Source organism: Pseudomonas sp. TE9122, assembly GCF_056278925.1.
Genome location: NZ_JBWBQI010000001.1, coordinates 4,437,501 through 4,494,042 on the forward strand (window position 1 = coordinate 4,437,501; position 56,542 = coordinate 4,494,042).

The following is a 56,542-nucleotide window of genomic DNA, read 5'->3' on the forward strand; positions in this document are numbered from 1 at the left end:
ATCCGACTCATGGCAGTCGGATGCTTTGGGGATCTTGATCAACATGACAACTCCGCAGCTTTGGAGGACAGGTGCACCCATAGACTGCGGAGTATGCGGGAAATTACATCACTCGGCGTTTTTGTGACGACGAAGGCGCAACAGATACTGCACCGGACCGGACGCCGCATAGGCGAGGAACACCAGCAGCAGAATGCGCGGCGGATCACTGAACACGACAGCGAATACCAGCACCACCGCCAGGATCGCCACGAACGGCACGCGACCTTTGAGATCCAGCTCCTTGAAGCTGTTGTACTTGATGTTGCTGACCATCAGCATGCCGGCCGCCGCCACCATCAACGCCACCAGGAACGACATCTTCGAACCCTGAATGCCGTAATCGCTGAACGCCCAGACAATGCCGGCCACAACACCTGCCGCCGCCGGGCTGGCCAGACCGATGAAGTAACGTTTGTCCGCCGTGCCGACCTGGGTGTTGAAACGCGCCAGACGCAACGCCGCACCCGCTACATATATGAAGGCGACCATCCAGCCGACCTTGCCCATGTCTCCCAGCGCCCAGCCGAAGGCCAGCAATGCCGGCGCGACGCCGAAGGCGACCATGTCCGACAGCGAGTCATACTCGGCGCCGAAAGCACTTTGCGTATTGGTCATGCGCGCTACGCGACCATCGAGACCGTCGAGCACCATCGCGACGAAAATCGCGATTGCAGCGAAGGCGAAGTACTTGCTCGCATTCACCGAGTCGCCGGCGCTCAACGCGGCCTGCGCGCTCATCGAGTTGATGATGGAATAGAAGCCTGCGAACAGGTTGGCGGTGGTGAACAGGTTCGGCAGCAGATAGATACCACGATGCCGGACTTTACGACCTTCGGCGTCGTGCCCTTCTTCGATGTGTTCATCGATGGGCAGCAGGCTTTCGGCGTCGGAAGCCTTGTTCGGCTCTTCGGGACGTTCGCTCATGGACATTACCTTGCAACGGTTTGGAAAAAATTCGACAGAGGCTTGAGGACGACAGTTCGGCCACAAACGATGCAGCTTTATACCAGAAGCACCGGCCCAAACGAAAAAACGCGGCCTAGGCCGCGTTTTTCGTACAAGGGACGACGACTTAGTTTTTGGCTTTGTCGACGATCTTGTTGGCACCGATCCACGGCATCATGGAGCGCAGTTGCTCGCCGATGATTTCGATACCGTGAGCGGCGTTGTTACGACGCTTGGCGGTCATCGAAGGGTAGCCGGTTGCGCCTTCGCTGATGAACATTTTGGCGTATTCGCCGTCCTGAATACGTTTCAGGGCGTTGCGCATGGCCTGACGGGATTCGGCGTTGATCACTTCCGGGCCAGTCACGTACTCGCCGTACTCGGCGTTGTTGGAGATCGAGTAGTTCATGTTGGCGATACCGCCTTCGTACATGAGGTCAACGATCAGCTTCAGTTCGTGCAGGCACTCGAAGTAGGCCATTTCCGGCGCGTAGCCAGCTTCAACCAGAGTTTCGAAACCGGCTTTTACCAGTTCAACGGTACCGCCGCACAGAACGGCTTGTTCGCCGAACAGGTCAGTTTCGGTCTCGTCCTTGAAGGTGGTTTCGATGATGCCGGTACGACCGCCACCGACGCCAGCGGCGTAGGACAGTGCAACGTTTTTGGCGTTGCCCGAGGCGTCCTGGTAGATCGCGATCAGGTCAGGGATACCGCCGCCTTTGACGAACTCGGAACGCACAGTGTGGCCCGGGGCTTTCGGCGCGATCATGATCACGTCGAGGTCGGCACGCGGAACAACCTGGTTGTAGTGAATCGCGAAGCCGTGGGAGAAGGCCAGAGTGGCGCCTTTCTTGATGTTCGGCTCGATTTCGTTCTTGTACAGCGAGGACTGGAACTCGTCCGGGGTCAGGATCATGACCAGGTCGGCAGCGGCAACAGCGGAAGCAACGTCGGTCACTTTCAGGCCGTGAGCTTCGGCTTTGGCAACGGTGGCCGAACCTTTACGCAGACCGACGGTAACGTCGACACCGGAGTCTTTGAGGTTGCACGCCTGAGCGTGGCCCTGGGAGCCGTAACCGATGATGGCAACTTTCTTGCCCTGGATGATCGACAGGTCGCAGTCTTTATCGTAGAAAACTTTCATGAATTTCCCCTTATATCCGGCCGTTCAGGCCATGCGCTAATTTGGTTTAGATGCTGAGAACTTTGTCGCCGCGAGCAATGCCGGTCACGCCGCTACGGACGGTTTCCAGAATCGATGCGGTGCCGATGGACTGAATGAAGCTGTCGAGCTTGTCGCTGGTACCGGTCAACTGAACGGTATACACGCTGGCGCTGACATCGACGATCTGCCCACGGTAGATATCGGTAGTGCGTTTGATCTCGGCGCGCTGGGCGCCAGTGGCCTTGACCTTGACCAGCATCAGTTCACGCTCGATGTGAGCGCTTTCCGACAGGTCCACCAGCTTGACCACTTCGATCAGCTTGTTCAGGTTTTTGGTGATCTGCTCGATGACTTCATCGTGACCCACGGTGGTCAGCGTCAGACGCGACAGGGTCGGGTCTTCGGTCGGCGCCACGGTCAGGCTTTCGATGTTGTAGTTGCGCTGCGAGAACAGGCCGACTACACGAGACAGAGCGCCGGGTTCGTTTTCCAGAAGCAGGGAAATAATGTGCCGCATGATTAAGTACGCTCCGTCTTGCTCAGCCACATATCGCGCATGGAGCCGTCTTTGATCTGCATCGGGTAGACGTGCTCGCTTGGTGTCGACCGCAACATCGATGATCACCAGGCGATCCTTCATGGCGAACGCTTCGGCCATCTTCGACTTCAAATCTTTCGATTCGGTGATGCGTACGCCAACGTGGCCGTAGGCTTCAGCCAGCTTGATGAAGTCGGGCAGCGATTCCATGTAGGAGTGCGAGTGACGGCTGCCGTAGCTCATGTCCTGCCACTGGCGAACCATGCCCAGCACACCGTTGTTGAGGATGACGATCTTTACCGGCAAGCCGTATTGCAGGCAGGTCGACAGCTCCTGGATATTCATCTGGATACTGCCTTCGCCGGTGACGCAGGCAACGTCGTCGTCCGGGAAGCTCAGTTTGATGCCCATCGCGGCTGGCAGACCGAAGCCCATCGTGCCCAGACCACCGGAGTTGATCCAGCGGTTCGGCTTGTTGAACGTGTAGTACTGCGCAGCGAACATCTGGTGCTGACCCACGTCGGAGGTCACAAAGGCGTCGCCCTTGGTCACTTCGCAGAGGGTTTCGATCACGGTCTGCGGTTTGATCTTGCTGCCGTCGCCCTTTTCATAAGGGAACAGGCCGCGATCGCCACGCCATTCATCGACCTGCTTCCACCAACTGGCCACGGACTCCTTGTTCGGGGTCTCGCCGATTTCCTTGAGGATCGCGACCATTTCGGTCAGGACGCTCTCGACCGGACCCACGATTGGCACGTCAGCCTTGATGGTCTTGGAGATCGACGCCGGGTCGATGTCGATGTGGATGATCTTGGCGTTCGGGCAGAATTTCGCCGGGCCGTTGATCACCCGATCGTCGAAGCGTGCGCCGACGGCGAGGATCACATCGGCATGGTGCATCGCCAGGTTCGCGGTGTAACTGCCGTGCATGCCGAGCATGCCGATGAACTGACGGTCAGTGCCAGGAAAAGCACCCAGCCCCATCAAGGTGTTGGTCACCGGCAGGTTGAGCATTTTCGCCAGCTCGGTCAGTTGCGCGGAGCCATTGCCGAGAATCACGCCGCCGCCGGAGTACAGCACCGGGCGCTTGGCCGCCAGGAGCATTTCTGCCGCCTTGCGGATCTGCCCGGAGTGACCGCGAACGGCCGGGCTGTAGGAACGCAGCTTGGCTTTCTTCGGGAAGACGTATTCGAATTTCTCGGCCGGATTGGTCATGTCTTTCGGGATGTCGACCACGACCGGACCCGGACGACCGGATTGCGCCAGGTAGAAGGCCTTCTTCATGACTTCCGGGATTTCCGAAGCGTGCTTGATCATGAAGCTGTGCTTCACGATCGGCCGGGAGATACCGATCATGTCGGTTTCCTGGAACGCGTCGGTGCCGACCATGGTGCTTGGCACCTGACCGGAAATGATCACCATCGGAATCGAGTCCATATAGGCGGTGGCGATACCGGTGATGGCGTTTGTGGCGCCTGGACCGGATGTCACCAATACCACGCCGGCTTTACCGGTGGCACGGGCGTAGCCGTCAGCCATATGGGTAGCCGCTTGTTCGTGACGAACCAGGATGTGGGTCACTTCCGGTTCTTTGAACAGGGCATCGTAAACATGCAGGAGAGCACCACCCGGGTACCCGTAGATATATTTGACGCCTTCGTCACGCAAAAAGCGGACGAGCATCTCACCGCCAGATAAAAGCTCCACGTTGTTCACCTCTAAAACGCCAGAATACCGTCCACAAAAAAGGGGCGGGTCTTAATAGGTTTACTTCTCGGCAGAGCATGAGCGACGGTGGTCGCCGACTACGTCAGCACTGACTGAGCAAGTATTGGGATCGTCCCAAGTGTTGCGGGCCTTTCCCACCCAGCGCGAGGTAACGCGTTGCGGGTGTAACAGGTCGGCGCGGATGTGCGCCTCATGATCTACCGAGTGGGTCTGCTTCTGGCAGTCCCTCTACAGCGGACTTTGGATTCTTCTGTTTCGCCCTCTGCAAGTCAAGTCGTCTGTGGGGTTAATTGTGGGTAAGCACATGAGAACGCAAGAAAAAACCTGAAAAGCGCTACTCTGTTAGCGTCAATTGCGCATTTTTGCCAAGGAATCAGCATGCGAACGCTCCTCCTCACTTTGCTGATCGGTCTCAGCCCATGGTGCTCGGCCGCTCAAATCTACAAATGGGTCGATGCCCAAGGCGTCACGCATTTCGATGCACAACCGCCGCAGGGCCAACCGGCGACGACCGTGCAAACGCCCTCCTCACCCGCGCCGAAAGCCGCGCCGCTGCCGGGCGGCGGCGTACTCGGCGATCAGAAAGCCATTGATGCCAAGGTGAAGAAACAGGTCGCCGAGCAGCAGGCGCAGCTCAAGGCCTTTTGCGAACAGGCACGCACGAACCTGGCGCAACTGCAGAACAATCCGCGCTTGCGTGAGGAGGTCGAGGGGGATTTGCGAAGGCTCGATGATACACAGCGTCAGGAACGCATCGTCGAAGCGAAGAAGCAGATTGCCGAGAATTGCTCGTAATCGCGACGTCGGAACTTGTAGGAGCTGACGAGTGCAACGAGGCTGCGATCTTTTGATCCTGCTCGTCTAAAGTCAAAAGATCGCAGCCTTCGGCAGCTCCTACAAAGCTCCTACACAAACGCGCTCAGCGGGAGGCAGTGATCAGCCGGTCAAACTCTTTGAGCAGCACCTGCAACTGCCGATCCTTGCCGCCAAGGTTGCGCTGGGCGAAGACCATTTCCGCCATTTCCTGAATGCCCGAGGCGTTCGGCAAGGGCAGATCCTGTTCGAGGATCATCTTCATGCGCGGCAGGAAGATCCATTGCAGCCATTGCTCGAAGTCCAGCGTGTCGACCGAAAACGGCTCGACACTGCTCAGCGCTTCGGCCGATGGCTCAACCTCATCCCACCAGCCCTGGGTGCGCAGCTCGCGTTCAATCAACAACAGCTGATCGGCGATTTTCGGGAAACGCACGTCCATCACAGGGAAACCTTGGCCTTCTGACGGGCCAGCGCGGCGCCGGCGGAATCGCCTTGTTTCTCACGAGATTGAGCGATGATTTCCCACAGGCTGGCTTGCAGATCCGGACGACCGTTGGCCATGGTCAACGCGCGACGGGCAAATTGCTCGGCTTGCGGCGCATCGCCCTGGGCCATGCGCACCTGCGCCAGACGGTAAAGCACTTGTGGCTCCCGGGGGGCGACACGTTGCGCCCGCTCCAGGCTGGAAGAGGCACCGTTGAGGTCGCCGCCAGCCTGCTGCTGTTGCGCGGTGGTCAGCAAGGCGAGTACCGGACCGTCCAGTTGCTCATCCGCCGACAGACCACCGCCACTGCTGGCCGAAGGAATGCCACTTGGCGTCGACGGCATGCTGTAGCTGCCGGAGTTGATCGGCGCCGACTCAACCGCCGATGGGTTATACGGCCCCGACGTGATACCGCCAGATGCAGGCCCCGGGACGATCGGCGAAGAACTGATCGGTGTTGACACCGCAGCACCGCCGCCCGGCACCATCACCACCACGCCGGTATCGCCCTGCGGAATCGCCTGAGTCTGGCCCTGCGCCGGGCGCTTGACCGTGGTCTGGCGGAAACCGCCATTGGCGCCGATGCGTTCGCTGTTGGACACGGCCGTACCCGAATCCACTACCGGAATCGAACCACGCTGTACGGTGGAGCAGCCGCTGAGCAAAGCCACGGCGGTCACCGCTGGAATCAACCACTTGTTCACTTGAAACCCTCTTTGCTTAATTCATCCAGCCCTTGACCCAGTCCATCACCGACTCCGGCGAGGCAGGTGTTTCGCTTGCACACGCGGCGCCGGGTGGCGGCTCGCTGCCGCGAATATACGGCATCTGTACCGCGCCGGGGCAGTTGGCATCGGAACCCTGGCCGGTGCGCGAATCGACCCAGGCCTGCACGACGTTGTCCGGCTGCGGCATGTCCAGCGGCAGCGGATCGGCCTTGCGCATGAAACTGGTCCAGACCTGCAGCGCACCGGTCGCCCCGGTGAACGGCGTCTTGCCGTTGTCGTCGCGGCCGAGCCAGACCACTGCCAGCAGATCCTGACTGAAACCGGCAAACCAGCTGTCGCGCGAATCGTTACTGGTACCGGTCTTGCCCGCCAGTGTCAGGGTCTTGGGCAGCACGTTATAAACCGAACTGCCGGTACCTTCACGCATCACCCGCTGCATGGCGTTCTGGATCAGGTAAATCGAGGCAGGGTCGAAGCGCTGTTCGATCTGGAACGGATAACGCTTGAGCGGCTCGCCCTCGGCGGTCAGCACGCTGCGAATGCCGCGCATCGGCGTATTGAAACCACCGTTGGCCAGCGTCTGGTACATGGTCGCCACTTCGATCGGCGTCATACCGCCAGCACCGAGCAGCATCGACGGGAACGCCGGGAATTCACGGGTAACTCCCAGACGACCTACGGTCTTGAGCACGTTCGGCACGCCGACTTCCAGGCCCAGACGCGAGGTCGACAGGTTGTAGGAATGCGCCAGGCCCTGATAGAGGAACACTGTACCGTGGGAGCGGCGATCGTAGTTCTGCGGTTTCCACACCTGACCGTTGGCGCCCTTGACCGACAGTGGATCGTCCGACAGCCAACTGGTCAACGTGTACTGGCTCGGTTTCTCCAGCGCGGTCAGATACACCGCCGGTTTGATCAGCGAGCCGATCGGGCGTACCGCATCGAGTGCGCGGTTGAAACCGGCGTAACTGGCCTGACGGCTGCCGATCATCGCCTGGACTTCGCCGGTTTCCGGGTTGGTCACGACCATCGCCGCTTCGACGTCATCCGATCCCTTGCGCCCGGCCAGACGCTTGAACGTGTCGTTGACCGAGGCTTCGGCTTTCATCTGCAGAATCGGGTCGAAACTGGTGAAGATGCGCAGGCCTTCTTCGGTCAGGTCTTCGTCGCGGTAGTCTTCGCGCAACTGGCGTTTGACCAGGTCGATAAAGCCCGGGAACGAGCTGTCGGCGAGCTTGCCGCGAGTCGTCACACCGAGCGGCATTTTCTTCGCCGCTTCGACTTGTTCGGGGGTTGCCACGCCTTGCTGCGCCAGCACGTCGAGGACCAGATTGCGCCGCTCCAGCGCGCGTTCCGGGTTGCGGCGCGGGTTGTAGTAGGACGGTCCCTTGACCATGCCGACCAGCATCGCAACCTGATGCAGTTTCAGCTCGGACAAAGGCTGGCCGAAGAAGAACTGACTGGCCAGACCAAAACCGTGCACCGCACGCTGGCCGTCCTGACCGACGAAGACTTCGTTGAGATAGGCCTCAAGAATTTCCTTCTTGTCGTAATGCAGTTCCAGCAGCAACGCCATCATCGCTTCGGTGAGCTTGCGGGTCAGGCTGCGTTCGCTGGTCAGGTAGAAGTTCTTCACCAACTGCTGGGTCAGCGTACTGCCGCCCTGGGTCATCTTGCCGCCGGAGGTGTTGATCCACACGGCGCGGGCGATCGATTTCGGCGACACGCCCCAGTGACTGTAGAAGTCGCGGTCTTCGACGGCGATCAGGGTTTCGAGCAAGTACGGCGGCACCTGATCGAGTTTGATCAGGATGCGGTCTTCGAGATTTTTCGGGTAAATGCCGCCGATCATCAGCGGCTCGAGGCGCACCACCGACAGTTTCGAACCGTTGGTCGAGGACAGTTCGGCGACGTAATCGCCGGAGAAGCGCACACGCACCGGCTGCGGCTTTTCCAGACCTTCATAGAACTGGAAGCCACGAGTGTTCAGGTCAACCGTATTGCCGCTGACGGCGGCGGCGCCGGGGCCATTGCTCACGGCTTCGCGGCGATAGCCGAGGGCATCGAGTTCGGTGAGGAAATCGTCCTTGCTGAGCTTCTGTCCGACGAACAGCTCAAGCGGGCGCGCGTACACCTTGGCCGGGATGGTCCAGCGCTTGCCGGAGAACTTCTCCTGCACCACGGCATCGAGGTAAACGGCAAAGCCGGCCAGCACTACAAGGCCGACCAGGCTGAGTTTAATGGCCCAGCTCAACCATGGGCTGAGGCCCTTGGCTGGTGGTTTTTTCTTGGTACGGGGGGATCGGGATCGAGTCATGGCGGCGGATTATACGCACTTTATCGATCCTCAACAGGCACGCGCGGAGGTTTGCGTCAGGCGGGCAAGCAGCCATAATGGCCGCCTCGAATTCCCCCGCCTCTGAAGGATCGCCCGTGAGCCAGTCCCTGATCGCTGCCCTGCAAAACCCGGCCCTCTACCCGCATCCCGTCGAAGGGTTTCAGATCATCGAAACCCACATCTCGTGGGTGATTCTCACCGGGCCCTTTGCCTATAAAGTGAAGAAGCCGGTGAATTTCGGCTTCCTCGACTTCACCAGCCTCGACGCACGTGCGCATTTCTGCGCTGAAGAGCTGCGCCTGAACCAGCGTCTGACCGCTGATTTGTATCTGGACGTGTTGCCGGTCACCGGCAGCGTCGAGGCACCGCAACTGGGCGGCGACGGCCCGGCTATCGAATACGTGCTGAAAATGCGCCAGTTCCCGCAGAGCGGCTTGCTCAGCACCCTGCAAGCCAATGGCGAACTGACCACTCAGCACATCGACGCGTTGGCCGAGCAGATCGCCCATTTCCATCTCAACGCCCCGAAAGTCCCGGCCGAACACGACGCCGGTACACCGGACAGCGTGATGGCGCCGGTCGCGCAAAATTTCGAGCAGATCCTGCCGTTCCTCAGCGACAAGAACGACTTGCTGCAACTTGAGGCATTGAAAGCCTGGGCCGAAAGCAGCTTCGAGCGCCTCAAGCCCCTGTTCGCCCAGCGCAAGACACAAGGTTTCACCCGTGAATGCCACGGCGACATTCACCTGGGCAACGCCACGGTCATCGACGGCAATGTGGTGATCTTCGACTGCATCGAGTTCAACGAGCCATTCCGTTTCACTGATGTCTGGGCCGACACCGGCTTCCTCGCCATGGACCTGGAAGACCGTGGCCTGAAATCGTTGGCGCGTCGCCTCATCAGCCAGTATCTGGAACTGACCGGCGACTATGAGGGCCTGGAAGTGCTGAACTTCTATAAAGCCTACCGCGCGCTGGTGCGGGCCAAGGTGGCACTGTTCAGCATGCCGGCGGACGCGACTGCGGTGCAGCGCGCCACCACCCTGCGCCAGTACCGCAACTACGCCAACCTGGCGGAAAGCTACAGCACCATTCCTTCGCGCTTCATGGCCATTACCCACGGTGTTTCCGCAGTCGGCAAGAGCCATGTGGCCATGCGCCTGGTCGAAGCGCTGGGCGCAATTCGCCTGCGTTCCGATGTCGAGCGCAAGCGCCTGTTCGGTGAGCAGACCGTTGCCAACGACGTGCAGGCCGGCATTTACAGCGCCGATGCCAGCACCGCGACCTACGCGCGCCTGCATGAAATCGCCGAGGTGATTTTGCACGCCGGGTTCCCGGTAGTGATCGACGCGACCTATCTCAAACGCGAGCAGCGCGATAACGCGGCGAAGATTGCCGAAGCCACTGGCACGCCGTTCCTGATCCTCGACTGCAATGCCCCGCAAGCGGTAATCGAAAGCTGGCTGGCGATGCGCCAGGCCGATCAGAAGGATCCGTCCGACGCCACCCTGGCAGTGATCGAAGCGCAGCAGGCCAACCGCGAAGCGCTGACCCCGGAGGAGATTCTGCGCAGCAAACGCGTGCAGACCAATGAATCCGGCACGCTGGACACCGTGGTTGCGCAGATCCGTCAGCGCCTGCCGGGCCTGTAAAAAACTATTTCGGCCGTGAAGCCCTCGCTCGCTTCACGGCCGGCAAATAGTGGCACTATACTGGCGTCATAAAACCAACAGGTGATCTGACATGAGCCAGCCTAAACTGCTCGACACTCCGCTTTACGCCCTGCTGCACAAAGATGACGTTGCAGGCTTCAACAAAGAACGTCCACAGGATGGTCTGATCGACATGGTCGGCGGCGATTTTCGTGGCCTCGACCTGCGTGAACTGAACGCCGATAACGTGGATTTCCGCGATGCGTATTTCCGCTCCGCCGATTTGCGTGGCATCGATTTCCGCAAGGCTTCGCTCGAAGGCGCCAGCCTGGCCCATGCACAGATTTCCGGTGCGTACTTTCCGCCGGAGCTGAGTGCCGACGAGATCCTGATGTCAATGAATTTCGGTACACGGTTGCGCTATCGCACTCGCTGATATCCGGAAATCTTCCTGACACCACGCCTTGCCCCTATGGGAGCGAGCCTGCTCGCGACGGCGTAGTGTCAGTCGATATTGATTGTGTCTGATACGCCCTCTTCGCGAGCAGGCTCGCTCCCACATTGATAATCGTTTACCTCCCTTCCCTCTGCGTTCGCAGGTCCTTTACCCCCCTTTCTTAGAAGCTTTTGCGTCGAATCCGACCAAACAACCACGCTTTTCCTACTGATGGCTACACTGCTGAGAAGCTCGCCCACGCACCATTCGGCCGTCGCAAGGAGGCTTGATGAATGATGAACTGCAACACCTGAAAAATCTTGGCAAGACATCGGCGCAATGGCTGCATGCCGTGGGCATCCACAGCGCCTCGGACTTGCGTCGCCTCGGTGCAGTGGATGCCTACCGGGCCGTGCGTACTCGAGGCTTTCGCGCTTCAAAGGTGTTGTTGTATGCGATCGAAGGGGCATTGATGGACGTGCACTGGAACGACATCCCTGCCGAGCGCAAGGACGCCTTGAACAAGCAGCTCGAAGCCATTTCCGCGCGCCATAAAAACTGAACAGGCGCTGACGCCATGTATTTGCTGGGGGAACAGTCGGCGCACGCCGACGCATTGATCAATCGCTTGCAGAGTCTTCCCGGGCAGTGGCTACAGGATTTATCGCCATGCGCGACTGTTGTCGAACTGGAGGCCACGGATGATTTGTTTGCGCAGTTGCCGGACGATCAGCTGTTTTTGCTGAGCGAGGGCGTTGTGCATGGCTGCATCGCGGGCCGCCCTCTGTTCTATTGGCAGGAAGGTGATCTGCTCGGTCTGCAACGTGGCGAGCAATGGAGCGACTGTCGCGTATGCAGCGACAGCACTGTGCGCCTGCTGCCCTATGGTCGCGCAGAGGTTTTGCAGCATTTGTATGCTGAGCCTGATCGAGCCGAGCAGCTTCTGAGCTATCTGCTCGGGCAAATGGCGCTGCTCGCCCACGCTGTGGCCGAGTTGAAACCCCGGGAGTTCCGCAGCACCAACGGCTTCAAACGGGTCGAGGCCGGCGCCGTGCTGATCCAACAGGGCGATGCAGCGGATCATGTCTTCGTGATCATCGACGGGCACGCCGAGGCATTTGTTGACGGGCACAAGGTCGGTGACGTGCCGAAGGACGAGATTTTCGGCGCCATGGCGTTGTTTACCGGCGAGCCGCGCAACGCTTCGGTGGTGACGTCCGAGCCGAGCACGGTGATGTTGATTCCTGGTGATCAGTTTTTGAGCATGACCCGCAGCAATCCGAAGATCGCGCACAGCCTGATTGAGGGGATGGCTCGACGCATCGGACAGTTGAATCGCCAGATCACGCAGTTGACGACGCAGCGCACCTAGCGCATAGCCCTTTATTCACAGGGCCTCACCACCACTCGTAAAACTAAATTACAGATTTGCAAAAACAGCGGTTGACGCGGTAATGAGAATCGCTATGATTATCACAACTGGTCGCGAGATCAGTCGATATTCTGAAAAGCCCTTGGTTCGGACTCTCAGATTATCTCCTCATCAGGCTAATCACGGTTATTTGACCCGGTTTTTACCGGGTCTTTTTTTGCCTGCCGGAAAGTCATTTGGCGAATTGCTGACGCATCTGCTCGCAGTAATCCGGCTTCGGCGTGGCCGGCGTGTACCAGACGTAATCGGCCATCGCCGCCGTTACCGCAGCGCCCTGCTCGGCCAGCATCAATACGATCGGTGGCTTGCCAGCGCCAAGATCCAGCAAATGCAGCGGCACGCCGACATCCTTGCGCGCATGCCAGGCACCGGCCAGCAGGATCGAAGGCATTGGCGCCGCCAGCATGCGTTCGGCCATGCGTCGATCACGCTGTTGCTGAATTGCCAGCATCGCCGGCATCCGTGATTCGGGCAGCAGGCCGCAGTGGGATTCACTGACTTGTCCAAGCAACGTGTTCTGCACGGACAACGCATTACTGCGAGGACCGTTCAGCGCAGGTGGATTTCGGTAAAACGCACGGATTTCCCTGTCATCGAGATTGGCCGCCAGCAGCGGATATGGCTGTGTCAGAGCGAAGCGCACGATCGGCCCGTAAAGATTCCAGTCCCAGCCCTCCTGCCAGGTCAATGCCGCAGGCAAATCAGCCGCGACGGACTTCGACTGGCGCAGCGCATCGACTTTCGCTTGTTGATCCGGCGTGAGCATTTCCAGCAGCAGACTGCCTTGCACCCGGCGCTCGCCCAGCGACTGCAACAGCCACAATTGCGCAGCATGATGATCGGCATTGTCGTGCTGCTCACCGATGATCAAACGCTCAGGTTCAGCGAGACGCACCAGCAGTTGCTGCGCGGTGAGCATCTCGCCGCTGCGCAGATCGCGGATATCAGCGCCCACCGGCGGAGCCGCCACGTGCTGACAGCCCGCGAGCAACACCAGCGCCAACAACCACAATCCACGCATGCGACACCTCGATGATGATTCAGCGGGCGATGATCAGCGGATGCCCACGCTCCGGGTGCGGTTGCACCAAAACCTCCAGGCCGAACACCGCTCTGAGCGTATCCGGACGCAGCACCTGCTGCGGGGTATCCAGCGCAACCGGGCGCCCCTCCTCCAGCAACAGCACGCGATCACAATAGCGCGCCGCAAGATTCAGATCATGCAGGATCACCAGCACCGCCGCGCCGCGATCGGCGAACTCGCGCACCGCTTGCAAGGTGGTGTGCTGATGCAGCGGATCGAGCATCGATGTCGGTTCGTCGAGCAACAAGGTTTGCCCGGCCTGACCCGGCCAGAGTTGCGCCAGCACCCGCGCCAGATGCACGCGCTGACGCTCGCCACCTGACAACGCCAGATAGCTGCGCCCACTCAGGTGCCCGGCATCGGCGGCGGCCAGCGCTGCTGCGACAATCTCGTCATCGCGCACGCGCCCGGTCTGGTACGGCAAACGGCCCATGCCGACGACCTCTTCGACGGCGAAGGCAAAATCCAGCGTCGACACCTGCGGCAACACCGCCAGTCGTTGTGCCCGCTGTGTTCCGCTCCAATAGCTCAATGCCTGTCCGTCGAGCGAAACGTTGCCGTCACTGGCGAGCAACTCCCCGCACAAGGCGCCAAGCAACGTGCTTTTCCCGGCGCCGTTCGGCCCCAGCACCCCAAGCACCTCGCCGGGTTCGAGCCCGAGCGTGACTCCACTGAGCACCGCTTTGCGGCCACGGCGAACATGCAGATTGTGCGCAGACAACATCAGGCACGCCCTCGCAGCAGCAGATAAAGAAAGAACGGCGCGCCGATAAACGCGGTGACAATGCCGATTGGCAACTCCGCCGGCGCCAGCGCCAGGCGCGCCACCAGATCGGCGAGCAATAACTGGCTCGCACCCGCCAGGACCGAGGCTGGCAATAGCACTTTGTGATCCGGGCCGGCCAGCAGGCGCACCAGATGCGGCACCACCAGCCCGACAAAACCGATCATGCCCGCAGCGGCCACCGCCGCGCCAACACCCAGCGCGGTGCAGAACACCAGTTCGCGCTTGAGCCGTTCGACATCGATGCCCAGATGACCAGCCTCGGATTCACCGAGCAACAAGGCATTCAATGCCTTGGCCCGACGCGGCAGCCACAGCGCCACGCCGATGGTGATGATCAGCAAGGGCCACAACCGCGCGTAACTGGCGCCGTTGAGGCTGCCCAGGTTCCAGAAGGTCAGAGTGCGCAGCGTCGCGTCATCGGCCAGATAAGTGAACAGACCGACCGCCGAACTGGCCAGCGCCGTCAGCGCGATACCGGCCAGCAACATGGTCGCCACGTGGGTCTGACCGTTGCGCCGGCCCAGCCGATAGACCAGCGCCGTCACCCCGAGCCCGCCAAGAAACGCGCACACCGACAACAGATACGGCCCGAACCACTCCGGCAGGCCGCCAAAGAACGAGCCGCCGACAATCGCAATCGCCGCGCCAAGTGCCGCGCCACTGGACACCCCGACCAGCCCCGGGTCCGCCAGCGGATTACGAAACAGACCTTGCATCGCCACGCCGGACAGCGCCAGCACGCCGCCGACCGCCAAGCCGAGCAAGGTTCGCGGCAGACGGATCTGGCCGAGAATCAGCTCGGCCTGCTCCAGCCCCTCCGGCGCCAGCGGCACGCCAACCAGACGCAGCGCGGCGCGCAAAGTGTCAAACAGCGGCAGGCTCACCGGCCCCAATGCCAGCGACAGCCAGATCGCCAGCAGACACAGCAAGGTCAGGCCGATGAACAAGCCACGGGGTTTGACCAGTGTGGTCATTGGCCGCCCTTGGCCGGGTAGAAACCGTCCGTCAGGGTTTGCAAAGCAGCCGGCAACCGTGGCCCGAGACCGCCAACCAGCAGCGTCGGGTCCAGCTCCATCACCCGCCCGCTCTTGGCCGCGCGGCTGGAATTGAGGATGGGATTTTCCTTGAACAACGCGGCTTTTGCCGCCTCGCCGGTCAACGCTCGGTCAGCGAACACCAGCACTTCGGGATCGAGGCTGGCGAGGGATTCGACAGAAAACGGTTTGTAGCCGGTATGAGTAGCAAGGTTGTGCCCGCCGGCCTGTTGCAGCAGCCAATCGGCGGCAGTGTCCTTGCCGGCGATCAACGGCTTGCCGCCGGCGTGCCCGAGCAGCAGCAACACACCGGGGGCTTTCTGTGTGGTTTGCACTTGGGCAACTCGCACTGTCTGCGCCTGGAGCTGCTGTTGATAATTCTCCAGCAACTGCGCAGCCTTCTCTTGCGCACCGAGCAACTGGCCCAGATGAGTGACATTCTTTTCCAGCGTCGGCAGATCAGGCTGGGCTGAAAACAACTCGACTTTGACCTTGGCCGCTTTGACTTGCGCCAGAACCGGCGGCGGCCCCATTTCTTCGGTACCGATCAGAATGTCCGGGCGCAGGCTCAAGATGCCTTCGGCCGACAGGCTGCGCTGATAACCAATGCTCGGCAGCGTCTGCAACGATTGGGGATGCTGACTGGTGGTGTCGACCCCTACCAGCTTCGATTCGCCGCCCAGTGCGCTGACCCATTCCGACAGCGCACCGCCGGCGCTGACCCAGCGTTGCGGTAAATCCGCTGCGCTCGCCTGATGGCTGAGAAAAAGGCCGACGCACAGTACGGCAACGCGGGTTTTCAGGCGCATACGCAGCTTCCTTGAACAAGGTTTCCCGGGCATCGGCGCAGCGAGCCAAGTATCCTCGGCAACGGCCAGACTCCCTGTGGGATAAGGTCGCCATTTGATAATTGTTTGCATTTGAACGTCAAGCTCGGACATATCCCGACACGAGCGGACATTAGAGGATAGCCATGAAGTTTCTCTGCGCCGGCAGCGATCTGGCCGAAGCTGGCAGTCGCGGTTTCGAAATCGAAGGCAAAAAGCTGTTTGCCGTGCGTCGAGGTGGCCAAGTCTTTGTCTATTTCAATCGCTGCCCGCACCGGGGCGTAGGGCTGGAATGGCAGCCCGACCAGTTTCTCGATCCGAGCAACAGCCTGATCCAGTGCGCCACCCATGGCGCACTGTTTCTGATAGAGAACGGCGAATGCGTCGCCGGCCCCTGCGCCGGGCAGTCGCTCACGGCAATTGAATGCCGGGAGGATACACAAGGCGTGTGGATCGACGTTTAACCGTTGAGCCGCACGTCGAGTCGGCGATCGATGACCATCTCTTCATGGTCAAGGCGCACGCCATACGCCAACACCTCGACACCGCACGCGACCGCCTCACGCAGCGCCTCGGCGTAAGCCCAATCGATTTCCTCGGCCGGGCGCACGGCATCGATGCCGGTGAGGTTCACGCAGTACAACTGCACCGCCCGAATGCCGTCGCGCGCCAGATGCGCCAGCTCGCGCAGATGTTTGGCGCCCCGCTGGGTCACCGCATCGGGAAACGCCGCCACCGCCGTATCGTCGAAGCCCAAGGTGACGCTTTTCACTTCGACATACGCCGGGCCGCTGGGGTATTCGAGGCGGAAGTCGATGCGGCTTTTTTCCTGTCCGTAGGCAACCTCACGCTTCAACGCGGTAAAGCCGTTCAACTCGGTAATCACGCCAGCCTGCAAGGCTTCTTCGACCAAACCGTTGGCGCGCCCGGTGTTGACGCAAAACAGCCGGCCCTGCGGGGTTTCGCCAATTTCCCAAGTGCCGGGCAACTTGCGTTTAGGGTCATTGGAGCGACTGAACCAGACCTGCCCGCCCTCGACCTGGCAATTGAGCATCGAGCCGGTATTGGGGCAGTGAATGGTCAGCAACTCGCCGCTAACGGTCTCGATATCAGCGAGAAAACGCTTGTAACGTCGAATCAGCCGCGCTTCTTCCAGAGCAGGATAAAAGCGCATCAGCCTTGCCAGCTCTTCAAGCCGCGCGCGATGCGTTCCACGGCTTCCTGTAATCGTGCGAGGTTTTGTGTGTAAGCGAAGCGCACGTGATGACCGGCCTGATAACGACCGAAATCCAGTCCCGGCGTAAAGGCGACGTGCTCGGTTTCGAGGAAATGCCGGCAGAACGCGAAGGCATCGCCGCCGAAACGGCTGATATCGGCGTACAGATAAAACGCGCCTTCAGGCTCAACGGCAATGTTGAAACCAAGTTCACGCAGCGCCGGCAGGAGAAAATCGCGACGGCGCGCAAACTCGGAGCGGCGCTCTTCGAGAATCGCAATGGTGGCTGGCTCGAAACAGGCCAGCGCAGCGTATTGCGCCATGCTCGGCGCGCTGATGTAGAGGTTCTGCGCAAGCTTTTCCAATTCGCTGACCGCCGCGTCTGGCGCCACCAGCCAGCCCAGGCGCCAACCGGTCATGCCGAAATACTTGGAGAAACTGTTGAGGACAAAAGCGCCGTCATCGACTTCCAGCACACTGGCAGCATCAGTGCCGTAGGTCAGGCCGTGGTAGATCTCATCCACCACCAAGTGCCCGTGTCGGGCCTTGATCGCTGTGGACAGTCCGCCCAGTTCATCACGGGTCAGCAGGGTTCCGGTCGGGTTGGCCGGCGAAGCGACGAGGGCGCCGACACTGTCGTGGTCCCAGTGCCGCGCCACCAGATCCGGGGTCAGTTGATAACGCACCTCCGGCCCGACCGGCACCAATTGCGCCGCGCCTTCGACCAGCCGCAAGAAATGCCGATTGCACGGGTAGCCCGGGTCGGCGAGCAGCCAGTGTTTACCCGGATCGACCAACAGGGCACTGGCCAGCAACAACGCGCCGGAGCCGCCCGGCGTGATCAGAATCCGCCGTGGGTCGATATTCAGGCCATAACGCGATTGGTAGAAACCGGCGATCGCCTCGCGCAGTTCGGGAATGCCACGGGCGGCGGTGTAGCGGGTCTTGCCCGCCGTCAACGCAGCTTGTCCGGCGCGAATGATCGGCTCGGCGGTGGTGAAGTCCGGCTCACCGATTTCCAGATGGATCACGTCGTGGCCTTCGGCCTGCAATTCATTGGCCCGCGCCAGCAGCGCCATCACATGGAACGGTTCGATCGCACGACTGCGCGCACTGTAGGGGGCCATTGGAATGCCTTCGACGGAAAAAAGAGACGATTCTACCTGTCTGCCGGAACGAGCGAGAACCCGTGAAGGTCACAGCCTCAAGAACGCTGGACTGTAACGATCTGAACGTACGCTCCAGGATTGACTAAAATCAGTGATTGAACAGGTCTCCCTTCCCACAGACACGGCTTGTCAGACATCTGCAAGCGCCACCCGCCGGGGGCTCGACATCCGGGAGTAGCGCAGGCTGATTTGATCTGGTAAGTTCGCCCGCTTGCAGCCGCAGGGCCGGCAGGTGTCGGTGATGGAGCAATCCTGCGCAATGGATTACAAGAGTAGAGGCGGTCCATTTCATGCCCACCCAAGCAAAGCAACAGCAGCAAACGTCGATCAGCGGCTTCGAACCTTACGTTCAGAAGGCGGGTGAAGAGTACATGGGCGCTCCGATGCGCGCGCACTTCACCAAGATCCTGAACAAGTGGAAACTGGACTTGATGCAGGAAGTCGACCGTACGGTTGATCACATGAAAGACGAAGCGGCCAACTTCCCTGACCCGGCCGACCGTGCCAGCCAGGAAGAAGAGTTCTCCCTCGAACTGCGCGCCCGCGACCGCGAGCGCAAGCTGATCAAGAAAATCGACAAGACCCTGCAGTTGATCGAAGACGAAGAGTACGGCTGGTGCGAGTCCTGCGGCATCGAGATTGGCGTCAAGCGCCTCGAAGCCCGTCCGACCGCGGATCTGTGCATCGACTGCAAGACCCTGGCGGAAATCAAGGAAAAGCAGGTCGGCAAGTAATCTCGGCCTGAACGAAAAACGGAGCGTGTGAACGCTCCGTTTTTGTTTCTGTGTTTTGCCCGCGGAACCTGCTTCTGCCTCTGTGGGAGCGAGCCTGCTCGCGAAAGCGTCCTCTCAGATAACTCTCTTTCATGACTGACACAGCTTTCGCGAGCAGGCTCGCTCCCACAGGGGTAACCTGCTTAAATTCTGAATAGCCTTTATCGCCTCCATGACTGCCAAATCCCCCGCCTACATCGGCCGCTTCGCCCCTACCCCCAGTGGCCACCTGCACTTCGGTTCGCTGGTCGCTGCGTTGGCGTCTTACCTCGACGCCCGCTCCGTCGGTGGGCGCTGGCTGGTGCGCATGGAAGATCTCGATCCGCCGCGCGAAGAGCCCGGTGCGCAAGCGGCGATTCTCAAGGCGCTGGAAAGCTACGGTTTCGAATGGGACGGCGAAATGGTCCGCCAGAGCGATCGGCACGCGGCTTATGCCGAAGTGCTCGACAGCCTGTTCAACCACGGTCTGGCCTACGCCTGCACCTGCTCGCGCAAACAACTGGAGCCGTATCACGGGATTTATCCGGGGTTTTGCCGCAATGCCGGGCATGATCAGCACGACGCCGCGATCCGCCTGCGCGTGCCTGAGCTGGAATACCACTTCATCGATCGCGTGCAGGGCGAATACCGTCAGCACCTGGGCCGCGACGTCGGCGACTTCGTCATTCGTCGGCGCGATGGTCTCTACGCTTATCAATTGGCGGTGGTGCTCGATGACGCCTGGCAAGGCATTACCGACATCGTGCGCGGCGCCGATCTGCTCGATTCGACGCCGCGTCAGCTGTACCTGCAAGAACTGCTCGGCCTGAAACAGCCGCGCTATCTGCACCTGCCACTGATCACCCAGCCGGACGGCAACAAACTCGGCAAGTCCTATCGTTCGCCGCCGCTTGAGGCTGATCAGGCCACGCCGTTGCTACTGCGGGCCTTGCGCGCGCTGGGGCAGCATCCCGGCACCGAACTGGCTCACGCTTCGCCGCGCGAACTGCTGGCCTGGGGCAGCGCACATTGGGATGCTGCCAAGATCCCGCGCACACTGACCCTGCCCGAAGCGCAACTGCAATGACGACACTTGCAGTCGCGCGCCCATCCGTTACCATCGCCGCACGTTTTCGGGCACGCGCATAAAAAAGAGAGGCCGGGATGTACATCTATCGCTTGGTCCTGCTTCTGGTCGTCGGGATCTACCTGTTCTCCCCCGCCATCATGGATTGGTGGATCGACGCGACGGGCGCCTGGTATCGCCCTTATCTGCTCTGGCTGATCCTGATTGTCGTGACCTTCATCCTGCAGAGCCAAAAAGATGCCGATGAGCTTTAGCCTGACCCAGATGATCCTGATCAGCGCCGCGTACCTGGCGGCGCTGTTCGGCGTTGCCTGGGTCAGCGAACGGGGCATGATCCCGCGCGCGATCATTCGCCACCCGTTGACCTACACCCTGTCGCTGGGGGTTTACGCCAGTGCCTGGGCGTTCTACGGCACGGTGGGCCTGGCCTATCAATACGGTTACGGCTTTCTGTCCAGCTATCTCGGCGTGTCCGGTGCATTTCTGCTGGCGCCGGTGCTGCTTTATCCGATCCTGAAGATCACCCGCACCTATCAACTGTCGTCGCTGGCCGACCTGTTTGCCTTCCGCTTTCGCAGCACCTGGGCCGGCGCGCTGACCACGATTTTCATGCTGATTGGCGTCTTGCCATTGCTTGCCCTGCAGATTCAGGCAGTGGCCGACTCGATCGGCATCCTCACCGGCGAACGCGTGCAGAGCCGCGTGGCGCTGGCGTTCTGTGCGCTGATCATTCTGTTCACAATCTTCTTCGGTTCCCGGCATATCGCCACGCGCGAGAAACATGAAGGGCTGGTGTTCGCGATTGCCTTTGAGTCGATCATCAAACTGATCGCCCTCGGCGGCGTTGGCCTGTATGCGCTGTATGGCGTATTCGACGGCCCGCAACAGCTCGAACTGTGGCTGCTGCAAAACCAGACGGCCCTCGCCGCCCTGCACACGCCGTTGCAGGAAGGCCCGTGGCGCACACTGTTGCTGGTGTTCTTCGCCTCGGCGATCGTGATGCCGCACATGTATCACATGACCTTTACGGAAAACCTCAATCCGCGCTCGCTGGTCAGCGCCAGTTGGGGCCTGCCGCTGTTTCTGCTGTTGATGAGTCTCGCCGTACCGCTGATTCTTTGGGCCGGGCTGAAACTCGGCGCCACCACAGACCCGGAATATTTCACCCTCGGCATCGGCATCGCCGCCAACAGCAAACCGTTGGCCTTGCTCGCCTACGTCGGTGGCTTGTCCGCCGCCAGTGGCCTGATCATCGTCACCACCCTGGCCTTGTCGGGCATGGCGCTGAACCATCTGGTGCTGCCGCTTTATCAACCGCCGGCCGAAGGCAACATCTACCGCTGGCTGAAATGGACCCGTCGAGCCCTGATCGTGGCGATCATCATGGCCGGTTTCGGTTTCTACCTGATGCTGGGCGTCGAACAGGATCTGGCCAACCTCGGCATCGTCGCTTTTGTTGCGACCCTGCAATTTCTGCCCGGGGTGCTCTCGGTGCTGTACTGGCCGACCGCCAACCGCCGCGGCTTTATTGCCGGTCTGCTGGCGGGGATCACGGTCTGGGTGGTGACCATGTTGCTGCCGCTGGTCGGCAATCTGCAGGGTTTCTATATCCCGCTGTTGAACATGATCTACGTGCTCGACGACACCAGTTGGCACATGGCGGCCATCGCCTCGCTGGCGGCCAACGTGTTGATGTTCACCCTGATCTCACTGTTCACCAATGCCAGCCCGGAAGAAGCCAGTGCCGCCGAAGCCTGTGCGGTGGATAACGTGCGCCGCCCGCAACGCCGCGAACTGCACGCCGCTTCGCCGCAGGAATTCGCCACGCAACTGGCCAAGCCGCTGGGTGCCAAGGCTGCGCAGAAAGAAGTCGAGCAAGCGCTGCGCGACTTGTATCTGCCCTTCGATGAACGCCGGCCGTATGCCTTGCGCCGGTTGCGCGACCGCATCGAGGCCAACCTGTCCGGCCTGATGGGCCCGAGCGTTGCGCAGGATATGGTGGAAACCTTCCTGCCCTATAAGGCTGGCGGCGAAAACTACGTCACCGAAGACATTCACTTCATTGAAAGCCGTCTCGAGGATTATCACTCGCGCCTCACCGGCCTGGCCGCCGAACTCGACGCCCTGCGCCGCTACCACCGCCAGACCTTGCAGGAACTGCCGATGGGCGTCTGCTCGCTGGCCAAGGATCAGGAGATCCTGATGTGGAACAAGGCGATGGAAGAGCTGACCGGCATCGCCGCGCAGCGAGTGGTCGGTTCTCGCTTGAGCACCATCGCCAACCCGTGGAAAGAATTGCTGCAAGGCTTCATCAACCTGCCCGACGAGCATTTGCACAAACAGCATCTGGCCCTAGATGGTCAGACCCGCTGGCTGAATCTGCACAAAGCGGCAATCGACGAGCCGTTGGCCCCAGGTAACAGTGGCCTGGTGTTACTGGTCGAGGATCTGACCGAAACGCAGATGCTCGAAGATAAACTGGTGCATTCCGAACGGCTGGCCAGCATCGGCCGACTCGCAGCGGGTGTGGCCCACGAAATCGGCAACCCGATCACCGGCATCGCCTGCCTGGCGCAGAACCTGCGCGAAGAGCGCGAAGACGACGGCGAGCTGACGGAAATCAGCGGGCAGATTCTCGAGCAGACCAAACGCGTCTCGCGCATCGTCCAGTCGCTGATGAGCTTCGCCCATGCCGGCAGTCATCAGCACAACGACGAACCGGTGTGTCTGGCCGAAGTCGCGCAGGATGCCATCGGCCTGCTGGCGCTGAACCGGCGCAATTTCGAAGTGCAGTTCTACAACCTGTGCGATCCCGATCATTGGGTCGAAGGCGACCCGCAACGGCTCGCCCAGGTGCTGATCAATCTGCTCTCCAACGCCCGCGACGCCTCGCCGCCGCACAGTGCGGTACGGGTCAAGAGCGAAGCCGGCGAACACACGGTCGATCTGATCGTCGAAGACGAAGGCAGCGGTATTCCGTCGAGCATCATGGACCGATTGTTCGAACCTTTCTTCACCACCAAGGATCCGGGTGAAGGCACCGGTCTGGGCCTTGCACTGGTCTATTCCATCGTTGAAGAGCATTATGGACAAATCACCATCGACAGCCCGGCTGATGTACAAAGCCAACGCGGCACCCGTATCCGGGTGACCTTACCGCGTCATGTCGAAGCGACGTCCGCTGTGAACTGAGACCGTCGAGAGTATCGAATCAATGCCGCACATTTTGATCGTCGAAGACGAAACCATTATCCGCTCCGCCTTGCGCCGCCTGCTGGAACGCAACCAGTACCAGGTCAGCGAAGCCGGATCAGTGCAGGAAGCACAAGAACGCTTCACCATTCCTACGTTCGATCTGATCGTCAGCGACCTGCGCCTGCCGGGCGCTCCGGGCACCGAGCTGATCAAGCTCGGCCAGGGCACACCGGTGCTGATCATGACCAGTTACGCCAGCCTGCGCTCGGCGGTCGACTCGATGAAAATGGGCGCGGTCGATTACATCGCCAAGCCGTTCGACCACGATGAAATGCTCCAGGCGGTTGCGCGGATCCTGCGTGATCGTCAGTCGGCGCCAGCTGCCGGCGAAACCACGGCGAGCAAGCCTGCCGCCGGCAATGGCAAAGCCGCAGTGGATAACAGCAATGGCGAAATCGGCATCATCGGCTCCTGCCCGCCGATGCAGGACCTGTACAGCAAGATCCGCAAAGTCGCGCCAACCGATTCCAATGTATTGATTCAGGGTGAGTCCGGCACCGGTAAAGAACTGGTGGCCCGCGCCCTGCACAATCTGTCGAAACGCGCCAAGGCGCCGATGATTTCGGTGAACTGCGCGGCGATTCCGGAAAGCCTCATCGAGTCCGAACTGTTCGGCCACGAGAAAGGCGCGTTCACCGGGGCCAGCGCCGGTCGCGCCGGTCTGGTCGAAGCGGCGGACGGCGGCACCCTGTTCCTCGATGAGATCGGCGAACTGCCCCTCGAAGCCCAGGCTCGCCTGCTGCGGGTTCTGCAGGAGGGCGAGATCCGCCGCGTAGGTTCGGTGCAGTCGCAGAAAGTCGATGTGCGCCTGATCGCTGCAACGCACCGCGATCTGAAGAGCCTGGCGAAAATCGGCCAGTTCCGTGAAGACCTTTATTACCGTCTGCACGTGATTGCCCTGAAGCTGCCGCCGCTGCGTGAGCGTGGCGCCGACGTCAACGAAATCGCCAATGCCTTCCTCGCTCGCCAGAGCGCGCGGATCAACCGCACCGACCTGAAATTCGCCGCCGATGCCGAACAGGCGATCCGGCACTATTCCTGGCCGGGTAACGTCCGTGAGCTGGAGAACGCTGTCGAGCGCGCGGTGATTCTCAGCGAAAGCCCGGAGATTTCGGCCGACCTGCTGGGCATCGACATCGAGCTGAGCGATCTGGAGGACGATGAGTTCATCGGTCTGCCGCCGCAAACCGGCGGTAACGCCAGCAACAGCAGCCATGAGCCGACCGAGGATCTGTCGCTGGAAGACTATTTCCAGCACTTCGTCCTCGAGCATCAGGACCACATGACCGAGACCGAACTGGCACGCAAACTGGGCGTCAGCCGCAAATGCCTGTGGGAACGCCGCCAGCGTCTGGGCATTCCACGACGCAAGACCGGGGTCGCCAGCGAAAGCTGAGCGTTACCCACCGCGTGCGCGGGTAACGCATGACAATGTGAAAAAACTGTTACCGCAGTCGATTCACGTAACAGAAGCCGGGGTTATCGGTAACGAAACCCCGGCTTTTTTTCGCCCCTGCAAAACGGTTATATCGACCTAACCCCTTGTTTTACTGGGCTTGGCAAAAGTTGGCACGCACCCTGCTATATGTTTGGTACAAGAACAATAACAAGCAATGCACAAGACAATAAAAATAAGACGAATCGACTCACGCACAATAAAAACAAGACGGCGAGAGGCGCAGCTAACTGATTCTTTTGGAGAGGCGTTGTATTTGGGGCTTGCCCCACGACCAGGCCGAGAACAACAAAAACTGTCCTAAGACAGAGCCTGTACTGGTTGGATCGACAGATCACTGCAATTCAGCGACCAAAGCAATCCGTTTGCTCTTGGCTCCCGATTGGGAGGGTCACGAAGGAAACGCTTCGTGGCGAGGGCACTCAACAAAAACAAGAAGCCCGAATCAATAATAAAAAGAGCACGCAACTACTTCTTGGGGAGCTTCGGCTCCCCTTGTAGTTTCTCTCCCCGCTGAAATCCCCCTGTTTCCCTCGTTCGACCCTTGCAGCTTGCGGCTTGCAGCTCATATCTGCTGCGTCCTACACCATCCCCCGACTAAATGCTAGAATCTGCGCCCATCATGCGGTCATTCTTTTGGTATGGCCGAACATTCCTTCAAACAGTGCATCCCATGCTGAAGAAGCTGTTCCAGTCATTCCGAACTCCCGTGCGTCGTACGCAACACATCCGCAGCACCCCTGAAGTGCTCAACAGCGGCCAACATTCGCTGCAGAAAACGCAGTTCAGCCGCTATGCGGTGAATATCGTCGAACGCCTGCAAGGTGCCGGTTACCAGGCTTATCTGGTCGGTGGTTGCGTGCGTGACATGCTGTTGGGCATCACGCCCAAGGATTTCGACGTCGCCACCAGCGCCACCCCCGAGCAGGTCCGTGCCGAATTCCGCAATGCGCGGATCATCGGTCGCCGGTTCAAACTGGTGCACATCCATTTCGGTCGCGAAATCATTGAAGTCGCGACCTTCCGCGCCAATCACCCGATCAACGAAGACGAGGAAGACAGCAACCAGTCTTCGCGCAACGAGAGCGGGCGGATTCTGCGCGACAACGTCTACGGCACCCTGGAAGAAGACGCGCAACGCCGCGACTTCACCATCAATGCTCTGTATTACGATCCGGTCAGCGAGCGCATTCTCGATTACGCCAATGGCGTGCACGACATTCGCAATCACCTGATCCGCCTGATCGGCGACCCGAAGCAGCGTTACCAGGAAGACCCGGTGCGCATGCTGCGGGCCGTGCGTTTCGCCGCCAAGCTCAACTTCGGCATCGAGAAGCACACCGTTCAGCCGATCCGTGAGCTGGCGCCGATGCTGCGCGAGATTCCGTCGGCGCGGCTGTTCGAAGAAGTGCTCAAGCTGTTCCTCTCCGGGCACGGCGCGATCACCTTTGAAATGCTGGTTGATCTGCAACTGTTCGCCCCGCTGTTCCCGGCCAGTGCCGAAGCGCTGGAATACAATCCGGAATACACCCATACCTTGATCAGCGAAGCACTGACCAACACCGACCTGCGCATCAAGCAGAACAAACCGGTGACCCCGGCGTTCCTGTTTGCCGCCCTGCTCTGGCCGGCACTGCCGGCCCGCGTGTTGCGTTTGCAGGAACGTGGCATGCCGCCGATTCCGGCGATGCAGGAAGCCGCTCACGAGCTGATCGCCGAACAGTGCCAGCGCATCGCGATTCCGAAGCGCTTCACCATGCCGATCCGCGAAATCTGGGACATGCAGGAACGCCTGCCACGGCGCAGTGGCAAACGCGCCGATCTGTTGCTGGACAACCCGCGTTTCCGCGCCGGTTACGATTTCCTCCTGCTGCGCGAAAGCGCCGGCGAGGAGACCGATGGCCTCGGCGAATGGTGGACCGATTATCAGGACGCCAACGACAGCGAGCGTCGCGACATGATCCGCGACCTCAGCGGCAAGGGTGACGATGCCAGCGGCGCACCGCGCAAACGTCGCCGCAGCGGCGGTTCCAAGCGCAAGCGCGCCGGCGCTTCGAGCGCGACGGGCGAGTAAGCGATGGAACGCATCTACATTGGTCTGGGCAGCAACCTCGCTGACCCGGCCGACCAGTTGCGCAGCGCCATCGCGGCGCTGGGGCAATTGCCGCAGACGAGTCTTGCCGGCGTTTCAGCCTTTTATCAAAGCGATTCACTGTTGCCGGGCCAGCCGCGCTACACCAACGCTGTCGCCGCCCTCGACAGCTCGCTCGCACCGATCGAGTTGCTCGACGCCTTGCAGGCGATCGAAAACGCTCAGGGCCGCGAACGTCTGGAACGCTGGGGGCCACGCACCCTGGATCTGGATATTCTGCTGTTCGGCGATCGCCTGATCGACGAGCCACGGCTGAAAGTCCCGCATTACCAGATTCAGGAGCGGGCGTTCGTTCTCTATCCCCTCGCTGAACTGGCACCGCAGGATCTGCGTCTCGCCGATGGCCGCACGCTGACAGACCTGCTGGCCGCCTGCCCGTTCGTCGGCCTCGAACGCATCTCCCAGCCCTGACAAAAATCTTCTGTGAAATGTGGTTATGTGGCGAGGGGATTTATCCCCGCTGGACTGCGAAGCAGGCCCAAATCTGACCAAGCCGTATACAAACATGGGGCCGCTCCGCGACCCAACGGGGATAAATCCCCTCGCCACAGGTCACCTGCCAATCTCCAGTTTTTGTCAGACAAAAATCCCCCCAATCAGGCCCGCCAAGCCGCTGAATCGCATCAGTAACGCCGGTAACACCGCCCGCGTAACAAGGCGGTAACACACGCAATTGACTTCCTGTTGGCTCATCACGACTATAGGCGTCCCGCTGCCGCCAACCCGGCATGAACGGGCGCAATCCAGGCCTTTCAAAGCACGACACAAGACCGTGCGCCTGAGTAGATGAAGAATCACGCGCGTGACTCGCAGCAGTTTCCAGAGCGCCTGAACGAGGATTTTTTACATGCCAGCCATCACCCTGACCACGCTCCAGAGCCTCAAGCAGAAAGGTGAAAAAATCACCATGCTGACCTGCTATGACGCGACCTTCGCCCACGCCTGCAACGAGGCCGGTGTCGAAGTGCTGCTGGTCGGCGACTCCCTGGGCATGGTCCTGCAGGGGCACGACAGCACCCTGCCAGTGACCACGGCGGAAATGGCCTATCACGTCGCCAGCGTCAAGCGTGGCAATGGCGATGCCCTGATCCTCGCCGACCTGCCGTTCATGGCCAACGCCACCCTCGAACAGACCATGAACAACAGCGCCATGCTGATGCAGGCCGGCGCGCACATGGTCAAGGTTGAAGGTCAGCTGTGGCTGGCGGAGTCGATCCGCCTGCTCGCCGAGCGCGGTGTGCCGGTGTGCGCGCACATGGGCCTGACGCCGCAAGCAGTGAACATTCTCGGTGGCTATAAAGTGCAGGGCCGCAATGAGAACCAGGCGCGGCAGATGCGTGCCGATGCGATCGCGCTGGAGCAGGCCGGTGCGGCCATGCTCTTGCTCGAGTGCGTGCCGAGCGAACTGGCGGCAGAAATCAGCCAGGCCGTGGGCATTCCGGTGATCGGTATCGGTGCCGGCAACGCCACCGACGGCCAGGTACTGGTATTACACGACATGCTCGGCCTGTCGATCAGCGGCCGCGTACCCAAATTCGTCAAGAACTTCATGCAAGGTCAGGACAGCATCCAGGCCGCGCTGAAGGCTTACGTCAGTGAAGTCAAAGCCACCACGTTTCCCGGCATCGAACACGGATTCTCTGCATGAACACCGTCAAAACCGTACGCGAACTGCGTGCCGCCGTCGCCCGCGCGCGCAGTGAAGGCAAGCGCATCGGCTTCGTGCCGACCATGGGCAACCTGCACAGCGGCCACGTCGCATTGATCACCAAAGCTACCCAGCGAGTGGATTTCGTCGTCGCGAGTATTTTCGTCAACCCGCTGCAATTCGGCGCCGGCGAAGACCTCGACAAATACCCGCGCACTCTCGCCGCCGATCAGGAAAAGCTCCTCGAAGCCGGTTGCGACCTGTTGTTCGCGCCGACGGTTGAAGAGATGTACCCGGACGGCATGGCCGGCCAAACCCGGGTCAGCGTGCCGCAATTGTCCGAAGGCCTGTGTGGTGCCAGCCGTCCGGGGCACTTCGAAGGTGTGGCGACGGTGGTCAGCAAGCTGTTCAACATGGTCCAACCGGACCTGGCGATCTTCGGCCAGAAGGATTACCAGCAACTGGCGGTGATCCGCGCACTGGTGCATGACCTGAACATGCCGATCCAGATCATCGGCGAGCCGACCGTACGTGCGGCGGACGGCCTGGCGCTGTCGTCGCGCAACGGCTTCCTCAATGAAGATCAGCGCGCCGTGGCGCCGGTGGTCTACCGCGTGCTGAGCACTATCGCCGAAGCGATCAAGCAAGGTGAGCGTGATTACCCGGCGCTGATCGCTGCGCAGTTGCAGGTGCTGGAATCAGCGGGGCTGCGTCCGGATTATCTGGAAATCCGTCATGGCCTGACCTTGCGTCCGGCGACGGCGGAGGATCGCGATCTGGTGATTCTCGCGGCGGCGTTCCTCGGCACCACGCGGTTGATCGACAACCTGCACCTGAATCTCGATAGCCCGATTTAAGCAAGCAACGAATTTCCCTGTGGGAGCGAGCCTGCTCGCGAAGGCGGTGTATCAGCGACTTATAAGTTGCCTGACACCACGCCTTCGCGAGCAGGCTCGCTCCCACATGTGTTTCCGGTGCATGCCGGTTGGGCGAAAGTCTTCCGGGCACCTCCGTTTGTCGGCCAGATTCCTTTGCGGATGTTAAAAAAGTACAGGGATCTGGTCAGACAAAGTCAAGACAGAACGCAGCGCGAGGTTTACTGTATTCGCCCTGTGTCCAGATCTCGTGTCGACGCAGTTGATCCCATGCGCTAAAAACCCGTGGTTGATCTGTACCGTGTTCAAAAGGCCGTTCAAGTAAAAAGGAAAACCGCAGCGATGGCGTACTACCGCACTCCTCACGACGTTACCGCTCTGCCCGCCTGGCAAGCGTTGAAAGATCACCGCCAAGCCATGCAGGATTTCAGCATGCGCGAAGCCTTCAACGCCGATCCGCAGCGTTTCAATCAGTTCACCCTCAGTAGCTGCGGTCTGTTTCTCGACTATTCGAAGAATTTGATCAACGCCGAGACCCGCAACCTGCTCGTGGGCCTGGCCAATGAAGTCGATCTGAAGGGCGCGATCAAAGCGTTGTTCGACGGCGAAATCGTCAACGCCTCCGAAGGCCGCCCGGCACTGCACACCGCCCTGCGCCGCCCGGTCGGCGACAAGTTGTCAGTCAACGGCGTCAACGTGATGCCGGAAGTGCACAAGGTGCTGAACCAGATCACCGATCTGGTCGGCCGCATTCACGATGGCTTGTGGCGTGGCTACACCGAGAAGCCGATCACTGACGTGGTCAATATCGGTATCGGTGGTTCGTTCCTCGGTCCTGAGCTGGTCTCCGAAGCGCTGCTGTCCTACGCGCAGAAAGGCGTACGTTGCCACTATCTGGCAAACATCGACGGCAGCGAATTCCACGAGCTGACGCAGAAACTGCGCGCCGAGACCACGCTGTTCATCGTTTCGTCGAAGTCGTTCAACACTCTCGAAACGTTGAAAAACGCGCAGGCCGCACGCGCCTGGTACCTGGCGCAGGGCGGTTCGGAAGCCGAGCTGTATCGCCACTTCATCGCTGTGTCGAGCAACAACGCCGCCGCTGTGGCTTTCGGTATCCGCGAAGAAAACATCTTCCCGATGTGGGACTGGGTCGGCGGGCGCTACTCCCTGTGGTCGGCGATCGGTTTGCCGATTGCGCTGGCCATCGGCATGTCCAACTTCAAGGAACTGCTGTCCGGTGCCTACACCATGGACCAGCATTTCCAGACCGCGCCGTTCGAACAGAACATGCCGGTGCTGCTGGCCCTGCTCGGCGTCTGGTATGGCAACTTCTGGGGTGCGCAAAGCCACGCGATCCTGCCGTACGACCACTACCTGCGCAACATCACCAAGCACTTGCAACAGCTGGACATGGAGTCCAACGGCAAGAGCGTGCGTCAGGACGGCACCTCGGTGTCGACCGATACCGGCCCGGTGATCTGGGGCGGCGTCGGCTGCAACGGTCAGCACGCTTATCACCAGTTGCTGCACCAGGGCACCCAATTGATCCCGGCCGACTTCATCGTGCCGATCGTCAGCTTCAACCCGGTTTCCGACCATCACCAGTGGCTGTACGCCAACTGCCTGTCGCAGAGCCAGGCGCTGATGCTCGGCAAGACCCTGCCGGAAGCTGAAGCCGAACTGCGCGACAAAGGCATGGGCGAAGACGACGTGCGCAAACTGGCGCCGCACAAGGTGATCCCGGGCAATCGTCCGAGCAACACCCTGGTGGTCGAACGCATCAGCCCGCGTCGCCTCGGCGCGCTGGTTGCGATGTATGAGCACAAAGTGTTCGTGCAAAGCGTGGTCTGGGGCATCAACGCCTTCGACCAGTGGGGCGTAGAACTGGGCAAGGAATTGGGCAAAGGCGTCTACAACCGCCTGGTCGGCAGCGACGAGACCGTGGCTGACGATGCCTCGACTCAAGGCCTGATCAACTACTTCCGCGGGCGCCATCGCGGCTGATAACAGCCTTCGGGCACAACGCTGTTCTCGTGTGGGAGCGAGCCTTCTCGCGAAAGCGGTTCTTCATTCAACACCTTCGTTGACTGACATTCCGCCTTCGCGAGCAGGCTCGCTCCCACAGTTGTTTTGGCACATGACTTGAACCTGTGCAGCGCTCGGCGCATCTTTATTCGTGTCGCACCACAAGAATAAGGAACCGTCATGTTCGATATCAGCACGTTCCCCAAAGCCGATGCCGTGCGCCAGGCCGCTCAGTTGAGCCAGGACGAGTATCGGCGCCTGTACCGCGAATCGATTGAACACCCCAGCGCCTTCTGGGCCGAGCAGGCCACGCGTTTCCTCGACTGGAGCACGCCGTGGCAGACCGTTCAGCGCTATGACCTGAAAACCGGAGAAGCCGCCTGGTTTGCCGGCGGCAAGCTCAACGTCAGCTACAACTGCATCGACCGTCACCTCAAGCAACGCGGCGAACAGACCGCCCTGCTCTGGGAAGGCGACGACCCAGCCGAATCGGCGCAGATCACTTACAACAAACTCCATCACCACGTCTGCCGTTTGGCCAACGTGCTGAAAAGCCGTGGCGTAAAGAAAGGCGACCGGGTGTGCATCTACATGCCGATGATCCCCGAAGCCGCCTACGCCATGCTCGCCTGCGCGCGAATCGGCGCGATTCATTCGGTGGTGTTCGGCGGATTTTCCCCGGATTCCCTGCGTGATCGAATTCTCGACGCCGACTGCCGTACCGTGATCACCGCCGATGAAGGCGTGCGCGGCGGCCGCTTCGTGCCGCTGAAAAACAACGTCGACAAAGCCCTGCAAAGTTGCCCGAACGTCAGCACCGTGGTGGTGGTAGAGCGCACTCAGGGCCAGGTCGACTGGGTCGAGGGCCGTGACCTGTGGTACCACCAGGCGGTGCGCGAGGTCAGCGACGACTGCCCGCCGGAACCGATGGACGCCGAAGATCCGCTGTTCATCCTCTACACCTCCGGCAGCACCGGCAAACCCAAAGGCGTGCTGCACACTACCGGCGGCTATCTGCTGCAAGCGGCGATGACCTTCAAGTACGTGCTCGACTACCGCGACGGCGAAGTGTTCTGGTGCACCGCAGACGTCGGCTGGGTTACCGGCCACAGTTACATCGTCTACGGGCCGCTGGCCAACGGTGCGACCACACTGATGTTCGAAGGCGTGCCGAGCTACCCGAGCAGTTCGCGCTTCTGGCAGGTCATCGACAAGCACAAGGTCAACATTTTCTACACCGCACCCACCGCCCTGCGCGCGCTGATGCGCGAAGGCGCCGGACCATTGAAGGAAACTTCGCGCGCCAGCCTCAGATTGCTCGGCAGCGTCGGTGAGCCGATCAACCCGGAAGCGTGGGAATGGTATTTCAATGCCGTCGGTGAACAGCGCTGCCCGATCGTCGACACCTGGTGGCAGACCGAAACCGGCGGCATCATGCTCAGCCCGCTGGTCAGCGCGCAACGGATCAAACCGGGGTGCGCGACGCAACCGATGTTCGGCGTGCAACCGGTATTGCTTGACGAAGCCGGCAAGGAAATCAAAGGCGCCGGCAGCGGCGTGCTGGCGATCAAATCCAGCTGGCCGGCGCAGATTCGCAGCGTCTACGGCGATCCGCAGCGGATGATCGACACCTACTTCAAGCCCTACCCCGGCTATTACTTCACCGGCGACGGCGCCCGCCGTGACGAGGACGGCGATTACTGGATCACCGGACGCATCGACGACGTGATCAACGTTTCCGGCCACCGCATCGGCACCGCCGAAGTGGAAAGCGCCCTGGTGCTGCATGACAGCATCGCCGAGGCCGCCGTGGTCGGTTATCCCCACGACGTCAAAGGCCAGGGCATCTACGCGTTCGTCACGCCAATGAACGGCACCGAGGCCAACGAAGAGCTGAAGAAAGACCTGCTGGCGCATGTCAGCAAGGAGATCGGCAGCTTCGCCAAACCGGACCTGATCCAGTGGGCGCCGGCATTGCCCAAGACCCGTTCGGGCAAGATCATGCGGCGGATTCTGCGCAAGATTGCCTGCAATGAGCTCGACAGCCTTGGCGATACTTCGACTCTGGCTGATCCAAGTGTGGTGCAGGACCTCGTTGATAAACGGCTCAATACTTGAGAGCTGCAAGTTTCTAGCTACAAGCTGCAAGCTAAAGCGGTCCGCGCAGCTTTTCGCTTTTAGCTTGCAGCTAGAAACTTGCCGCTTGTAGCTCCCCGACTGCTAAGCTTCGCGTTTTTTCAGCAAGGCGCCCGCATGTCTTCCTTGAATCAGGCGCTGCGCGCCGCCCTCGATCAACGCCAGGACCTGCTCGCTGCGCTGCACAGCCAGGGCACCGATTGCTATCGGCTGTTCCATGGCAGCCAGGAAGGTGCCGGCGGCCTGACCATCGACCGCTACGGCCCGCAACTGCTGGTGCAGAGTTTTCACCAGACGCTCGAACGTGACGACCTGCTGCAACTGCACGCCATGGTCAACCAGACCCTGGGCTTCGACAGCCTGCTGGTCTACAACGACCGCTCCCGTGGCAACTCGCGGATTGATCGCGAGGACAGCGTCTATAAAGCCGATGACGCCGCACTGGCGGATCTGGTCGGTCATGAATGGGGCCTGAACTACCGCGTGCGCGGGCGTCATGCCGGGCAGGATCCGCTGCTGTTCCTCGACCTGCGCAACACCCGTGGCTGGGTCAAGGATCATGCGCAAGGCAAAAGCGTGCTCAACCTGTTCGCTTACACCTGTGGCGTTGGTCTCAGTGCTGCGGCAGGCGGTGCGCGCGAGGTGTGCAACCTGGACTTTGCCGAAGGCAATCTGGCGGTCGGTCGCGAGAATGGATTGCTCAACCCGCAACTGCCGGAGATGCAATTCATTCAGTCCGATTACTTTCCGGCGATCCGCCAGCTCGCCGGCCTGCCGATCAGCCAGCGGCGCGGGCAGAAGCTGCCGAGCTATCAGCGCCTCGAACAGCGCCAATACGATCTGGTCCTGCTCGACCCGCCGGCGTGGGCCAAAAGTGCGTTCGGCACCGTCGATCTGCTGCGCGATTATCAGAGCCTGCTCAAACCCGCGCTGCTGGCCACCGCCGACAATGGCGTACTGATCTGCTGCAACAACCTGGCGAAAGTCAGCATGGACGACTGGCGCGAACAAGTGCTGCGCTGCGCCGAAAAGGCCGGCCGCCCGGTGCGCGAATGGAGCGTGATGACCCCGGGTGCGGACTTCCCCTCGCGGGACCAGCAGCCACCGTTGAAGACGCTGATTTTGCAGCTCTAATCCCTCAAGCATGAGCGATTACATTTCCCTGTGGGAGCGAGCCTGCTCGCGAAAGCGCAGTGTCAGTCGACTTGTTTTTCACTGAACCAGCGCATTCGCGAGCAGGCTCACTCCTACAATGGGTATCTGTTCCTACAGAAATTTCTGAACAATCCTGTCCCACATCAAGCACTTCGGAACCAGAATCGCGTGCCATACTCCAAGGCACTCCGATTCAGACAGATGAAGCCGCACATGCCCAAAGGATTGATTCGCGCGATTGGCGCACTGCTGACAGCCCTGGCCCTCTACAGCCTGCTGGGGTTTCTGATCCTGCCGGGCATTGCCTTGCGCGTGGCCAACCAGCAACTGGCGAACTACGCGACGGTGCCGGCGCATCTGCAGCGCATCGAACTCAACCCCTTCAGCCTTGAGGTCACCCTGTGGGGGCTGGTCATCGGCGAGCCGGGCAAGGAGCAGGTCGGCTTCGATCGCCTCTATGCCAACCTGCAAATCGACAGCCTGTGGACCAAAGCGCTGCATCTGTCCGACATCGAACTGGACAAACCCAAAAGCGAAATCCTCTTCGCCAAGGACGGCAAGCTCAACCTGCTGGGCCTGTTCAACGTGCCGCCGAGCGAGCCGACACCCGCCGATCCCGACGCCAAGCCATTCCCGCTGCGTATCGACAACATCAAACTGGCCGGCGGTGTGGTGCATTTCGAGGATATGCGGCCCAGCGAGCCGATCGAATTTCTTTACGACGACCTCAGTTTCGAGCTGAAAAACCTCAGCACTTTGCCCGAGGACAGCGCCGACATGACCCTCGTCGCCATCGGCCCCGCTGGCGGGAGGATCGACTGGACCGGCAATTTCAGCCTGATCCCGTTCACCTCCGAAGGCACCCTGAAAGTCACCGATGGCCAGATGAAATCCTTCTGGCCCTACGTGCGTGACGCCGTGCCGCTGGTGCTGGAAAACGGCGTGGTCAGCCTCAGCACCGAGTACAAACTCAACCTGTCGAAACAGACCGAACTGCTGCTGAACAACGTCGCGGTGAGCATTGCGCCGTTCGCCATCAAGGCTCCGGACGGACGTCCGCTGGCCAGGCTCGAACGCCTCGACGTCAGCGAAACCTCGCTGGACCTGGCCAAGCAGCAAGTGGTGGTCGGCAAGATCCGCAGCAACAAACTGGAAACCTGGGCGGCGCTGGAAGCCGACGGCCAACTGGACTGGCAGAAGCTGTTCGCCAGCCAGCCGTCGAAACCGGCTGCCAAAGCCGCTGCCGAACCGGCGGATACACCGGCCGCCGCCGACTCGCCGAAACCTGAGCCAAGCGCCCCGAGCAAGCCATGGCAGGTGCTGGTCAAGGATGTGCAACTGCGCAACTACACGGTCCATCTCGCTGACCGCTCGGCGCAACCGGCGGTGGCGCTGGACATCACCCCGCTGAACGTCGACCTGCGGGATTTCGACAGCCTCAACGGCTCGCCTTTCAAGCTCAAACTCGACAGCGGCCTGGGCAAGCAAGGCAAGATCAGCGCCGACGGCACGGTCAATCTGGCCCCGGTCAACGCGCAGCTGAACGTGAAAACCCAGGACGTCGACTTGCGTGTCGCGCAGTCCTATATCAACCCGTTCATTCGTCTGGAACTGCGCAGCGGCATGCTCGGCAGTGACCTCAAGGTCAACCTGAAAAGCACCGAACCACTGGCCCTCAGCGTCACCGGCCGCGCGCAGATCGATCAACTGCACACCCTCGATACGCTCAAGACCCGCGATTTTCTCAAATGGCAGCAAGTAGTGGTCGACGGCATCAACTATCAGCACGGCGACAGCCTGTCGATCGACAAGGTCAACCTGTTGCAGCCGTATGTGCGCTTCATGATCAACGACGATCGCACCACCAACGTCGACGACCTGCTGATCCCGCAACCGGCCGACAGCGGTGCCAAACCTGCCGGAGCCAAACCGCCCGGCAAGGACAAACCACTGGGCATTCACATCGGTGCGATTGCGATCAACGACGGCTCGGCCAACTTCGCCGACTTCAGCCTGACGCCGAATTTCGCCACCGCCGTGCAGCAGCTCAACGGTCAGATCGGCACCATCGACAGCCGTCAGGCAAAACCGGCCAGCGTCGATATCAAAGGCAAGGTCGACCGCTATGCGCCGGTGACCATCAAGGGGGCGGTCAATCCGTTCGACCCGATGGCCAGCCTCGACATCGCCACCAGCTTCAAGCGCGTCGAACTGACGACCCTGACGCCCTACTCCGGCAAATTCGCCGGCTACCGCATCCGCAAGGGCCGGCTCAACCTCGATCTGCACTACCTGATCACCAAAGGCCAGCTGAAAGCCGAGAACAAAGTCGTCGTCGAGCAGCTGCAACTGGGCGAGAAGGTCGACAGCCCTGATGCAGTGAGTCTGCCGCTGAAACTGGCGATCGCCCTGCTCAAGGACGTCGACGGCAAGATCTCCATCGAATTGCCGGTGACCGGCGACCTGAATAATCCACAGTTCAGCGTGATGCCGATCGTCTGGCAAACCCTGCGCAATTTGATCGTCAAAGCGGCCGCAGCACCGTTCAAAATGATCGGCGGGCTGGTCAGTGGCGGCGGCTCCGAAGACCTCGGCACGGTGTCCTTCGCGCCGGGCTCCAGCGATCTGAGCAAAGACGCCGAAACGGCGCTGGTGAAACTGTCGCAGGCACTCAAGGAACGTCCGGCGCTGCGCCTGGAAATCGAAGGCACTGCCGCGAAGAGCAGCGATGGGCCACTGCTCGCCGAACAACGTCTGGAACGCGAATATCAGTACAACTACTACAAGATGCTCCAGCGCCGTGGCGACAAAGTCCCGGCCCAGGCCTCGCTGTTGCAAGTGCCCGAAAGCGAGAAAGGCGCGTTGCTCGAAGGCATCTACCGCACCCGCTTGAAAACCCAGCCACCGGCTGAATGGAAAGACCTGGGCAAGGAAGAACGCACGGCGAAAATGCGCCAGGGCGTGATCGCATTCTGGAGTGGCAGCGACGTGCTGTTGCGACAGTTGGGCCAGGACCGCGCCAGCACCATCAAGGATTACCTGGTCGACAAGGGCAAGCTCGAGGATGACCGCGTGTATTTCATCGACGCCAACCTCGGCGAGGCCGAAAGCGATGGCCGCGTGGTCACGCAAATGCACCTGGATGCCGAATGACCGTGCGTAACTGGTTGATGGCGCTCGCTCTCACGTGCGCCGCCGGCCATGCGTCGGCTTCGGATACATTGCGCTGCGGCAGCCAATTGATCAGCCTCGGCGACCGCGCCAGCGAAGTGCTGCAAAAATGTGGTGAGCCGGTCAGTCGCGATGTGCTCGGCTACAAGCGCAGTGCCAATCGCCGCGAAGAGTTTCAGGTCGAGGAATGGACCTACGGGCCGAACAACGGCATGTACCAGTACCTGCGCTTTGAAGGTAATCGCTTGAGGCAGATCAACAGCAAACGCGGTAACTAAGCCGAACGAAATTCACCCTGTGGGAGCGAGCCTGCTCGCGAATACGGTCTGTCTACTGACGAACTTGTCGGCTGACACTACGCATTCGCGAGCAGGCTCGCTCCCACATTGGTATTGCCCAAAATAGAACAGGCCCCGACACAAGTGCCGGGGCCTGTAATGGTCACATCCGTGTGACCGTTCGCATGAACTCTAAAGTTGCGGCAGACGTATTGCTCGGCCCGTCTGTCGCGTCTTCTCCCGGTTCAGGCGAGAAGTCTTGCCTTACTCGGCTTTCAGGCCGTCAGCAGAAACTGCTTTAACGCCTTTGATCTTTTTGGTGATCGCGACAGCGGTAGCTTTCTGAGCATCTGTTACTGCTACGTCAGAAGACAGGGAAACTACACCTTTGTTGGTTTCGACTTTGATGTCGGTGCCTGGAATACCTTTTTCGGTAACCAGATCGCTTTTCACTTTGGTGGTGATCCAAGTGTCGGAAGTAGCTTCTTTAGCCTTGGTAACTTCACCGGCAGCCAGAACCATTGGCGCTTGGGTAGCCTGAGCGGACTGGGCGAAAGCGCCACCAGCCATGGTCAGGGTCAGAGCGGTAGCAGCGGCAGTGATAGCGAACTTCTTCATACGAGTAACTCCTGTTTTTACTGGAAGTCTGCTGTAACGCTTGTCAGCAGGGTTACCGGAGATATTGCGAACGCTGTGCCAACTTTTTCGACCGCATAAAATCGTTTAAAAACAAACAGTTATGAAAAACGCTGATTTTCATTTTCATGCAAAATGCATGACGTGCGTGAAAATCACATGCAAGTTGCGGTTTTTTGGAAAGTTCATAAGCTGCTGAAATTATTGGAGCTTTTAAAAACCGTTGCGTAATAAAAAGCTCCGCAATTGCGGAGCTTTTTAAGTTGCAGGTGCGTGTCAAACGCCCGGGCAGCTCGTAGTTGTATATTCTTTCGAGCCGGAGAACTTACAGGTCCAGCCAGTGGTAGGACTGCGTGTCAGCGTTACGGTCTGGCCGAGAACAGGCGCTGGAGCGTTGAGCAGCGTACAAGTAATAGTACCCGTCCCATCGGCGACTTTTCCGGAGGCCGCCAACGTGCAATTCTGCGTGGCCGCTGTGCCGCCGTTCACGTTGGTAATGCTCGGGTCAGTCGATCCGGCATTGATCACGTCTTCAAAATTGACCTTAAGAGCTGATGCTTCCGCAATCCCAGCGGTCACCTTCGACCGCGCCTGATACTTCGAATACTGCGGCAGGGCGATAGTCGCCAGAATGCCGATGATCGCCACGACGATCAGCAGCTCGATCAATGTGAAACCTTGTTGTTTTTTCATAGACACGCTCCATGCATGAGTCGAAATCTCATGATCTGAACAAGGCTCAGCACAGCCCATGCCAACGCCTTTCAGGCCCCGCCTGCTGGGCGCGCGCAATCGCCTGCGCCGTTTCCTACAACCCGCAACCGCACTATCTGACACTTTTTGTCACCTGCACCGGCCGTGTTTGGCGCTGTCACTTGACTAGGCTATAAGTCATGAACGGCAAGCGTGCGGAATCCCCATGAATGACATCGCTCTGAGCGGTCTGGCCAAGCAATTGGTCCAGGCCGAACTGCTCACGGAAACAAGCGCCCGGCAATCCTGGGCGCAGGCCCAGCGCAATCGCGTGTCGCTGGTCAATTACCTGGTGCACAACAAACTGGTCAACAGCCGGCAAATTGCCGAGATCGCCTCGGAACATTTCGGCATGGCCCTGCTCGATCTGCATTGCCTCGACAAAGAGACTCAGCCCAAGGGTCTGGTCAGTGAGAAACTGGTTCGCCAGCACTGCGCCCTGCCCCTCTGGCGGCGCGGCAACAAACTGTTCGTGGGCCTTTCCGACCCAAGCAATCAGCAGGCGATCAGCGACATCCAGTTCAGCACCGGCCTGAGCACCGAAGCGATTCTGGTGGAGGACGACAAGCTCAGCGACGCCATCGACAAGTTCTTCGACAGCCATGCCTCGGGCCTGGAGGAAATGGCCGATGTCGATCTCGACGGCCTCGACGTCGAGTCCATTGATGACAACAAACAGGACGTGATCGGCGGCCTCGATGCCGACGACGCCCCGGTCGTACGTTTTGTGCACAAGATGCTGCTCGATGCGATCAAAAGCGGCTCTTCCGACCTGCATTTCGAACCCTACGAAAAAAACTATCGGGTGCGCATGCGCACCGACGGCATGCTGCGCGAGGTGGCCAAGCCGCCGATCCAGTTGGCCGGGCGCATTGCCGCGCGCTTGAAGGTAATGGCCAGTCTGGATATCTCGGAACGGCGCAAACCTCAGGACGGCCGCATCAAAATGCGCCTGTCGAAAAGCAAATCCATCGATTTTCGCGTCAACACCCTGCCGACTCTGTGGGGCGAAAAAGTAGTGATCCGGATTCTCGACCCGTCCAGTGCACAAATGGGCATCGATGCACTGGGTTACGAAGCCGAACAAAAAGCCTTGTACCTCGCCGCGCTGAAACAGCCGCAAGGGATGATTCTGGTCACCGGCCCCACCGGCTCCGGTAAAACCGTGTCGCTGTACACCGGGCTGAATATCCTCAACACCGTCGACATCAACATTTCCACCGCCGAAGACCCGGTGGAAATCAACATGGAAGGCATCAACCAGGTCAACGTCAATCCCCGCCAAGGGCTGGACTTTGCCCAGGCGCTGCGCTCGTTTCTGCGTCAGGACCCGGACGTGATCATGGTCGGCGAGATCCGCGATCTGGAAACCGCCGAGATCGCGATCAAGGCCGCGCAGACCGGCCACTTGGTACTGTCGACCCTGCACACCAACAGCGCGGCGGAAACCCTCACGCGCCTGCACAACATGGGCATTCCCGGTTTCAACATCGCCACCTCGGTCAGCCTGATCATCGCCCAGCGTCTGGCGCGCAAATTGTGCGCGCACTGCAAGCGGCCGCTGGAAATCCCCCACGAAACCTTGCTCAAGGAAGGCTTCCCTGAGGAACGCATCGGTCATTTCACGATCTACGAGCCGGTCGGTTGCGATCACTGCAACGGCGGTTACAAAGGACGCGTGGGGATTTATGAAGTGGTAAAGAACACACCGGACCTGCAACGGTTGATCATGGCCGAGGGCAATTCGCTGGAAATCGACATCCAGATGCGTCGCGACGGTTTCGCCGATCTGCGCACCTCCGGGCTGCACAAGGCCATGCAAGGCATCACCAGCCTTGAGGAAATCAACCGGGTCACCAAGGATTGAACATGGCGGTCAAGGCAGCAAAAGTCAGCGTTTACGCCTGGGAAGGCACGGACCGCAAAGGCAGTAAAGTCAGCGGCGAGTTGAGCGGACAGAACCCCGCACTGATCAAGGCGCAGCTGCGCAAACAGGGGATCAACCCGGGCAAGGTGCGCAAGAAATCCGCGTCCCTGCTGAGCTTCGGCAAACGCATCAAACCGCAAGACATCGCCCTGTTCACCCGGCAGATGGCAACCATGATGAAGGCCGGTGTACCGCTGTTGCAGTCCTTCGACATCATCGGCGAAGGCTTCGAAAACCCGGCCATGCGCAAACTGGTCGACGAGGTCAAACAGGAGGTCGCGGCCGGTAACAGCTTCGCTACGGCCCTGCGCAAGAAACCGCAATACTTCGACGAGTTGTACTGCAACCTGGTCGACGCCGGCGAACAGTCCGGTGCCCTCGACACTTTGCTCGAACGGGTCGCGACCTATAAGGAAAAAAGCGAAGCGCTCAAGGCCAAGATCAAAAAAGCCATGACTTACCCTACTGCGGTGGTGCTGGTGGCGGCGGTGGTGACCGGCATTCTGCTGGTCAAAGTGGTGCCGCAGTTCCAGTCGGTATTCTCCGGGTTCGGCGCCGAACTGCCGGGCTTTACCCTGATGATCATCAGCCTGTCGGAGTTCATGCAGCAGTGGTGGTGGGCGATTCTTTTTGCGCTGGTGGCAGCGTTTTTCGGCACTCGCCACGCGTTGAAGACATCCCAGGCCCTGCGCGACCGTCGCGATGCCTGGCTGCTGAAGCTGCCGCTGGTGGGCACCTTGATGTACAAGTCCGCCGTCGCCCGCTTTGCCCGCACCCTGTCGACCACTTTCGCAGCCGGTGTGCCGCTGGTGGAAGCGCTGGATTCGGTCGCCGGCGCCACCGGCAATGTGGTGTTCAAGCGCGCGGTGCTGCGCGTGCGGCAAGACGTCTCGACCGGCATGCAACTGAATTTCTCCATGCGCAGCACCGGTGTGTTTCCCAACATGGCGGTGCAGATGACCGCCATCGGCGAGGAATCGGGCGCGCTGGATGACATGCTCGACAAGGTCGCCGGTTTTTATGAAGCGGAAGTCGATAACATGGTCGACAACCTCACCAGCCTGATGGAGCCGTTCATCATGGTGGTGCTGGGGGTCATCGTCGGTGGACTGGTGGTGGCCATGTACCTGCCGATCTTCCAGCTCGGCTCAGCGATCTGACATGCCTATCGACGAACTGTTTGCCGTGTATCCGCTGGCCTTTGTGGTCAGCGCGCTGCTGCTCGGGCTGGTGGTCGGCAGCTTCCTCAACGTAGTGGTCTGGCGCCTGCCGAAGATGCTCGAGCGCGACTGGCGCCAGCAGGCCCATGATGTGCTCGGCCTGCCCACTGAAACGCCTGTGCCGACCTACAACCTGATGCTGCCGCACTCCGCGTGCCCGCATTGCGGACACCGGATCCGCCCTTGGGAAAACATTCCGCTGCTCAGTTATCTGTGGTTGCGCGGGCGCTGCTCGGCTTGTTCGGCGCCGATCAGTAAACGTTACCCGCTGACCGAACTGGCCTGCGGCGTCCTCTCGGCATTCATTGCCTGGCATCTCGGCTTCGGTTGGCCGGCAGGTCTGCTGATCTTGCTGACGTGGGGCTTGCTGGCGATGAGTCTGATCGACTGCGAACATCAACTGCTGCCCGATGTGCTGGTGCTGCCGCTGCTGTGGCTGGGGCTGATCGTCAACAGCTTCGGCGTGTTCGTGGCGTTGCCCGATGCGTTGTGGGGCGCGGTCGCGGGTTATCTGGCGCTGTGGTCGGTGTTCTGGCTGTTCAAACTGCTCACCGGCAAGGACGGTATCGGCCATGGCGATTTCAAGCTGTTGGCCTTGCTCGGCGCATGGGGTGGCTGGCAGATTCTGCCGCTGACGATTCTTCTATCTTCCCTGGTGGGGGCGATTTTGGGCGTTGTCATGCTGCGTCTGCGCGCCCAGGAAACCTCGACGCCGATCCCCTTCGGACCCTTTCTGGCGATTGCCGGCTGGATTGCCTTGCTCTGGGGTGGTCAAATAACCGACTTCTATTGGCAGTCTGTCGGTTTGAAATGAATACCCCTGTGGAAAAACCCTGGATCCTCGGCCTGACCGGCGGCATCGGCAGCGGCAAAAGTGCGGCGGCGCAGCACTTCATCGATCTCGGTGTGCATGTGGTGGATGCCGATCATGCGGCGCGCTGGGTAGTCGAACCGGGGCGTCCGGCGCTGGCGAAAATCGCCGAGCACTTCGGTTCCGGCGTGTTGCAGTCCGATGGCACGCTGGACCGCGCCGCCCTGCGCAAACTGATTTTTGAAGAGCCCGAACAGCGACGTTGGCTCGAAGCGCTGCTGCATCCGTTGATCGGCGAAGAAATCGCTGATCATCTGGCGCAGGCAAAATCGCCTTACGCGATTCTGGTGTCACCGTTGCTGATCGAATCCGGGCAATACGCGATGACCCAGCGCATTCTGGTCATCGATGCGCCGCAACCACTGCAGATCGAACGCACCTTGCAGCGTGACCAGACCAGCGAAGCGCAGGTGCAGGCGATCCTCAAGGCGCAATCGAGCCGTGAAGACCGCGTGAGCCGTGCCGACGATGTGATTGTCAACGATCGCGACCTTGCCTGGCTGCACAGCGAGGTCGAGCGTCTGCATCACTTTTATCTGACTTTATCCGGAGGCCAAGCATGAGCCAGATTCCAACCGTTGAATGCCCAACCTGCGGCGCCCCCGTCGAATTCACCCCGGCGAACAAATTCCGTCCGTTCTGCTCCGACCGCTGCAAACTGATCGACCTCGGCGCCTGGGCCTCGGAAGAGCACAAGATTCCGGTCGCCCCGGATGCCGAAGACGAGCTGTTTTCCGGCGATTTCGATCCGCGTCACTGATCGCTGATCAGGGCCGCATAAAGCCGTAGTCCTGACTGTCGTCGAGGTTCTCCGCGAGAAAGCGCAACTCGTCGGCCAGGTCTTCGGCATTGCGCACTGCCTTGCTCTGCTGCACCACGGCGCTGAGCAGGGCGCGCAAACTCAGGCCCGGGTCAAAGCCCACTTCCTGCGCCAGCTCCAGACTCTGCCGGGTTTCCTGCCGCGCCCATTCATAAACGCCCATGCCACTGCTCCTGAAGGGATTTGCGCGAGCATGAAATCTCTGCGGCATGGCCGGTTTGATGTGGATCAAGACTTCGGATCGTCGTCCTTCCACGGCGCCGAAAGGTAGCGGGTGCGGTTGAAGGTCTCCAGCCATTCCGGGCAGAACACCACCAATGCACTGACGACCATGCCGTTGATAAAAGCCTCGGGGAACAACAGCAACCACAGGTAGCCGACGAAATCTTCCAGCCATTCCGGCATGGCGAAGAGGCCGTCGTACCACAGCAGCGTCAGGCTGAGGATCAGGCACAACAGGCCTGACAACGCAGCGGCGAAGAAACCGGAACAGAAGATGTAAACGAATGGATTGCGTGGCTGCGCACGCTCCACGAGGATTGCCACGCATTCGGTGATCAGCACTGGCAGCAGAATCAGCAACGCGCCATTGACGCCGACCGCAGCCAGGTCCTGACGGCCCAAAAGCACCAGGCCAATCTGCGCAACCAGTCCGCCGACGATCGCCAGCGGCCAATCGAGCAGCAGCGTCACCGCCGTCATGCCGATGAAGTGATACGACACGCCGGTGTCGAAATCCCTGCGCACCAGCCACAGCAGAAACAGCGCTAACACCGTGCCGAACAGCAAGTGCTGCCGGCGACTGTCGCTGAACAGCTCGACCCATGGCGCACGCATGATCGCCCAGAGCAGCGCCGGCAGATAAATCAGCCAGCCGAGTGTCAGGCTTGCCGTTGAAAGCAGTTCGGCACCGATCATGATTCCCTCACCTGCTACTCGACACGCTTTTTTGTAGGAGCTGCCAAAGGCTGCGATCTTTTGATCTTGTTTATAAAAGCAAAAGATCGCAGCCTTCGGCAGCTCCTACAAGGGCGCAATCGCGCGACGTTTATGTCTGAGCCGATGCAAAGCTATCTGCTTGTCGCATTTGGACGCTAAGCTTGGGCTTATGGATGATTCAGATTATTTACGCCTGCTGACCATCGCGGCCGAGCAAGCCAACGCGTTCCTGTCCAATGCCCGCAAATGGGAGCGTGAGCGTTGGGTCTGCCAGCGCCTGCTGCAAGGTCTGAACATCCCCTACCGCGCCGACGAATTCGCCCCGGCCGGTGAGCCGCCGGACGTGTTGTTCCGCGATGCCAATTTCGAAGTTTTTTTCGTCCTCGACGAAGGCCGCCGTCTCAATGATGAATGGCGCGACGAATTGCAGCGTCGGCGCAGTGCGTTCTCCCTGAGCCAACTGGTGCGCCGCGAAGCCAAACCCAAGCGCATCCCGGCCAATGAATTTCTCCTGCGTCTGGCGCCAACCCTGCGCAAGAAGGCGCACAACTACAAGGAACGCGGCATGGATCTGGGTGAACTGGACATCATCGCCTTCGCCAGCCTCAAGCGCGAAGTGCTCGACCTCAACAGTCATTTCCCGCCACCGACCGAATATCTGCGTCAGGGCTGGCGCTCGCTGTCGCTGGTCGGCCCGACATTCGCCCGCGTGTTGTTCGCCCACCCCGACGCACCGGACTTTCTGCGCAGCAACCTCGGCCGCAGCATTGTGTTCGACGTGGGTATCAGCCTGTGACGCCGCTGCAGCAGTTGATCGCTGAGGTTCCGCAAACCGGTCGCGTGCGCTGGATCGGTGTGCGTCCAGAATCCCGTGAGCCGATGCTTGAGCTGGACGCGGTCGAGGCGCGGCTGGAAGCCGGGCTCACCGGCGACCACGCCCGCCCGGGCATTCGCAATGCGCGACAGGTGACGCTGATCCAGTGGGAGCACTTGGCGGTGATCAATGCATTGATGGGCCGTCCCGATGACGAGCCGGTCCGGCCTGAAGATCTGCGGCGCAATCTCGTTATAAGCGGAATCAATTTGTTTAGCCTGAAGGGGCGGCGCTTTCGCATCGGGCAAGCGATACTCGAAACCACTGGCTGGTGTCAGCCCTGCGCACGCTTGCAGAACAATCTCGGCCCGGGCACGTTTCAAGCCGTGCGCGGGCATGGCGGGATCACCGCCCGGGTGTTACAAAGCGGCATCATTCGCCTCGACGATAGCGTGTGCGTCGAACCGGTTCCAGACAGCGGCTACGCTGCGTTCAATCCGGGCTGAAAACCGCTGTAGCCTGTGCTCATTCAGTAACGTCTACCTGACGAGGCAAATATGACCAGCCGCCTGAACCCCGAAGACCAAAAGCATGTCGAAGAGTACCTGCAATTGTCCCAACACCGTGTCGAGCGCCGGCCTTTCCGGCCGTGGATGCTCCTGGTGCTGGTGCTGGCAGTGACCATTGGTCTGGGCCTGTTGAGCCGATTTATCAGTTACCTGACGTTATGAGCTGCCTTGCGCTCCCTCGGGTAACCGCACCGATTTCCTTTAAAAACCTTGCGAGTTATCCCTATGTCCCATCGTATTGTCATTGTCGGCGGCGGCGCCGGCGGTCTGGAGTTGGCTACCCGTCTGGGTAAGACTCTGGGCAAGCGCGGCACGGCCAGCGTGATGCTGGTCGACGCGAACCTGACCCACATCTGGAAGCCGCTGCTGCACGAAGTGGCCGCCGGTTCCCTGAACTCCTCCGAAGACGAACTCAACTATGTCGCGCAGGCGAAATGGAACCACTTCGAGTTCCAGCTCGGGCGCATGAGCGGGCTCGATCGCGCGCAGAAGAAAATCCAGTTGGCCGCGACCTATGACGAAAACGGCGTCGAGCTGGTGCCGGCGCGTGAAGTGGCTTATGACTCGCTGGTGATCAGCGTCGGCAGCACCACCAACGATTTCGGCACCCAGGGCGCGGCGCAGCATTGTCTGTTCCTTGATACGCGCAAACAGGCTGAGCGCTTCCACCAGCAATTGCTCAACCATTATCTGCGCGCCCACGCCGGGCAGACCGACGTGGTCGAGCAGATCAGCGTGGCCATCGTCGGCGCTGGCGCCACTGGCGTCGAACTGGCGGCAGAGTTGCACAACGCCGCCCATGAATTGGCCGCGTATGGTCTGGACCGGATCAAACCGGAAAACATGCACATCACGCTGATCGAAGCCGGCCCACGGGTGCTGCCTGCCCTGCCGGAGCGCATCAGCGGGCCGGTGCACAAGACCCTGGAGAAGCTCGGGGTCAATGTGATGACCAACGCAGCAGTCAGCGAAGTGACTGCCGACAGCCTGATCACCGCCGATGGCAACGAGATCAAGGCCAGCCTGAAGGTCTGGGCTGCCGGCATTCGCGCACCGGGTTTCCTCAAGGACATCGACGGTCTGGAGACCAACCGCATCAATCAGCTGCAAGTGCTGCCGACTCTGCAAACCACTCGCGACGAAAACATCTTTGCCTTCGGCGACTGCGCGGCCTGCCCGCAACCGGGCACCGATCGCAACGTGCCGCCACGGGCACAAGCGGCACACCAACAGGCGTCGCTGCTGGCCAAGTCGCTGAAATTGCGCATCGAAGGCAAGACCCTGCCGGAGTACAAATACACCGACTACGGCTCGCTGATTTCACTGTCGCGTTTTTCTGCTGTGGGTAACTTGATGGGTAACCTGACCGGCAGCGTCATGCTCGAAGGCTGGCTGGCACGGATGTTCTATGTGTCGCTGTACCGTATGCACCAGATGGCGCTGTACGGGCCGTTTCGCACAGCGATGTTGATGCTGGGGAGCAAGATTGGTCGTGGCACCGAACCGCGTCTGAAACTGCACTAAAGCGCCAACCTGTGGGAGCGAGCCTGCTCGCGAAAGCGGTGGGTCTGTCAACACTGTCGTTGAATGATCCGGCCCCTTCGCGAGCAGGCTCGCTCCCACATTGTTTCGTGTTGTGCGCAAATCAGCAGGCGAAGGCCTGCAATTGATCTCTGTTCATCAGAGCTGAAAGCGTCGCACCATGCCCTGCAGCGCATTGGCCAGTTGCGAAAGCTCATGGCTCGATGCGCTGGTCTGATCAGCCCCCGCAGCCGAACGTACCGACAGGTCGCGAATGTTCACCAGATTGCGATCCACTTCCCGCGCCACTTGCGCCTGCTCCTCGGCGGCGCTGGCGATCACCAGGTTGCGCTCGTGAATCTCGTGCACCGACGCCGTGATCGTCACCAACGCCTCACCTGCCCGCTCTGCGAGAACCAGCGTACTCGCCGCACGAGATGCGCTGGCCTGCATTGACTCCAGCGCCTGGCTCGAACCGCTGCGCATGCCTTGCACCATCTGTTCGATTTCCTGCGTCGATTGCTGGGTGCGATACGCCAGCGCGCGCACCTCATCGGCTACCACCGCAAAGCCGCGACCGCTTTCGCCCGCGCGTGCTGCCTCGATGGCAGCGTTGAGCGCCAGCAGATTGGTCTGCTCAGCGATTGCGCGAATCACGTCCAGAACCTTGCCGATGTCTTGCGATTGATTGGCCAGCGACTGCACCAGCTCGCCGGTGTTTTGCACATCACTGGCCAGGGCATTGATCGCGCTGGCGGTTTCGCTGACGCGCTCCTGGCCCAATTGCGCTGATTGACTGGACTGGCGCGTGGCATCGGACGTCGACACCGCGTTGCGCGCGACCTCCTCCACCGCAGCGGTCATCTCGTTGACCGCAGTGGCAGCTTGTTCAATTTCGTTGTTCTGCTCTTGCAGGCCTTGGGTGCTGTCGACAGTGACGGCGCTCAGTTCGTCAGCGGCGGTGGCCAGTTGTGTGGCTGAGCCGCTGATACCTTGCAGGGTCTCGCGCAGGTTCTGTTGCATCGTCGCCAAGGCTTTGAGCAAGCGGCTGACTTCGTCGTTGCCATGGGTTTCGATCGGCCGCGTGAGATCGCCCTTGGCGACACTTTCAGCGGCATCCACAGCGCTGCTCAGCGGGCGCACGATACTGCGCGTGAGCAACATCGCCAGCGCCACTGTGGCCAGCGCTGCCAATCCAATGAACAGGCTGACGATGGTCCGCGAGGTTTCATAATGCGCGGCGGACTTCTCGCTTTCGGCGGCGACCTGGCTGGCGAACAGATCGGCGAGATCGTTGAGTTGCTTGCCGGAGCCGTCGACCACGGTCTTCATGTCAACCAGCAACAATTTGGTCAACTCGTCACGCTTGCCTTGCTCGGCAAGGGTGAATGACTGGGCGATGCCGGTGCGATAGGCGGCGAAGGTTTTCTTGAACTGGTCATACAGCTGCTGACCTTCGGCAGTGTCGACCAGTTTGTCGTAGGCGGCGATTTTCTCGCTCAGTTCCTTGTCGCGGGTGTCCATCTGGCCGCGATAGGTGGCGATATTGGCCGGATCCTGATCGAGCGCCATGCGCAGGGAGATGGTGCGGATGCGCAGCATCAGTTCGCGGATCTCGTCGCCGCCACGGATGCTCGGCAACCAGCGGTTCTCCACCGCCACCTCGCTGTCGCGAATGCTCGACATCTGCCCCAGCGCAAACACGCCGAGCAAGGCCACCAACACCGCGATCAGGGCAAATCCCAGGGCAGCCCGGGGAGCAATATTCAACTGACGAAGCAACATGACGAACGCCCTTATTCTTGTAATGGCCAGATCAAGGGGCGAAGCGTTGGCAGTCCCCTCGTGTTAGCGGGCTATCGGCAGGTTGTATGACGACTTGAAGGGATTCGCCTTTCAGCAGGCAAAAAAAATCCCCGCATCTTTCGATACGAGGATTTTCAATATGGTCGGGGTAAGGGGATTCGAACTCCTGACATCCTGCTCCCAAAGCAGGCGCGCTACCGGACTGCGCTATACCCCGGTAAAAAAAAGGCGACCTTTCAAAGATCGCCTTCTTCGATCAGCGCTTTTGGCCTCTGATCTTAAGATTCGATCCCAGCGCAAACTGGTTTCAAAAATGGTGGGTCGTGTGGGATTCGAACCTACGACCAATTGGTTAAAAGCCAACTGCTCTACCAACTGAGCTAACGACCCAAATATGGTCGGGGTAAGGGGATTCGAACTCCTGACATCCTGCTCCCAAAGCAGGCGCGCTACCGGACTGCGCTATACCCCGGTTTGAAATTGGCTCCGTGACCAGGACTCGAACCTGGGACCCAATGATTAACAGTCATTTGCTCTACCGACTGAGCTATCACGGAACTACATATTTCAATTTACAACGGTGAAGCTTTGTTGCATCTCGCCACCCGTTCGCATCGCTGCGTTCGTGTGTCTGAGGCGCGCTATTCTACAACCTAGAACACCTCTGTCAACCCCCTAAATTGCTTTCAAGTTAATGATTTGCAACTTATTTCAGATTCCAACCCGGTGGGTTGAAACGCTGCCGGTGACTGACTGCGGGGCGCACTTTACAAGCCTTTTCCTTTGAGTTCAACAGCCTGGCGAAAAAAAGGCCTCGCAATGCGAGGCCTTCCCGGTTTCATTGCCGCTGAGGCTTAGCCGAAAACGATTTCGTCGTTCTCGACCTTGCCGGTGGCGGTGTCGCCCGGCATGAAATGACCCGACAGGATCAACTGCGCCAGCGGGTTTTCGATCCAGCGCTGGATCGCCCGTTTCAAAGGACGTGCGCCATACACCGGGTCGTAACCGACGGCGATCAGCTTGTCCATCGCCTCCGGGCTCAGCTCCAGCTTCAGCTCGCGCTCGGCCAGGCGGCTGCGCAGGCGGCCCAACTGGATCTCGGTAATGCCGGCGATCTGATCCCGCGCCAGCGGCTCGAAGATCACCACTTCGTCAACGCGGTTGATGAACTCAGGACGGAAGTGCGAGGTCAGCGCGTCCATCACAGCAGCACGCTGCGCCTCACGATCACCGACCAGTTCTTGGATCTGCATCGACCCGAGGTTGGACGTCATCACGATCACCGTGTTGCGGAAGTCCACCGTACGCCCGTGACTGTCGGTCAGCCGGCCATCCTCAAGCACTTGCAGGAGGATGTTGAACACATCCGGATGCGCCTTCTCGACTTCGTCCATGAGGATCACCGAATACGGCTTGCGACGCACCGCTTCGGTCAGGTAACCGCCCTCTTCATAGCCGACGTAGCCTGGTGGCGCACCGATCAGACGAGCCACGGAATGTTTCTCCATGAACTCGGACATGTCGATCCGCACCATCGCCTCTTCAGTATCGAAAAGGAATTCGGCCAGCGCCTTGCACAGCTCGGTTTTACCGACACCGGTCGGGCCGAGGAACATGAACGAGCCGCTCGGACGATTCGGGTCGGACAGTCCGGCGCGGGAACGCCGCACGGCATTGGCCACAGCCACGACCGCTTCTTCCTGACCGATTACCCGTTTGTGCAACAGGCTCTCCATTTTCATCAGCTTGTCGCGCTCGCCTTCGAGCATTTTCGACACCGGGATGCCGGTCCACTTCGACACGACTTCGGCAATCTCTTCTTCAGTCACCTTGCTGCGCAGCAACTGGTTTTCGCTCTTGCCGTGCTGGTCGACCATCTGCAGGCTGCGTTCCAGATCGGGGATCACCCCGTATTGCAACTCGGCCATGCGATTCAGGTCGCCTTTACGGCGCGCGGCTTCCAGTTCCTGGCGCGACTGTTCGATCTTCTGCTGAATCTGCGCAGAACCCTGCACCTCGGCTTTCTCCGAGTTCCAGATTTCCTCCAGATCGGAATACTCACGCTCGTGACGCTCGATTTCTTCCTGGAGTTTTTCCAGGCGTTTCTTCGCCGCGTCGTCGCTTTCTTTCTTCAGCGCCTGGGATTCCACCTTCAGCTGAATCAGGCGCCGCTCCAGACGATCGAGCACTTCCGGTTTGGAGTCGATCTCCATGCGGATACGGCTGGCTGCCTCATCGATCAAGTCGATGGCCTTGTCCGGCAGCTGTCGATCCGTGATGTAGCGATGGCTGAGCTTGGCCGCAGCGATGATCGCGCCGTCGGTGATCGCCACCTTGTGGTGGACCTCGTAACGCTCCTTGAGGCCACGCAGAATCGCGATGGTGTCTTCTTCGCTCGGCTCGTCCACCAGAACTTTCTGGAAACGCCGCTCGAGCGCCGCGTCCTTCTCTATATATTGGCGGTACTCATTGAGCGTGGTCGCGCCGACGCAGTGCAGCTCGCCGCGAGCCAGCGCAGGCTTGAGCATGTTGCCAGCGTCCATCGAGCCTTCGCCTTTACCGGCGCCGACCATGGTGTGCAGTTCGTCGATGAACAGAATGATCTGCCCTTCCTGCTTCGACAGTTCATTGAGCAAGCCTTTGAGGCGCTCTTCGAACTCGCCGCGATACTTGGCGCCGGCAATCAGCGCGCCCATGTCCAGCGACAGCAGACGCTTGCCTTTAAGGCCGTCCGGCACTTCGCCGTTGATGATGCGCTGCGCCAGCCCCTCGGCGATCGCGGTTTTACCCACGCCAGGTTCACCGATCAGCACCGGGTTGTTCTTGGTGCGGCGTTGCAGAACCTGAATCGTGCGACGGATTTCGTCGTCGCGGCCGATCACCGGATCAAGCTTGCCGTCTTCGGCGCGTTTGGTCAGGTCGACTGTGTACTTGTCCAGCGCCTGCCGCGACTCTTCGTGGTTGGCGTCGTTTACCGCTTCGCCGCCACGCAGGTTGTTGATCGCGTTTTCCAGGGCCTTCTTGCTCACGCCTTGGCCGAGCAGCAACTTGCCGAGCTTGCTGTTCTCGTCCATCGCGGCGAGCAGCACCAGTTCGCTGGAAATGAACTGGTCGCCCTTCTGCTGAGCGAGACGGTCAGCCTGATTGAGCAGGCGCGCCAGATCCTGCGACATGTTGACGTCGCCGGTCGGGTTCTGGATTTTCGGTAGTTGATCGAGCTCTTTGGTCAGCTCTTTACGCAAGCTGTTGACGTCGAAGCCGACTTGCATCAGCAGCGGCTTGATCGAACCGCCCTGCTGTTCAAGCATGGCCTGCATCAAGTGCGCCGGCTCGATGGCCGGATGATCGTGGCCAACCGCCAACGACTGGGCGTCGGACAGGGCCAACTGTAATTTGCTGGTTAAACGGTCAATACGCATGGGTCACCTTCCTTTTGAGCAGGCCGGACCTAAGAAACCATCCTGAATAAAGAAACCTGCCAGATACCACTGTAGATGCGGTCGATTCTGGGAGATTCAAGCGTCGGAGAGTTGATGCAGATCAGAGAGTTTAGCGGGTGAGCCAAACAAGGGAGGCGAAACGACCGGTCCGCGACGCACGGCGATAGGAGAAGAAGCGCGGATCGGTCACGGTGCAGAAACCGCCACCATAAACAGCCGTGACACCCCGTTCAGCCAGACGCAGGCGCGCCAGCAGATAGATATCAGCCATGAACTTGCCGGCATTGTTGCTCGGTACGAACGCTTCTGCTGCTTCAGGCAGTTGATTGATGAAGACTTCCCGTACTTCCGGACCGACTTCAAAGGCTTTGGGGCCAATGGCCGGGCCGAGCCAGACCAGTACCTCGTCAGCAGGAACATCGAGGCTGTCGAGAGTTGCCTCAAGCACGCCCGCCGCCAGACCCCGCCAACCGGCATGAGCGGCCGCGACACGCGTGCCGGCACGATCGCAGAACAATGCCGGCAAACAGTCTGCCGTCATCGCCGCGCAGGCAATACCCGGCGCTGCCGTCCAACTGGCATCTGCAGTCGCAACGACGCCCGGATCAGCATGGGCAACGGTGATCCCGTGCACTTGCTGCAACCAGGCAGGCTGTATGGAGAAGTGATCGGTCAAGCGTCGACGGTTCTCAGCGACGTCCTGCGGACGATCATCGACATGATCGCCCAGATTCAGGCTGTCGAACGGCGCCTCGCTGACACCACCCTCGCGGGTGGTGACACAGGCCCTGACGCTGGCCGGCGCAGGCCAGTCCGGCGTCAGCCAGTTCATCCGACGAAGGCCTCGCGATCCTGCTTGAGCAGGGTCAGCAGCCAGACGAAATCTTCCGGCAGCGGCGATTCCCAGCTCATGCGCTCACCGCTCGTCGGGTGATCGAGTTCAAGGAAGCGCGCGTGCAGCGCCTGACGCGGGAAGTGCTTGAGCGATTCCACCATGGTCGGGTTGGCCGCAGGCGGAATGCGGAAACGCCCGCCGTACGCCGGATCGCCGACCAACGGGAAGTTGATGTGCGCCATGTGCACGCGGATCTGGTGGGTCCGACCGGTTTCCAGTTTCACCCGCACGTGGGTGTGCGAACGGAAACGTTCGAGCACGCGGTAGTGGCTGACGGCAGGCTTGCCGCCTTCCATCACTGCCATGCGCTGGCGTTGCTGGCCGTGACGACCGATCGGCGCGTTGATCTTGCCACCGGCGGTGACCACGCCAATGACGATGCACTCATAGATGCGGCTGACACTGCGGCTCTGCAATTGCGCAACCAGTTTGGTCTGCGCCTGAATGGTCTTGGCCACCACCATCAGACCGGTGGTGTCCTTGTCCAGACGATGCACGATACCGGCGCGCGGGACATTGATGATGTCCGGCACATGGTGCAACAAAGCGTTGAGCAGGGTGCCATCGGCGTGACCGGCGGCCGGGTGCACCACCAGGCCCGCAGGCTTGTTGATCACCAGGATGTCGTCGTCTTCATAGACGATGTCGAGCTCGATGTCCTGGGCGATCCACTCGCCCTGGGCTTCCTGCTCGGCAGTCAGCTCAAGGACGGCACCGCCATGCACAATGTCGCGCGGGCGGATCACCGCCCCGTCCACAGTCAGGCGACCTTCTTTGATCCAGGCGGAAAGGCGCGAGCGTGAGTGCTCAGCGAAGAGTTGGGCGGCGACTTGATCGAGGCGTTGGCCGCCCAATTCGGACGGCACCTCTGCGCGAAGTTCAATTTTATCGGACATGCTCGGACTGGGCGTCGGCACAGCCTTTGGTTTCGGCTGCGCGCTTGTGGTTAAATACGGCGTCTTTTGCCCCGAGGCTTTTCAACGGGGCGCTCATCATAACAGGACGGCCCCGCCCAAGACAGCGGCCGTCATAGGGACGCAAGCCGCCATGCAAGTGAAACACCTGCTGCTGATCGCCATCCTCGCATTGACCGCTGCTTGCTCATCGAAGGAAGTCGTAGACGAAAACCTCAGCGAAGCCGAGCTGTATCAGCAGGCTCAGACTGACCTGGACAACAACAGCTACACCAGCGCCACAGCCAAGCTGAAGGCTCTGGAGTCGCGTTATCCGTTCGGTCGCTACGCCGATCAGGCTCAGCTGGAGTTGATCTACGCCAACTACAAGAACGCCGAGCCGGAAGCTGCAAAGTCTGCCGCCGAGCGTTTCATTCGTTTGCATCCGCAGCATCCGAACGTGGATTACGCGTACTACCTCAAGGGTCTGACTTCGTTCGACCAGGACGTCGGCCTGCTGGCGCGCTTCCTGCCGCTTGACATGACCAAGCGTGACCCGGGCGCCGCCCGCGACTCGTACAACGAGTTCGCGCAGCTGACCAGCCGCTACCCGAACAGCCGCTACGCGCCGGACGCCAAGCAGCGCATGATCTATCTGCGCAACCTGCTGGCCGCCTACGAAATCCACGTCGCTGACTACTACCTGACCCGTCAGGCTTATGTAGCCGCTGCCAACCGTGGCAAGTACGTCGTGGAGAACTTCCAGGAAACCCCATCGGTCGGCGACGGCCTGGCGGTGATGACTGAAGCCTACCAGCGTCTGCACCTCGACGATCTGGCGGCCACCAGCCTGGAAACCCTGAAGCTCAACTATCCGGACCACCCGAGCCTGGAGGATGGCCAGTTCGTGCCACGCGTAGCCGAAGCTGACAACCGTTCGTTCCTGAGCAAAGCGACTTTGGGCCTGATCGAATCGCGTCCACCGCTGCCGCCGGGCGAAACCCGCGCCAACCAGGACGTGCAG

51 protein-coding genes, 4 tRNA genes and 1 pseudogene (2 of these 56 only partly in view) are annotated in these 56,542 nt (G+C 60.3%); 30 read left to right on the plus strand and 26 right to left on the minus strand.

What is annotated here, in order from left to right:
• The 5 genes and pseudogenes from msrP to ACZ9BE_RS19985 form a co-directional block, all read right to left on the minus strand.
• On the minus strand, nt 1–45 hold the 5' portion of the coding sequence (msrP, locus tag ACZ9BE_RS19965; RefSeq protein ID WP_476249845.1) for a protein-methionine-sulfoxide reductase catalytic subunit MsrP. 969 nt of this gene lie to the left of the window's left edge; the window shows 45 of its 1,014 coding nt (coding positions 1–45); its start codon is at nt 43–45; its stop codon lies off the left edge, out of view.
• Nucleotides 46–108: 63 nt separating this feature from the next.
• Nucleotides 109–966 carry a CDP-diacylglycerol--serine O-phosphatidyltransferase gene (pssA, locus tag ACZ9BE_RS19970; protein WP_016773182.1) on the minus strand — a complete coding sequence of 286 codons (858 nt, stop codon included), beginning with the start codon at nt 964–966 and terminating at the stop codon, nt 109–111.
• 148 nt (nt 967–1,114) lie between these two features.
• On the minus strand, nt 1,115–2,131 hold the full coding sequence (ilvC, locus tag ACZ9BE_RS19975) for a ketol-acid reductoisomerase (RefSeq protein WP_003228216.1): 1,017 nt from the start codon (nt 2,129–2,131) through the stop codon (nt 1,115–1,117).
• Nucleotides 2,132–2,177: 46 nt separating this feature from the next.
• Nucleotides 2,178–2,669 carry an acetolactate synthase small subunit gene (gene ilvN / locus ACZ9BE_RS19980; RefSeq protein ID WP_003176102.1) on the minus strand — a complete coding sequence of 164 codons (492 nt, stop codon included), beginning with the start codon at nt 2,667–2,669 and terminating at the stop codon, nt 2,178–2,180.
• A 2-nt stretch (nt 2,670–2,671) separates the two neighbouring features.
• Nucleotides 2,672–4,397 (minus strand): annotated as a pseudogene (locus tag ACZ9BE_RS19985) (acetolactate synthase 3 large subunit).
• A 399-nt stretch (nt 4,398–4,796) separates the two neighbouring features.
• On the opposite strand from ACZ9BE_RS19985, the gene ACZ9BE_RS19990 reads away from it, so the two are divergent.
• Nucleotides 4,797–5,213 carry a DUF4124 domain-containing protein gene (locus tag ACZ9BE_RS19990; protein ID WP_150638534.1) on the plus strand — a complete coding sequence of 139 codons (417 nt, stop codon included), beginning with the start codon at nt 4,797–4,799 and terminating at the stop codon, nt 5,211–5,213.
• Between the two features lie 124 nt (nt 5,214–5,337).
• On the opposite strand, the gene ACZ9BE_RS19995 is transcribed toward ACZ9BE_RS19990, so the two are convergent.
• From ACZ9BE_RS19995 to mrcB, 3 genes are read right to left on the minus strand one after another with little or no spacing between them, the layout of a single operon-like run.
• Complete coding sequence (locus tag ACZ9BE_RS19995) at nt 5,338–5,673, minus strand: YqcC family protein (protein WP_460142352.1); 336 nt, start codon at nt 5,671–5,673, stop codon at nt 5,338–5,340.
• Nucleotides 5,673–6,422 (minus strand): tetratricopeptide repeat protein, encoded by a 750-nt coding sequence (locus ACZ9BE_RS20000; protein WP_041477844.1) that lies wholly within the window; start codon nt 6,420–6,422, stop codon nt 5,673–5,675. The genes ACZ9BE_RS19995 and ACZ9BE_RS20000 overlap by 1 nt, the downstream gene beginning before the upstream one ends.
• 16 nt (nt 6,423–6,438) lie before the next feature.
• Nucleotides 6,439–8,763: a penicillin-binding protein 1B gene (gene mrcB, locus ACZ9BE_RS20005; RefSeq protein WP_095181816.1), complete on the minus strand. Its 2,325-nt coding sequence runs from the start codon at nt 8,761–8,763 to the stop codon at nt 6,439–6,441.
• Nucleotides 8,764–8,879: 116 nt separating this feature from the next.
• On the opposite strand from mrcB, the gene ACZ9BE_RS20010 reads away from it, so the two are divergent.
• From ACZ9BE_RS20010 to ACZ9BE_RS20025, 4 genes are all read left to right on the plus strand, one after another.
• Nucleotides 8,880–10,436: a bifunctional aminoglycoside phosphotransferase/ATP-binding protein gene (locus ACZ9BE_RS20010; protein ID WP_476249846.1), complete on the plus strand. Its 1,557-nt coding sequence runs from the start codon at nt 8,880–8,882 to the stop codon at nt 10,434–10,436.
• Nucleotides 10,437–10,527: 91 nt separating this feature from the next.
• Nucleotides 10,528–10,872: a pentapeptide repeat-containing protein gene (locus ACZ9BE_RS20015; RefSeq protein WP_041477841.1), complete on the plus strand. Its 345-nt coding sequence runs from the start codon at nt 10,528–10,530 to the stop codon at nt 10,870–10,872.
• A 289-nt stretch (nt 10,873–11,161) separates the two neighbouring features.
• A complete protein-coding gene (locus tag ACZ9BE_RS20020) occupies nt 11,162–11,434 on the plus strand; it encodes a TfoX/Sxy family protein (RefSeq protein WP_016773175.1) in 273 nt (90 codons plus the stop codon).
• Between the two features lie 15 nt (nt 11,435–11,449).
• Entirely contained in the window at nt 11,450–12,244 is a 795-nt protein-coding gene (locus ACZ9BE_RS20025) for a Crp/Fnr family transcriptional regulator (RefSeq protein ID WP_476249847.1), read from the plus strand.
• A 232-nt stretch (nt 12,245–12,476) separates the two neighbouring features.
• On the opposite strand, the gene ACZ9BE_RS20030 is transcribed toward ACZ9BE_RS20025, so the two are convergent.
• The 4 genes from ACZ9BE_RS20030 to ACZ9BE_RS20045 are packed head-to-tail and all read right to left on the minus strand — an operon-like array spanning nt 12,477 to nt 16,018.
• On the minus strand, nt 12,477–13,325 hold the full coding sequence (locus ACZ9BE_RS20030; RefSeq protein WP_315435457.1) for a ChaN family lipoprotein: 849 nt from the start codon (nt 13,323–13,325) through the stop codon (nt 12,477–12,479).
• A gap of 19 nt (nt 13,326–13,344) precedes the next feature.
• Nucleotides 13,345–14,112 carry a heme ABC transporter ATP-binding protein gene (locus tag ACZ9BE_RS20035; RefSeq protein ID WP_252868290.1) on the minus strand — a complete coding sequence of 256 codons (768 nt, stop codon included), beginning with the start codon at nt 14,110–14,112 and terminating at the stop codon, nt 13,345–13,347.
• Nucleotides 14,112–15,095 carry a FecCD family ABC transporter permease gene (locus tag ACZ9BE_RS20040; protein WP_476250147.1) on the minus strand — a complete coding sequence of 328 codons (984 nt, stop codon included), beginning with the start codon at nt 15,093–15,095 and terminating at the stop codon, nt 14,112–14,114. Before ACZ9BE_RS20040 ends, ACZ9BE_RS20035 begins: the two co-directional genes overlap by 1 nt.
• 50 nt (nt 15,096–15,145) lie before the next feature.
• The gene (locus ACZ9BE_RS20045) at nt 15,146–16,018 is read right to left on the minus strand and encodes a heme/hemin ABC transporter substrate-binding protein (protein WP_353188477.1); all 873 of its coding nucleotides are present in this window, start codon (nt 16,016–16,018) and stop codon (nt 15,146–15,148) included.
• Nucleotides 16,019–16,182: 164 nt separating this feature from the next.
• Here ACZ9BE_RS20045 and ACZ9BE_RS20050 point away from each other — a divergent pair, with 164 nt between their 5' ends.
• Nucleotides 16,183–16,500, plus strand: a complete 318-nt coding sequence (locus tag ACZ9BE_RS20050) for a Rieske (2Fe-2S) protein (protein ID WP_122506697.1) — start codon at nt 16,183–16,185, stop codon at nt 16,498–16,500.
• Here the strand turns inward: ACZ9BE_RS20050 and sfsA are convergent.
• Nucleotides 16,497–17,210, minus strand: a complete 714-nt coding sequence (gene sfsA / locus ACZ9BE_RS20055) for a DNA/RNA nuclease SfsA (RefSeq protein WP_236168687.1) — start codon at nt 17,208–17,210, stop codon at nt 16,497–16,499. The two genes, ACZ9BE_RS20050 and sfsA, sit on opposite strands and share 4 nt — an antisense overlap.
• Complete coding sequence (locus ACZ9BE_RS20060) at nt 17,210–18,379, minus strand: pyridoxal phosphate-dependent aminotransferase (protein ID WP_095181823.1); 1,170 nt, start codon at nt 18,377–18,379, stop codon at nt 17,210–17,212. Before ACZ9BE_RS20060 ends, sfsA begins: the two co-directional genes overlap by 1 nt.
• A 332-nt stretch (nt 18,380–18,711) precedes the next feature.
• Between ACZ9BE_RS20060 and dksA the strand changes: the two genes are divergently transcribed.
• From dksA to ACZ9BE_RS20130, 14 genes are all read left to right on the plus strand, one after another.
• The gene (dksA, locus tag ACZ9BE_RS20065) at nt 18,712–19,155 is read left to right on the plus strand and encodes an RNA polymerase-binding protein DksA (protein WP_041477831.1); all 444 of its coding nucleotides are present in this window, start codon (nt 18,712–18,714) and stop codon (nt 19,153–19,155) included.
• A gap of 211 nt (nt 19,156–19,366) precedes the next feature.
• Entirely contained in the window at nt 19,367–20,260 is an 894-nt protein-coding gene (gene gluQRS, locus ACZ9BE_RS20070) for a tRNA glutamyl-Q(34) synthetase GluQRS (RefSeq protein ID WP_252886811.1), read from the plus strand.
• A 77-nt stretch (nt 20,261–20,337) separates the two neighbouring features.
• A complete protein-coding gene (locus tag ACZ9BE_RS20075) occupies nt 20,338–20,514 on the plus strand; it encodes a hypothetical protein (protein WP_003176118.1) in 177 nt (58 codons plus the stop codon).
• The gene (locus tag ACZ9BE_RS20080) at nt 20,498–23,452 is read left to right on the plus strand and encodes a sensor histidine kinase (RefSeq protein WP_024014332.1); all 2,955 of its coding nucleotides are present in this window, start codon (nt 20,498–20,500) and stop codon (nt 23,450–23,452) included. The genes ACZ9BE_RS20075 and ACZ9BE_RS20080 overlap by 17 nt, the downstream gene beginning before the upstream one ends.
• Before the next feature lie 22 nt (nt 23,453–23,474).
• Nucleotides 23,475–24,911: a sigma-54-dependent transcriptional regulator gene (locus ACZ9BE_RS20085; RefSeq protein WP_041477828.1), complete on the plus strand. Its 1,437-nt coding sequence runs from the start codon at nt 23,475–23,477 to the stop codon at nt 24,909–24,911.
• Nucleotides 24,912–25,644: 733 nt separating this feature from the next.
• On the plus strand, nt 25,645–27,045 hold the full coding sequence (locus tag ACZ9BE_RS20090; RefSeq protein WP_056790418.1) for a polynucleotide adenylyltransferase PcnB: 1,401 nt from the start codon (nt 25,645–25,647) through the stop codon (nt 27,043–27,045).
• 3 nt (nt 27,046–27,048) lie between these two features.
• Nucleotides 27,049–27,534, plus strand: coding sequence for a 2-amino-4-hydroxy-6-hydroxymethyldihydropteridine diphosphokinase (folK, locus tag ACZ9BE_RS20095; RefSeq protein ID WP_310220213.1), 486 nt, complete (start codon nt 27,049–27,051; stop codon nt 27,532–27,534).
• Between the two features lie 436 nt (nt 27,535–27,970).
• Entirely contained in the window at nt 27,971–28,771 is an 801-nt protein-coding gene (panB, locus tag ACZ9BE_RS20100) for a 3-methyl-2-oxobutanoate hydroxymethyltransferase (protein ID WP_150638516.1), read from the plus strand.
• Entirely contained in the window at nt 28,768–29,628 is an 861-nt protein-coding gene (gene panC, locus ACZ9BE_RS20105) for a pantoate--beta-alanine ligase (protein ID WP_460161314.1), read from the plus strand. The genes panB and panC overlap by 4 nt, the downstream gene beginning before the upstream one ends.
• A gap of 360 nt (nt 29,629–29,988) precedes the next feature.
• Nucleotides 29,989–31,653 (plus strand): glucose-6-phosphate isomerase, encoded by a 1,665-nt coding sequence (gene pgi, locus ACZ9BE_RS20110; protein WP_016773160.1) that lies wholly within the window; start codon nt 29,989–29,991, stop codon nt 31,651–31,653.
• A gap of 201 nt (nt 31,654–31,854) precedes the next feature.
• Nucleotides 31,855–33,792, plus strand: coding sequence for an acetate--CoA ligase (gene acs / locus ACZ9BE_RS20115; protein WP_041477824.1), 1,938 nt, complete (start codon nt 31,855–31,857; stop codon nt 33,790–33,792).
• A 135-nt stretch (nt 33,793–33,927) separates the two neighbouring features.
• On the plus strand, nt 33,928–34,944 hold the full coding sequence (locus tag ACZ9BE_RS20120; protein WP_353188480.1) for a class I SAM-dependent rRNA methyltransferase: 1,017 nt from the start codon (nt 33,928–33,930) through the stop codon (nt 34,942–34,944).
• 222 nt (nt 34,945–35,166) lie between these two features.
• Nucleotides 35,167–38,118 carry a DUF748 domain-containing protein gene (locus ACZ9BE_RS20125; protein ID WP_476249848.1) on the plus strand — a complete coding sequence of 984 codons (2,952 nt, stop codon included), beginning with the start codon at nt 35,167–35,169 and terminating at the stop codon, nt 38,116–38,118.
• Nucleotides 38,115–38,414, plus strand: a complete 300-nt coding sequence (locus tag ACZ9BE_RS20130; protein ID WP_252878910.1) for a DUF2845 domain-containing protein — start codon at nt 38,115–38,117, stop codon at nt 38,412–38,414. Before ACZ9BE_RS20125 ends, ACZ9BE_RS20130 begins: the two co-directional genes overlap by 4 nt.
• Before the next feature lie 264 nt (nt 38,415–38,678).
• On the opposite strand, the gene ACZ9BE_RS20135 is transcribed toward ACZ9BE_RS20130, so the two are convergent.
• Nucleotides 38,679–39,032 carry a BON domain-containing protein gene (locus ACZ9BE_RS20135; RefSeq protein ID WP_353188482.1) on the minus strand — a complete coding sequence of 118 codons (354 nt, stop codon included), beginning with the start codon at nt 39,030–39,032 and terminating at the stop codon, nt 38,679–38,681.
• 294 nt (nt 39,033–39,326) lie between these two features.
• Nucleotides 39,327–39,743, minus strand: a complete 417-nt coding sequence (locus ACZ9BE_RS20140) for a pilin (RefSeq protein WP_056790436.1) — start codon at nt 39,741–39,743, stop codon at nt 39,327–39,329.
• A gap of 226 nt (nt 39,744–39,969) precedes the next feature.
• On the opposite strand from ACZ9BE_RS20140, the gene pilB reads away from it, so the two are divergent.
• The 5 genes from pilB to yacG are packed head-to-tail and all read left to right on the plus strand — an operon-like array spanning nt 39,970 to nt 44,581.
• A complete protein-coding gene (pilB, locus tag ACZ9BE_RS20145) occupies nt 39,970–41,670 on the plus strand; it encodes a type IV-A pilus assembly ATPase PilB (RefSeq protein ID WP_056790439.1) in 1,701 nt (566 codons plus the stop codon).
• Nucleotides 41,671–41,672: 2 nt separating this feature from the next.
• Nucleotides 41,673–42,890 carry a type II secretion system F family protein gene (locus ACZ9BE_RS20150; protein ID WP_252868298.1) on the plus strand — a complete coding sequence of 406 codons (1,218 nt, stop codon included), beginning with the start codon at nt 41,673–41,675 and terminating at the stop codon, nt 42,888–42,890.
• Nucleotide 42,891: 1 nt separating this feature from the next.
• Nucleotides 42,892–43,764: a prepilin peptidase gene (locus ACZ9BE_RS20155; RefSeq protein ID WP_476249849.1), complete on the plus strand. Its 873-nt coding sequence runs from the start codon at nt 42,892–42,894 to the stop codon at nt 43,762–43,764.
• On the plus strand, nt 43,761–44,384 hold the full coding sequence (gene coaE, locus ACZ9BE_RS20160; RefSeq protein ID WP_460142362.1) for a dephospho-CoA kinase: 624 nt from the start codon (nt 43,761–43,763) through the stop codon (nt 44,382–44,384). Before ACZ9BE_RS20155 ends, coaE begins: the two co-directional genes overlap by 4 nt.
• A complete protein-coding gene (gene yacG, locus ACZ9BE_RS20165) occupies nt 44,381–44,581 on the plus strand; it encodes a DNA gyrase inhibitor YacG (protein WP_016773149.1) in 201 nt (66 codons plus the stop codon). The genes coaE and yacG overlap by 4 nt, the downstream gene beginning before the upstream one ends.
• A 7-nt stretch (nt 44,582–44,588) precedes the next feature.
• On the opposite strand, the gene ACZ9BE_RS20170 is transcribed toward yacG, so the two are convergent.
• Nucleotides 44,589–44,804, minus strand: coding sequence for a hypothetical protein (locus tag ACZ9BE_RS20170; protein ID WP_016773148.1), 216 nt, complete (start codon nt 44,802–44,804; stop codon nt 44,589–44,591).
• A 65-nt stretch (nt 44,805–44,869) separates the two neighbouring features.
• Nucleotides 44,870–45,559, minus strand: a complete 690-nt coding sequence (locus ACZ9BE_RS20175; protein ID WP_252868300.1) for an energy-coupling factor ABC transporter permease — start codon at nt 45,557–45,559, stop codon at nt 44,870–44,872.
• 190 nt (nt 45,560–45,749) lie between these two features.
• On the opposite strand from ACZ9BE_RS20175, the gene ACZ9BE_RS20180 reads away from it, so the two are divergent.
• The 4 genes from ACZ9BE_RS20180 (at nt 45,750) to ACZ9BE_RS20195 (ending at nt 48,487) form a co-directional block, all read left to right on the plus strand.
• On the plus strand, nt 45,750–46,376 hold the full coding sequence (locus ACZ9BE_RS20180) for a DUF1780 domain-containing protein (protein WP_007909887.1): 627 nt from the start codon (nt 45,750–45,752) through the stop codon (nt 46,374–46,376).
• Complete coding sequence (locus ACZ9BE_RS20185) at nt 46,373–46,900, plus strand: MOSC domain-containing protein (protein ID WP_476249850.1); 528 nt, start codon at nt 46,373–46,375, stop codon at nt 46,898–46,900. The genes ACZ9BE_RS20180 and ACZ9BE_RS20185 overlap by 4 nt, the downstream gene beginning before the upstream one ends.
• A gap of 51 nt (nt 46,901–46,951) precedes the next feature.
• On the plus strand, nt 46,952–47,125 hold the full coding sequence (locus tag ACZ9BE_RS20190; RefSeq protein ID WP_007909875.1) for a DUF3094 domain-containing protein: 174 nt from the start codon (nt 46,952–46,954) through the stop codon (nt 47,123–47,125).
• 63 nt (nt 47,126–47,188) lie between these two features.
• Nucleotides 47,189–48,487, plus strand: a complete 1,299-nt coding sequence (locus ACZ9BE_RS20195) for an NAD(P)/FAD-dependent oxidoreductase (protein WP_016773144.1) — start codon at nt 47,189–47,191, stop codon at nt 48,485–48,487.
• Nucleotides 48,488–48,643: 156 nt separating this feature from the next.
• On the opposite strand, the gene ACZ9BE_RS20200 is transcribed toward ACZ9BE_RS20195, so the two are convergent.
• The 8 genes from ACZ9BE_RS20200 to rluD form a co-directional block, all read right to left on the minus strand.
• The gene (locus tag ACZ9BE_RS20200) at nt 48,644–50,269 is read right to left on the minus strand and encodes a methyl-accepting chemotaxis protein (protein ID WP_476249851.1); all 1,626 of its coding nucleotides are present in this window, start codon (nt 50,267–50,269) and stop codon (nt 48,644–48,646) included.
• Nucleotides 50,270–50,430: 161 nt separating this feature from the next.
• Nucleotides 50,431–50,507, minus strand: a tRNA-Pro gene (locus ACZ9BE_RS20205).
• Between the two features lie 97 nt (nt 50,508–50,604).
• Nucleotides 50,605–50,680, minus strand: a tRNA-Lys gene (locus ACZ9BE_RS20210).
• Between the two features lie 5 nt (nt 50,681–50,685).
• Nucleotides 50,686–50,762 (minus strand) — tRNA-Pro (locus ACZ9BE_RS20215).
• A 9-nt stretch (nt 50,763–50,771) separates the two neighbouring features.
• Nucleotides 50,772–50,847: transfer RNA gene (locus ACZ9BE_RS20220), tRNA-Asn, on the minus strand.
• A 297-nt stretch (nt 50,848–51,144) separates the two neighbouring features.
• A complete protein-coding gene (gene clpB / locus ACZ9BE_RS20225; protein WP_016773142.1) occupies nt 51,145–53,709 on the minus strand; it encodes an ATP-dependent chaperone ClpB in 2,565 nt (854 codons plus the stop codon).
• A 130-nt stretch (nt 53,710–53,839) separates the two neighbouring features.
• The gene (gene pgeF, locus ACZ9BE_RS20230; RefSeq protein WP_056790460.1) at nt 53,840–54,562 is read right to left on the minus strand and encodes a peptidoglycan editing factor PgeF; all 723 of its coding nucleotides are present in this window, start codon (nt 54,560–54,562) and stop codon (nt 53,840–53,842) included.
• Nucleotides 54,559–55,521: a 23S rRNA pseudouridine(1911/1915/1917) synthase RluD gene (gene rluD, locus ACZ9BE_RS20235; RefSeq protein WP_016773140.1), complete on the minus strand. Its 963-nt coding sequence runs from the start codon at nt 55,519–55,521 to the stop codon at nt 54,559–54,561. Before rluD ends, pgeF begins: the two co-directional genes overlap by 4 nt.
• Before the next feature lie 151 nt (nt 55,522–55,672).
• On the opposite strand from rluD, the gene ACZ9BE_RS20240 reads away from it, so the two are divergent.
• On the plus strand, nt 55,673–56,542 hold the 5' portion of the coding sequence (locus ACZ9BE_RS20240; protein WP_056790462.1) for an outer membrane protein assembly factor BamD. It continues 147 nt past the right edge of the window; the window shows 870 of its 1,017 coding nt (coding positions 1–870); its start codon is at nt 55,673–55,675; its stop codon lies beyond the right edge, outside the window.

Bases quoted from the DNA above. Each gene is read 5' to 3' on its own strand.
- pssA (WP_016773182.1), bottom strand. From the start codon at position 966: ATGAGCGAACGTCCCGAAGAGCCGAACAAGGCTTCCGACGCCGAAAGC.
- ilvC (WP_003228216.1), bottom strand. From the start codon at position 2,131: ATGAAAGTTTTCTACGATAAAGACTGCGACCTGTCGATCATCCAGGGC.
- ilvN (WP_003176102.1), bottom strand. From the start codon at position 2,669: ATGCGGCACATTATTTCCCTGCTTCTGGAAAACGAACCCGGCGCTCTG.
- ACZ9BE_RS19990 (WP_150638534.1), top strand. From the start codon at position 4,797: ATGCGAACGCTCCTCCTCACTTTGCTGATCGGTCTCAGCCCATGGTGC.
- ACZ9BE_RS19995 (WP_460142352.1), bottom strand. From the start codon at position 5,673: ATGGACGTGCGTTTCCCGAAAATCGCCGATCAGCTGTTGTTGATTGAA.
- mrcB (WP_095181816.1), bottom strand. From the start codon at position 8,763: ATGACTCGATCCCGATCCCCCCGTACCAAGAAAAAACCACCAGCCAAG.
- ACZ9BE_RS20015 (WP_041477841.1), top strand. From the start codon at position 10,528: ATGAGCCAGCCTAAACTGCTCGACACTCCGCTTTACGCCCTGCTGCAC.
- ACZ9BE_RS20020 (WP_016773175.1), top strand. From the start codon at position 11,162: ATGAATGATGAACTGCAACACCTGAAAAATCTTGGCAAGACATCGGCG.
- ACZ9BE_RS20025 (WP_476249847.1), top strand. From the start codon at position 11,450: ATGTATTTGCTGGGGGAACAGTCGGCGCACGCCGACGCATTGATCAAT.
- ACZ9BE_RS20030 (WP_315435457.1), bottom strand. From the start codon at position 13,325: ATGCGTGGATTGTGGTTGTTGGCGCTGGTGTTGCTCGCGGGCTGTCAG.
- ACZ9BE_RS20035 (WP_252868290.1), bottom strand. From the start codon at position 14,112: ATGTTGTCTGCGCACAATCTGCATGTTCGCCGTGGCCGCAAAGCGGTG.
- ACZ9BE_RS20045 (WP_353188477.1), bottom strand. From the start codon at position 16,018: ATGCGCCTGAAAACCCGCGTTGCCGTACTGTGCGTCGGCCTTTTTCTC.
- ACZ9BE_RS20050 (WP_122506697.1), top strand. From the start codon at position 16,183: ATGAAGTTTCTCTGCGCCGGCAGCGATCTGGCCGAAGCTGGCAGTCGC.
- sfsA (WP_236168687.1), bottom strand. From the start codon at position 17,210: ATGCGCTTTTATCCTGCTCTGGAAGAAGCGCGGCTGATTCGACGTTAC.
- ACZ9BE_RS20060 (WP_095181823.1), bottom strand. From the start codon at position 18,379: ATGGCCCCCTACAGTGCGCGCAGTCGTGCGATCGAACCGTTCCATGTG.
- dksA (WP_041477831.1), top strand. From the start codon at position 18,712: ATGCCCACCCAAGCAAAGCAACAGCAGCAAACGTCGATCAGCGGCTTC.
- gluQRS (WP_252886811.1), top strand. From the start codon at position 19,367: ATGACTGCCAAATCCCCCGCCTACATCGGCCGCTTCGCCCCTACCCCC.
- ACZ9BE_RS20075 (WP_003176118.1), top strand. From the start codon at position 20,338: ATGTACATCTATCGCTTGGTCCTGCTTCTGGTCGTCGGGATCTACCTG.
- ACZ9BE_RS20080 (WP_024014332.1), top strand. From the start codon at position 20,498: ATGCCGATGAGCTTTAGCCTGACCCAGATGATCCTGATCAGCGCCGCG.
- ACZ9BE_RS20085 (WP_041477828.1), top strand. From the start codon at position 23,475: ATGCCGCACATTTTGATCGTCGAAGACGAAACCATTATCCGCTCCGCC.
- ACZ9BE_RS20090 (WP_056790418.1), top strand. From the start codon at position 25,645: ATGCTGAAGAAGCTGTTCCAGTCATTCCGAACTCCCGTGCGTCGTACG.
- folK (WP_310220213.1), top strand. From the start codon at position 27,049: ATGGAACGCATCTACATTGGTCTGGGCAGCAACCTCGCTGACCCGGCC.
- panB (WP_150638516.1), top strand. From the start codon at position 27,971: ATGCCAGCCATCACCCTGACCACGCTCCAGAGCCTCAAGCAGAAAGGT.
- panC (WP_460161314.1), top strand. From the start codon at position 28,768: ATGAACACCGTCAAAACCGTACGCGAACTGCGTGCCGCCGTCGCCCGC.
- pgi (WP_016773160.1), top strand. From the start codon at position 29,989: ATGGCGTACTACCGCACTCCTCACGACGTTACCGCTCTGCCCGCCTGG.
- acs (WP_041477824.1), top strand. From the start codon at position 31,855: ATGTTCGATATCAGCACGTTCCCCAAAGCCGATGCCGTGCGCCAGGCC.
- ACZ9BE_RS20120 (WP_353188480.1), top strand. From the start codon at position 33,928: ATGTCTTCCTTGAATCAGGCGCTGCGCGCCGCCCTCGATCAACGCCAG.
- ACZ9BE_RS20125 (WP_476249848.1), top strand. From the start codon at position 35,167: ATGAAGCCGCACATGCCCAAAGGATTGATTCGCGCGATTGGCGCACTG.
- ACZ9BE_RS20130 (WP_252878910.1), top strand. From the start codon at position 38,115: ATGACCGTGCGTAACTGGTTGATGGCGCTCGCTCTCACGTGCGCCGCC.
- ACZ9BE_RS20135 (WP_353188482.1), bottom strand. From the start codon at position 39,032: ATGAAGAAGTTCGCTATCACTGCCGCTGCTACCGCTCTGACCCTGACC.
- ACZ9BE_RS20140 (WP_056790436.1), bottom strand. From the start codon at position 39,743: ATGAAAAAACAACAAGGTTTCACATTGATCGAGCTGCTGATCGTCGTG.
- pilB (WP_056790439.1), top strand. From the start codon at position 39,970: ATGAATGACATCGCTCTGAGCGGTCTGGCCAAGCAATTGGTCCAGGCC.
- ACZ9BE_RS20150 (WP_252868298.1), top strand. From the start codon at position 41,673: ATGGCGGTCAAGGCAGCAAAAGTCAGCGTTTACGCCTGGGAAGGCACG.
- ACZ9BE_RS20155 (WP_476249849.1), top strand. From the start codon at position 42,892: ATGCCTATCGACGAACTGTTTGCCGTGTATCCGCTGGCCTTTGTGGTC.
- coaE (WP_460142362.1), top strand. From the start codon at position 43,761: ATGAATACCCCTGTGGAAAAACCCTGGATCCTCGGCCTGACCGGCGGC.
- yacG (WP_016773149.1), top strand. From the start codon at position 44,381: ATGAGCCAGATTCCAACCGTTGAATGCCCAACCTGCGGCGCCCCCGTC.
- ACZ9BE_RS20170 (WP_016773148.1), bottom strand. From the start codon at position 44,804: ATGGGCGTTTATGAATGGGCGCGGCAGGAAACCCGGCAGAGTCTGGAG.
- ACZ9BE_RS20175 (WP_252868300.1), bottom strand. From the start codon at position 45,559: ATGATCGGTGCCGAACTGCTTTCAACGGCAAGCCTGACACTCGGCTGG.
- ACZ9BE_RS20180 (WP_007909887.1), top strand. From the start codon at position 45,750: ATGGATGATTCAGATTATTTACGCCTGCTGACCATCGCGGCCGAGCAA.
- ACZ9BE_RS20190 (WP_007909875.1), top strand. From the start codon at position 46,952: ATGACCAGCCGCCTGAACCCCGAAGACCAAAAGCATGTCGAAGAGTAC.
- ACZ9BE_RS20195 (WP_016773144.1), top strand. From the start codon at position 47,189: ATGTCCCATCGTATTGTCATTGTCGGCGGCGGCGCCGGCGGTCTGGAG.
- ACZ9BE_RS20200 (WP_476249851.1), bottom strand. From the start codon at position 50,269: ATGTTGCTTCGTCAGTTGAATATTGCTCCCCGGGCTGCCCTGGGATTT.
- clpB (WP_016773142.1), bottom strand. From the start codon at position 53,709: ATGCGTATTGACCGTTTAACCAGCAAATTACAGTTGGCCCTGTCCGAC.
- pgeF (WP_056790460.1), bottom strand. From the start codon at position 54,562: ATGAACTGGCTGACGCCGGACTGGCCTGCGCCGGCCAGCGTCAGGGCC.
- rluD (WP_016773140.1), bottom strand. From the start codon at position 55,521: ATGTCCGATAAAATTGAACTTCGCGCAGAGGTGCCGTCCGAATTGGGC.